This is a genomic window from Streptomyces sp. TSRI0281 (assembly GCF_001905125.1).
Lineage (GTDB): Bacteria > Actinomycetota > Actinomycetes > Streptomycetales > Streptomycetaceae > Streptomyces.
In genome coordinates, this window is record NZ_LWLE01000001.1 from 923,866 (window position 1) to 980,608 (window position 56,743).

Consider the following 56,743-nt stretch of genomic DNA (forward strand, 5'->3'; position numbering starts at 1 on the left):
CGGGTACGGATCGCGGTACGCACCGTTCCGCACATCGTGCGCCGCTCCACCGCGGGCTGGCCCGCGCAGTCGACCGGCATCCTCGTACGCCGCCTGCCGGTCCGGCTCGTCGACCGGGCAGGCCGCCTGATGTCCCGGATCGCCGTCCCCGACCTCACCGCCCAGGGGCTGCCGCGCCCGGACACCGGCCTGTACTCGCGGGTCAGGGAAGGGGCGATCCCGGTCCAGGACGTGGGGCTGATCAACGCGGTGAAGAAGGGCCGGGTGGCCCCGGTGGCGACGGTGGAGTCCTTCGACCAGGACACGGTGATCCTGACCGACGGCACCCGGATCACCCCGGACGCGGTGATCGCGGCAACCGGCTACCGGCAGGCCCTGGAGGACCTGGTCGGCCACCTGGACGTGCTCGACGCACGCGGACGCCCGGTGACCCACGGAGGCCGCGCCCCGAAGCAGGCGCCCGGCCTGTACTTCACCGGATTCACCAACCCGATCAGCGGCATGCTCCGCGAAATGGCCCTGGACGCGGAGAAGATCGCCAAAAAGGTGGCCCGAGCGCACTGAGCGGCGGCTTGCCCGTCCCGGACCGGCTACGCCCAGGTGCCCTTGGCCGCGATGCGGCGGGCCCAGGTTTCCAGGTCCGACGGTGCGCGGCCGAGTACCTCCCGTACGCCGTCGGTGACCTCCGCCGAGCGGCCTGCGCGGTGCAGGGCGAACATGGCGCCCAGCGCGTCGGCGGCGGCCTCGGGCCAGCCCTCGGCGAGCAGTTCCGCGCGGTAGGCGTCGGGGGTCAACTCCTCGTAGCGGATGGTCCGTCCGGCGGCGCGGGCGATCGTCTGCGTGGCCTCGGCGAAGGTGAGCGCCCGGGGGCCGGTCAGTTCATGGATACGCCCGGCGTGGCCGTCCTGGGTGAGGACGGCCACCGCCACCTCCGCCACGTCGTCCACGTCGACGAACGGTTCGGGCATCGCGCCGATCGGCAGTCCGAGCCGGCCGGCCCGCAGCGGGGCCAGCCAGAGGTCCTCGTCGAAGTTCTGGAAGAAGTTGCTGGGCCTGAGGATCGTCCACTCGGCCCCGGACTCGCGTACCGCCGTCTCGCCTGCCGCCATGCCCCGGCCGAAGCCGCCCACGGCCTCGTCGAAGCCGCCACCGGCCGCGTCGAAGCCGCCCCCGGCCCCGTCAATGCCGTGGCCGGACAGGGCGACGAAGCGGCGTACGCCCGCGGCCGTCGCCCGGGTGACGAACTCTTGCACCGGGGACGGGTCGTCGGGTGCGACGAGATAGACGGCCGACGCCCCGGACAGTGCGGGCTCCCAGGTGTCCGGGAGGGTCCAGTCGAACCTCACTTCACCGGAGCGGGAGGCCGCCCGGACCCCGGCCGTCCCGGCGTCGCGCAGGCGCTGGACGACCCGGCGGCCGGTCTTGCCGGTGGCACCCAGGACGAGGATGTCGGCGGGGGCGGAGGAGGAAGCCAAGGCGGCGCGGGTGCTCGTCTGCGTGGTCATGGGGCAAGTCCATCGCGGCGACGGTGCCGCGACCATGGCCGCCCGTCCGTGGCACATAGGCGATCGTCCGGACCGGTGCCGGGGCTGCGTACGGTGGGGAGCATGGACGTGTTCGATGAGCTGTTGCGGGGTGTACGGGGCAAAGGTGCGGTGTTCGGCCGTTCGGTGTTGTGGCCGCCATGGTCGCTGCGGTTCACGGACGGGGCGTATCTGACCCTGTGCGTGCCCCTGCGGGGTGCCGGGTGGATCGTGCCGGAGAGCGGTGCGCCGCAGCGGGTGGGGCTCGGCGAGACCGCGATCGTACGGGGCCCGGCGCCGTTCGTCTTCACCGACGACCCGGCCACGAGTGCGGGGCCGGGGGCCTCGGTGCGGGAGGTGCGCTGGCGTGAGGACCGGCCGGACGACGCGTCGGCCCCCGACGACGAACTCACCGGCCCCACCGTCCTGCTGGCCGCCGCCTACGACGTGCACGCGGAGGTTCCGCAGCGGCTGCTGCGGGTCCTGCCCCCGGTGCTCGTCGTGCCGGACGACCACGACTGCACGGCGATGCGCGACTATCTGGAGGCCCAGATCACCGGGGCACGGCCGGGCCGGCAGATCGTGCTCGACCGGCTGCTGGACTGGCTGCTGGTCTGCACGCTGCGGGACTGGTTCGACCGCCCCGAGGCGGATCCGCCCAAGTGGTACCGCGCGCTGGGCGACGAGGTCGCGGGCCCCGCGCTGCGCGCGATGCACGAGGACCCGGCCCATCCGTGGACGACGGCAGAACTGGCGACCCGGGCCGGGGTGTCGCGGACGACCCTGGCGAAGCGGTTCACGGAACTGGTCGGGGAGGGGCCGGTGGCGTATCTGACCGAGTGGCGCATGACCCTGGCCTCCGACCTTCTGACCCGCCCCGAGCTGACGGTGGCGGCCGTGGCCCGGCGGGTGGGGTACGCGGACGCCTTCGGCTTCAGCGCGGCGTTCAAGCGGCTCCGGGGCGAGAGCCCGAGCACATACCGCCGGGAGGCCGCTTCCCTCGTACCCCCGGAGCTGAAGGCCCCCGCCGGGTGAGTGGGTGCCTTCCAGCTCCAGGGTGCCGAGACGGTCGGTGCGGAGCGCGGGGATGCGGAATCGGTTGGCGCTGGGTGCGGGGTGATGGGTGCTGGACGCTGGGTGACGGGCGCTGGGTGATGGGCGCTCCGGGGATGTGGGAACGGTTGGTACGGGACGGAGCGCGGGGGCACAGGGCCGTTCGCCCCCTGCTCCCGCGCCTCCCCCGCCCTCACACCTGCCAGGCGCCCCCCGCAGCCGCGTCCCGCACGAAATCGGTGAAGTCGCGCGGTGCCCGGCCGAGCGCGCGCCGTACCCCGTCGACGACCGGGGCCTCCATGCTCGTCCGGATCGGCTTCAGCGCGTCGGTCCAGACCTCCGCCTCCTCGGCCGGGAATCCCTGGGCGACCAGCCCGGCCCGGAATTCGTCCTCCGCCACGGGGACATAGCGGGCCCGCAGCCCCGTCACTCCGGCGATCTCCGCGAGTACATCGGCGATCCCCAGCGCCCGGGTGCCGGACAGTTCGTACACCTGGCCCTGATGACCGTCCTCGGTGAGCGCGGCGACGGCCACCGCCGCGATGTCCTCGGCGTCGACGAACGCGGCGGTGCCGTCCCCGGTGGGCAGGGCGAGCTCGCCGCCCGTCACTCCGTCGTGGAAGATGCCCTCGCTGAAGTTCTGGGCGAACCAGCCCGGCCGCAGGATCGTCCACTCCACCCCGGAGGCCCGTACGGCGGTCTCCCCCTGCACATGGGGCCCGTCACCGTCGTACGCGGCACCGAAGTATCCGGGCACGTCCACGCCCCGGGCCGAGAGCAGCACCAGCCGCCGCACCCCGCTCGCCACGGCCCGCTCCACCAGGGCGGGCGTCGGCGAGGGCGAGATGTCGTACGGAACGATGTAGGCCGCGGTGACCCCGTCGAGGGCCCCTTCCCAGGTGCCCGGGTCCGCCCAGTCGAACGGGATCTCCGAGGAACGGGAGGCGACGCGCGTCTCCACGCCCTGCTCCTGGAGCCGGGCCACCACCCGGCGGCCGGTCTTGCCGGTGCCGCCGATTACCAGAACAGTTTCCTTTGTCATGCCTGAAGCCTGTCCCGGCGGCGCCCCCGCGGCCATGTTCCAGAATCCGGGATGAATGTCCGGACGTCCGGGCCCCTCGCCGGCCACGGCCACGGCCACCGGGCGATGCTCCCGACCGGCGGTGCCGCACGCATCCCGTCCCACCCATTCCGTCCCAGCCATTCCTGACGGGGCGTCAGTTCAGTAAACTGACAAGGCGTCAGCTATGGAACGGGGGCCCGGACGACTCCGCGGGGCCCGGACGGACACCATCGAGCAGAAGTGGGCGGAACGATGCTTGGATCGACTCACGGCACCCTCACCACCGACTTCCGCGCCAGAGTGGTGGCCTGCGGCGAGGAGCCGCACGCCGCCGTCGTCAGCATGACGACCGCCGCGGTGGAGGGCGGTCTCGACGTCAGCGGGCGCCCGCTGCACGCGGCCGTGCCCGACCTGGACCGGTTCTTCCGGCCACGGTCCGTGGCCGTCATCGGGGCCTCCGACACCGAGGGGCGGCCGAACACCGGGATCACCCGGCAGCTCATCGCCTGGTCCGAGCGGGTCGGGGCGCGGCTGCACCCGGTGCATCCCACGCGGGACTCCGTGTTCGGGCGGGCCTGCTCTCCTTCCGTGGCCGACCTGCCGGAACAGGTCGATCTGGCCGTACTGCTGATCGGCGACCCCCTTCCGGTCATCGAGGAACTCGCCGAGGCCAAGGTGAAGTTCGCCGTGGCCTTCGCCTCCGGGTTCGCCGAGACCGGCGAGGCGGGCGCGGCGGCGCAGGCCAGACTGGCGGCCGCGGTGGAACGGTCCGGGCTGCGGCTGCTCGGGCCGAACACCAACCTCAACGCCTTCGAGGAGTTCCGGGAGGATCTGGACGGGCCCGCGATCGCTCTCATCACGCAGTCCGGGCACCAGGGCCGGCCCGTCTACACCCTCCAGGAGCTGGGCATCCGGCTCTCGCACTGGGCGCCCACGGGCAACGAGGCCGATCTGGAGACCTCCGACTTCATCTCGTACTTCGCCGAGCGCCCCGAGGTCGGGGCCATCGCCTGTTACGTCGAGGGCCTCAAGGACGGCCGCGCGTTCCTCCTCGCCGCGGACCGGGCGGCCCGTGCCGGGGTCCCCGTCGTGGCGGTCAAGGTGGGGCGTACGGAGACGGGGGCCCGGATGGCCGCGTCGCACACCGGCAAGCTGACCGGCGCCGACCAGGTGGTGGACGCGGCGATGCGGCAGTTCGGGGTGATCCGGGTGGACGGCCTCGACGAACTCCAGGACACCGCCGCGTTACTGGCCCGCGCCAGGCCGCCGCAGGCCGACGGGGTCGCGGTGTATTCGATCTCCGGCGGCACGGGCGCGCACTTCTCCGACCTGGCCACCGGGGCGGGGCTCCAGCTGCCCACCCTGTCCGAGGAGAAACAGCGCGAACTGCACTCCTGGATACCCGGCTATCTCAACGTCGCCAACCCGATCGACAACGGCGGCCACCCCGTCGGCGACTGGCGCGGCCGGAAGATCATCGACGCGATCCTCGCGGACCCGTCCGTCGGGGTGCTGATCTGCCCGATCACCGGCCCCTTCCCTCCGATGAGCGACCGGCTCGCCCAGGACCTGGTGGACGCGGCGGAGACCACGGACAAGCTGGTGTGCGTGATCTGGGGGTCGCCCGTCGGCACCGAGGACGCCTACCGCACGACGCTGCTCGGTTCGTCCCGGGTCGCCACCTTCCGTACGTTCGGCAACTGCATCACCGCCGTACGGGCCTATCTGGACCACCACCGCTTCGCCTCCGGCTACCGTTCGCCGTTCGACGAGGCGCCGCGCACCCCGTCGCCCTCGTTCCGCAAGGCGCAGGCACTGATCCGCCCGGGACGCCGGCTGAGCGAGCACGCGGCGAAGCAACTGCTGCGCGCGTACGGCATTCGCGTGCCGCGCGAGCAGCTGGTGACCAGCGCGGCGGCGGCCGTCCGGGCGGCGGGGCTGGTCGGCTACCCCGTCGTCATGAAGGCGTCCGGCGCCCAGCTCGCCCACAAGACCGAGCTGGGGCTGGTGAAGGTGCAGCTCACCTCCGCCAGCCAGGTCCGCGACGCGTACCGCGAGCTCACCGACATCGCGCGCTTCGAGTCCATCGACCTGGACGGGGTCCTCGTCTGCCAGATGATCGAGCGGGGCGTCGAGATGATGGTCGGCGTCACCCAGGACGCCCTCTTCGGGCCGACCGTGACCGTCGGTCTCGGCGGCGTACTGGTCGAGGTCCTGCACGACACGGCGGTCCGCGTGCCGCCGTTCGGCGAGGACCAAGCGCGGGACATGCTCGGCGAGCTGCGCGGGCGTGCGCTCCTGGAGGGAGTACGCGGCGGGCCGCCGGTCGATGTGGACGCGCTCGTCGAGGTCGTCCTCCGGGTGCAGCGCATGGCCCTGGAGCTGGGCGACGACCTCACCGAGCTGGACATCAATCCGCTGGTGGTACTGGGGAGGGGGCAGGGCGCGGTAGCCCTGGACGCGCTGGCCATCTGCAGCTGATCCCCCACACCGGCCCCGGCGCCACCACCCGCCACCGCCGCTCCGGTCCCTGCCTCCGCTCCGGCCGCCTCTGCTCCTGCCCTTGTCCCACCACGTGCCGCCCGCACCCCGCCGTCGCCCGCCATGGAGCTGCCTCATGCCGTCCTCCCCCGAAGACACCGCCAGGCCCGACACCCCCGTCGGACCCGTAGAACCCGTAGAACCCATCGAATCCGTAGAACCCGTTGAGTCATTGGTACTCCACACCACTGACAACGGCGTCTCGTGGATCACCCTCAACCGGCCCGGCGCCATGAACGCCGTCACCTGGGACCAGCGTGAACGCGTCATCGCCCTGCTCGCCGAAGCCTCCGCCGACCCCGCCGTACGGGCCGTCGTCCTCACCGCGACCGGTAGCGGCTTCTGCGCGGGCGCGGACCTTCGCGGCGCCCCGGCGTCCGGTGGTGAACGCGTTCCCGGAGATGTCGCCCGGACGATCCGGCTCGGCGCCCAGCGTCTGATCGCCGCCGTCCTGGACTGCGAGAAACCCGTGATCGCCGCCGTCAACGGCACCGCGGCCGGCCTCGGCGCGCACCTCGCGTTCGCCTGCGATCTGGTCCTGGCCGCCGACTCGGCGAAGTTCATCGAGGTGTTCGTACGGCGCGGTCTCGTCCCGGACGGCGGGGGCGCGTATCTGCTGCCCCGGCTGATCGGACCGCAGCGCGCCAAGGAGCTGATGTTCTTCGGCGACGCGCTCCCCGCCGCGGACGCGGAGCGGCTGGGGCTGGTCAACCGCACGGTGCCGGACGCGGAGCTGGCGAAGACCGCCGGGGAATGGGCGCGGCGGCTGGCCGACGGGCCCACCCGGGCGATCGCGCTGGCCAAGCAGCTGGTGAACGTCTCGCTGGACAGCGACCGGGCGACCGCGTTCGCCGCCGAGGCGATGGCCCAGGAGGTCAACATGACGACGCGGGACGCGAACGAGGGGGTCGCGAGCTTCGTGGAGCGGCGCTCACCGAAGTACCAGGGGCGGTAAGGGTCCAGCCCTTCCGGTCTGATGATTCGTCAGCTCTAATGGAGGTGTGATGGGACACGCAGGTATGGCCGCAACCGCCGTCCGGTACCTCAGGTCCGTCGGTGCCGGAACCACCGCCCCGGCGCCGCTGGACCCGTTGCCGCGGCCCGATCTCCGAGCCGTCCGCGACGACGAGCGACTGTCCGTCGACCCGGGCGAATTCCGGCGCGTGCTGGGGCACTTCGCGACGGGCGTCACCGTCGTGACGGCCCAGGACGCGGACGGTCCGACCGGGTTCGCCTGCCAGTCGTTCGCCTCGCTCTCCCTCGATCCGCCGCTGGTCACCTTCATGGTCGCCCGCACATCGACGACCTGGCCGCGCATCGCGCGCGCCGGAGTCTTCTGCGTCAACATCCTGGGCGCGGACCAGGGCGCGCTGTGCCGGGGGTTCGCGGTGAGCGGGGCCGACAAGTTCGCGGGAGTGGCGTACGGGAACAGCCCCGCGACCGGGTCACCGCTCCTGCGCTCCGTACCGGCCTGGGTCGACTGCCGCATCCAGGCCGTCCACACGGGCGGGGACCATCTGATCGTGGTCGGCCGGGTGGAGGCACTGGGGGCGACGGCGGACGGCGCGGACGCGGATCCGCTGCTGTTCCACCGGGGGGCGTTCGGCCGGTTCAGCGGCTGAACCGGCCGAGGGGCCTCACACAGGCGCCGGTGTCTTCCGCCGGATCACCAGCGCCATCAGTGCCGCCGTCGCGCACAGCGCCCCCGACGCGTACCAGACCATGTCGTACGAACCGAACACGTCCCGTGCCACACCGCCGAGGAACGCCACCGCCGCCGCGCCGACCTGGTGCGAGGCCAGGACCCAGCCGAAGACGATCGCGCTGTCCTCGCCGTACTGCTCACGGCACAGCGCCATGGTCGGCGGGACCGTCGCGACCCAGTCCAGGCCGTAGAACACGATGAAGAAGACCATCGGCGGGTGGACCGTCGGCGCCATCAGCATCGGCAGGAAGAGCAGCGAGACGCCGCGCAGCGCGTAGTAGACGGCGAGCAGGCGGCGGGCGTCGTAGCGGTCGGTGAGCCAGCCGGAGAAGATCGTGCCGATCACGTCGAAGACCCCGATGACGGCGAGCAGCGAGGCGGCGGCCGTGATCGGCATGCCGTGGTCGTGGGCCGACGGGACGAAGTGGGTGCGGATCAGGCCGTTGGTCGAGGCCCCGCAGATCGCGAACGTCCCCGCGAGCAGCCAGAACGGGCCCGTCCGCGCCGCGTCGAACAGAATGCGCACCGCACGCCCCGCGGCGCCCTTCTCGGGTGCGGGCTTCGCCACGTACTCGCCGCCGTACGGGGCCAGGCCCACGTCGGCCGGGTGGTCGCGCATCAGGAGCCAGACGAACGGGACGACGACCAGGGCCGCCAGAGCCACGGTCACCGAGGCCGGGCGCCAGCCGTGGGCGTCGACGATCCAGGCGCAGAGCGGGAGGAACACCAGCTGGCCGGAGGCACCGGCCGCGGTGAGGACGCCGGTGACCAGGCCGCGCCGGGCGACGAACCAGCGGTTGGTCACGGTGGCGGAGAACGCCATCGCCATGGAGCCGGTGCCCAGGCCGACGAGCAGGCCCCAATAGATCATCAACTGCCACGCCGCCGTCATCCAGACACTGGCCAGTGCCCCCACGGCCACCATGCTCAGCGCGACGACGACGACCCGCCGGATGCCGAACCGGTCCATCAGCGCCGCGGCGAACGGTGCCGTCAGCCCGTACAGCGCCATGTCGATCGAGACGGCCAGCCCGATCTCCCCGCGCGACCAGCCGAACTCCGTGTGGAGCGGGTCGATGAGCAGGCCGGGAAGCGAGGTGAACGCCGCGCCGCCGATGATCGTCACGAAAGTGACGGCGGCGATGATCCAGGCCCGGTGGACGCGCGGCTCCGGGCGGCGGCGCCCGGGGTTCCCGGCCGGCCGGGAAGGAGTCCTGGAGCGGCGGTCGTACGTCCCGGAACGGGGGCCGGGCTTGCCGGCGCGGCGATCGTACGTCCGGGAACGGCGGTCGGACGTCGCGGCCTCGCGGTCCGGCCTCGCGGCGGCGCCGGGCCGTCGGTCGTCGTCCCTGGCGGCGCCTTCGGTTGTCTGGGTCACGTCATTCAGCATCCGGCCCGGATCTCGGGCGTACGAGTGGCCGGACGGACACGGTTCGCAGGGATCGGGCCACGGGTCGGGGCACCCGTACCTGTCCGGACCTATTCGACCGCCCCTCCCGGACCTCCCGGACCTATTCGGCCGCCCGCTCGAAGGCCCGGCCGGACCTGCCACGCCGCACCGCCCACGCGTGCGCACCGCAGGCCGCCCCCGCCCCCACCGCGTACCAGAACAGGTCCGGGGCGTTGAACGTCGAGCCGAGCACCAGCCGGGCCACCCCGCTGCGCGCCGACAGCTCCGCCGGTACGCCGGTCAGCTGGGCGAACTCCACCGCCCAGCTGAAGGCCAGCGCCACCCCCGCCACCGGCAGCGGACGCGCCCTCGGGGCGACGATCACCACCAGGACGTGGATCAGCACCGTGTACAGCGCGTCCCCGGCGTACTTGGCGATGTCCCCGCCCGCCGCCGACCGGATGCCGAGCCCGGCGGCCACGGTCAGCACCGCGCCGGCCGCCGCCAGCGCCCTCGTACGTGCGGCCGACGCCCGCCCGGCCACCCGCGCCGTCATCCGATCCGCTCCAGCCGCCGGATCGGCCGCGCCATCAGCAGCACGCCCACCACCAGCATGTTGATCACCGCACCGGCCAGCAGCACTTCCGGCGCGCCCACCGCCTCCGCCACCGGTCCGGCCAGCGCGCGGCCCGCCGCCACCATCAGGAGCGAGCCCGCCACGTCGTAGGCGTGCAGACGGTTCAGGGCCTCCGGCGGGACGTGGGTCTGAACCGTCGTCGACCACATCACCAGCCAGAACGCGAACGCCGCGCCCGCCACGAACTGTCCGGCCCCCAGCGCGAACACCGGCGTCCCCAGCCCCAGCACCACCAGGTTCACCACCACGGCGGACAGCGCGAGGGTCCCCGCCGCGAGCGGTCTGCGCGGGCGCAGCCGCAGGGCGAGCAGCCCACCGGCCACACTGCCCGCGCCGTTCACCGCCATCATCGCGCCGTACGTCCCCGAGCCGTGCTCCTCGGTGACCAGGACGGCGGTGAGCGGGAGCATCGGGCCGAGCACCATGAAGCCGTACACCGTCCAGATCGCGATCACGCCCCACAGCCAGGAGCGGGCCCGGAACTCCCGCCAGCCGTCGACGAGTTCCGCGACGAACGTGCCGCGCACCGCGTCGTCGGCCGGGGCGGGCGCGAGCCGCATCAGGAAGAGGCAGATCCCGGAGACGGCGAAGGTCGCCGCGTTCGCCAGGTACACGGCCCCGGCGCTGGCCAGCCCGACGAGTACGCCCGCGAAGGCCGGACCCGCCATGGTCATCAGCGCCTCGGAGACCCGGAGGACCGCGTTGGCCCGCTGGACGTCGGAGGAGACCCGGGGCACGGTCGAGGCGACGCCCGGCTGGAACAGCGCGGCGCCGACCCCGGCGACGGAACTCAGTACGTAGACCGACCACAGCGGCGGGTTGCCCGTCGCGAAGGCCACCGCGAGCACCGCCGCACCGGTCAGCCGGAGCGCATCGGCGATGATCATCATGCGGCGCGGGGTGAAGCGGTCCGCCAGCACCCCGCCGAACAGCACGAAGAACGCCAGCGGCCCCATCCAGGCGGCCAGCGCGAACCCGACGGACGACGTGGGGCGGCCCGCGCCGAGCAGACCCGCGGTGAGTGCCACGGGGATCATCCCGTCCCCGAAGAGCGCGACGGTACGGGCGACGAAGAAGTACCGGAAGTTACGGTTCCAGAGCTCGCCGGGACCCGAGCCGAGCCCAGCGCCGAGCCCGGAGCCAAGCCCGGAGGGACCCACGCCGGAACCCGCGCAGGGACCCGCGCCGGGACCCGCGCCGGCCGTCACTCCCCGTAGCGGGAACGGCGTGGGCGGGGGCGGAACCATGTCGTCCGGTGCCTCGGGAATGGGCGCGGTTTCTGTGGGCTTCTCCATCACAGCAGTGACATGTATCAGCTTTTGGTCTATACCAGCTAGTGAGTTGTAGGAGGTCCGTCATGCCGCACCGTGTCGTCGTCCTGGCCCTCGATGGGCTGCTCCCCTTCGAACTGGGCATCGCCCAGAGGATCTTCGGCCGGTCGCTCGGCGCGGAGCCCCGCAACAAGGGCAAAAAGCTGTACGAGGTCGTGACCTGCTCCGTCCGCCCGCCGGGCCCGGTCCACACCGACGCGGACTTCACGATCACCGTCGAGCACGGGCCGGAGGCGCTCGCCACCGCCGACACCGTCGTCGTCCCCGCCTCCTACGAGCTGGGCCCCGTCCACACCGAGGGCAGGCTCACCGAGGAGCTGGCCGCCGCGTTCGCGCTCGTCCGGCCGGGCACCCGGATGGTCTCCATCTGCACCGGCAGTTACGTCCTCGCCGCCGCCGGGTATCTGGACGGGCGGCCCGCGACCACGCACTGGTCCTCCGCCGAACACTTCCAGCGGCTCTTCCCGAACGTCCGCGTCGACCCGGACGTCCTGTTCATCGACGACGGCGACGTCCTCACCTCCGCCGGGGTCGCCGCGGGGATCGACCTCTGCCTGCACATCGTGCGCCGCGACCACGGTGCCGCCGTCGCCAACGAGATCGCCCGCCGCACCGTCGTACCCCCGCACCGGGACGGGGGGCAGGCCCAGTACATCCACCGGCCCGTCCCCGAACCGCAGTTCGCGACCACCACCGGCGCCCGCGCCTGGGCGCTGGGGCGTCTGGACCGGCCGATCCTGCTGCGCGACATGGCGCGGCAGGAGGCGATGAGCGTACGGACGTTCACCCGCCGCTTCCGCGAGGAGGTCGGCGTCAGCCCCGGCCAGTGGCTGGCCCAGCAGCGGGTGGAGCGGGCCCGGCAGTTGCTGGAGTCCACGGACCTGTCGATCGACCAGGTGGCGCGGGACGCGGGTTTCGGCACGGCCACCTCGCTGCGCCAGCACCTCCAGGCGGCGTTGGGCGTGCCACCGACCGTGTACCGCCGCACCTTCCGCACGACGGCGGACCAGGGCCACTGACCCACAACGGCGCGGGCGCCGCTCACTCCGGCGCAAGCTCACCCCGGCGCCGCCCAGCCCGGCGCCGCCCAGCCCGGCGCCGCTCACCCCGGCGCCCGCTGGACGCGCTCCCCCGGCGCCACGGACGCGCCACGGAAGCGACGCGGGCGCACCACGGACGCGACCGCGGGCGCGTCGCACCGCGTGGCCTCAGAACACCAGCACCCCCCGCGCCACCCGCCCGTGGTGCGCGTCGTCCGCCGCCTTGTCGAAGTCCTCCACCGGGTAGGTCCTGGTCACCAGCTCGTCCAGGAGCAGCCGCCCCTCGCGGTACAGGTCGGCGTAGAGCGCGATGTCGCGCTGCGGGCGCGACGATCCGTACCGGCAGCCCAGGATCGACTTGTCCAGATACATCGACGAGACCAGGAACGACGCCTCGGCCGTCGCCGCCGGAACCCCGAGCAGGATCGCCTGGCCGTGCCGGTCCAGCAGGTCGATCGCCTGCCGGATCAGTTCCGTGCGGCCCACGCACTCGAAGGCGTGGTCGGCGCCGGTCGGCAGGATCTCACGCACGCCCTCGGCCGAGGTCAGGAAGTGCGTGGCGCCGAACTGCCGGGCCACCGCCTCCTTCGCCGGGTTCGCGTCGACGGCCACGATGGTCAGGGCGCCCGCGATCCGCGCCCCCTGGATCACGTTGAGACCGATGCCTCCGGTGCCGATGACGACGACCGTCTCGCCGCGGTCGACCCGCGCCCGGTTGAGTACGGCGCCGACTCCCGTGAGGACCCCGCAGCCGATCAGCGCCGCCGAGGTCAGCGGGATCTCGGCGGGGATCTTCACCGCCTGTACGGCCTTGACCAGGGTGCGTTCGGCGAACGCGGAGTTGGAGGCGAACTGGAACAGCGGCTTCCCGCGCCGCGTGAAGGGCCGCCCCGGCCTGCCGATCGCCTTGCGGCACATCGTGGGCCGGCCCCGGTCGCACTGGGCGCAGGCCCCGCAGTTCGCCAGCGTCGACAGCGCCACATGGTCCCCCGGCGCCACATGCGTGACACCCGCGCCGACGGCCTCCACCACCCCGGCACCCTCGTGGCCGAGAACCACCGGCGCGGGGAAGGGGATCGTGCCGTCGATCACCGACAGATCGCTGTGGCACAGGCCCGCCGCGGCCACCGCGACCAGCACCTCACCGGGCGCCGGATCGCGTATCTCCAGGTCGTCGATGACCTCGGTCCGCTTGCCGTCGAAGACGACGCCTCTCATCTCGGCTCCCTCGGTAGGCCGAGCACCCGCTCGGCGATGATGTTCCGCTGGATCTCGTCCGAGCCGCCGTAGATGGTGTCGGACCTGGTGAAGAGGAACAGGCGCTGTGCCTCGTCGAGTTCGTACGGGCTCCGCTCGGACCATGCGGCCGGCCCGACGGCCCCCGCCGGACCCTTGATCCGTACGGCCAGCTCGCCGAGCCGCTGGTGCCAGCCGCCCCACAGGAGCTTGGCCACGCTGGGGGCGCCGGGGTCGCCCGTCGTACCGAGGGTGCGCAGCGCGTTCCAGCGCATGGTCCGCAGCTCCGCCCACTGCCGCACCAGCCGCTCCCGCACGACCGGGTCGGTGACGGCGCCGCTGTCGACGGCGGCGCGCACCACCCGCTCCAGTTCGGCGGCGAACCCGATCTGCTGGACGAGCGTGGACACCCCGCGCTCCAGGGCCAGCAGCCCCATGGCGACGGTCCAGCCGTTGCCCTCGCCGCCCACCACCTCCTCGGCGCGCGCCCCGTCGAAGAAGACCTCGTTGAACTCGCTGGTCCCCGACATCTGGCGGATCGGCCGCACCTCGACGCGGCCCGGCTGATCCATCTCGACCAGCAGGAACGACAGCCCGTGGTGGCGGGACGATCCGGGCTCGGTGCGGGCCAGCACGAAGCACCAGTCGGCGTCCCGCGCGAGTGACGTCCAGATCTTCTGCCCGGTCACGGCATAGCCGCCCGCCCCCTCCCGTACGGCGGCCGTGCGCACCGAGGCGAGGTCGGAACCGGCGCCCGGTTCGCTGTACCCCTGGCACCACAGCGTCTCGCCGCGTGCGACGCCGGGCAGGAAGCGCCGCCGCTGCTCCTCGGTGCCGTACGCGATCAGGGTCGGGGCGAGGAGGTTCTCGCCGATATGGCCGACGCGGGCGGGGGCGGCGGACGCGGCGTACTCCTCGGCCCAGAGCACCTGCTGGGCCGGGCTCGCGCTCCGGTTGCCGTAGCCGGGGGCCGGGGTCTCCCAGCCGAGGCCGATCCAGCCGTCGCGGCCGAGGGTGCGTTCCCAGGCGCGGGGGGTGGTGGCGGTGGGGAGGTTGGCCTCCAGCCAGCCGCGGGCCTGTGCGCGGAACGCCTCGTCCTCGGGCCCGAAACGGAAGTCCATGCGTGCCTCCTGCTTCTCTCCTGGGGCTCCGCCCCACGGGCGGATCGGGCGTCGGGCCGGGTGCGGCCCCTGGAGCGGTCAGGCGTCGGGCCGGGTACGGCCCCACGGGCGGGTCGGGCGTCGGACCGGGTGCGGCCCCTGGTGCGGTCAGGCGTTGGGCCGGGTGCCCGCCCTGGCCGCCGCCGCCATCTCCTCCAGCCGCGCCAGCATCGGCATCGGGTCCACCCCCACCGTCCCCGGCAGGAAGTCGGCGATCTTCTCGGGGGTCCAGGCCCCGTCCGCGTACCCCGCGCGCAGCTCCCTCGGCTGGGCCCAGACCGCGATCTTCGGGCCCGCGATCGTGTACACCTGACCGGTGATCCGTTCGGCGCGGGCCCGTTCGCTCAGCAGGTACACGACGAGCGCCGCCACGTCCTCCGGCTCCCCGATCTCCGCCAGTTCCATCGGCACGTTGGCGGACATCCGGGTTCGGGCCACCGGGGCGACGGCGTTCGCCGTGACGCCGTACTTGTGCAGGCCGAGCGCCGCGCTGCGGACGAGCGAGATGATCCCGCCCTTGGCGGCGCTGTAGTTGGCCTGGGCCACGCTGCCCTGGTGGTTGCCGCTGGTGAAGCCGATCAGCGTGCCGCCGCCCTCCTGCTTGCGCATCACCGCGGACGCGGCGCGGAACACCGTGAAGGTGCCCTTGAGATGGGTGGCGAGAACCGGGTCCCACTCCTCCTCGGACATGTTGAACAGCATCCGCTCGCGCAGGATCCCGGCGACGCACACGACTCCGTCGATCCGCCCGAACCGGTCGAGCGCCGTGTCCACGATCCGCTGCCCGCCCGCCATCGTGGAGATGTCGTCGGCGACCGCGACCGCCTCCCCGCCCGCCGCCTCGATCTCCTTGACGACGGACCGCGCGACGTCGCTGCTCGGCTCGCCGCCCTCGATGGAGACGCCGTAGTCGTTGACGACGACCCGCGCCCCCTCGGCGGCGGCGGCGCGTGCGACCGCCCGCCCGATGCCCCGGCCGGCCCCCGTGACGGCGACCACCTTGCCTGCCAAGAAGTTCCCCATGCCCGGCCCCTTCCCGCGGTTTCTGACGGACCGTTAGATTTTATGGGTAGTCGGATGCTCCGGCACAAGACCCAGGAGGCCCCCATGTCCCTGCCGGCCGAGTTCCACGAGATCGCCAAGCGCGTCAACAACTGGGGCCGCTGGGGCGCGGACGACGAAACCGGCACGCTCAACCTGATCACCGACACGGTCGTACGGGAGGCCGCCGCCACCGTCCGCACCGGCCGCCGGATACCGCTCGCGCTGCCGCTCCAGCAGGACGGCGTACAGAGCGGGCTGATCCCGGGACGGGTCAATCCCCTCCACACCATGGTCCAGATCAACCAGGAACTCTTCGGCCCCGGCACGGTCGCCACCAGCGACGACGCCGTCACGATGGGACTCCAGGCGGCCACCCACTGGGACGCGCTCACCCATGCCTCGCACAGCGGGAAGATCTACAACGGCCGCCCCGCCGCCACCGTCACCGCCCACGGCGGCGCGGAGTTCAGCTCGATCGCCGCCGTGCCGCACCTCGTCTCGCGCGGGGTCCTGCTGGACGTGGCCCGCGCCCGGGGCGTCGACCGGCTGCCGGGCGACCACGCCGTCACCCCGGAGGACCTGGACGCGGCGGAGGATTTCGCGGGCCTGCGGGTCCGGGCCGGAGACATCGTGCTCGTACGGACCGGGCAGGTGCAGATCTGTCTGGCGGGCGACAAGCACGGCTACGGCTATCCGTCACCCGGCCTCTCGGTGCGGACACCCGAGTGGTTCCACGCACGCGACGTGGCCGCGGTCGCCAACGACACCCTCACGTTCGAGATCTTCCCGCCGGAGATCGAGGACCTGTGGCTGCCGGTGCACGCGCTCCATCTGGTCGAGATGGGCATGCTCCAGGGCCAGAACTGGAACCTCGAAGGTCTCTCCACCGCCTGTGCGGAGGAGCGGCGCCACGCCTTCCTGCTCTCGGCGATGCCGGAGCCCTTCGTCGGGGCCACCGGCACCCCGGTCGCCCCGGTCGCCATCCTGTGACGGCCGGAGCCCCGGTAGCGGCCGGATCCCCCGTGACGGCCGGAGCCCGTGGCGCCCGATGCCTCGCGGTGGCGCCTTTCGGTACCGCCGGTGCCGCCCGTGCCGCCGACGCCCGTTTTACAGGAAGGGGGTGAAGACCCTGCGGGACGGTTCGCGCGCCCCGGCACCCTGGGCGCCCACGCTCTGTGCGCCGACACCCTTCGCTCCGACACCCTTCGCTCCGACACCCTGCGTGCCGACGCCCTGCGCCCCGATGCCCCCGGAGGTGACCCCGGCCCCGGAATCCGCGACGGCCCCCGGCCCGGACAGATCCTGGAGCACCGGGACCAGCACCGGGCCGCCCCGGTCGACCTCGCACCAGATCCGCTTCCCCGCGCCCTCGGGCTGCCAGCCCCAGCGGTCCGCGAGGCCGTCCACCAGCTCCAGACCGCGGCCGTTGGTGTCGTCACCCTCGGCATGACGCTGGAGGGGCGGGCGGGCGCTGGCGTCGGCGACCTCGACGCGTACGGTCCCGGCGGCGCAGGTGCCCCCGGTCGAGCCGAAGAGCACCCTCAGCACGGCCGGACAGCCGGTGTGGACGACCGCGTTGGTGACCAGCTCCGAGATGAGCAGGATGAGCGTCTCGGCAAGCGGCTCGTCGTCCCCCATCCCGGACCCGACCAGGCGCGAACGCGCCCATCTGCGGGCCCGCCCCACCTCCGCGGGATCCGGCCCGACCTCCAGCTGAACCTGAAGCACCTGCACCGCTCACACCATCCGAACCGGCGGACACATCGCCTCGCGCCTCCTCAGGGTCACGGAACGTGATTCCCTCGGGATACAGCATGGTTGACGTACAGTCACCGCAACAAGCGCTTCGGGCATATTCCAGCGCGAAGGAGTACGCGTGGTGCATACTGTGCGACGCACGTTGCGGGGAGTCGAACAGGAGCGCGCCGACGCCTCGGGAATCGCTTCCCGGACAGGCCCCGCCGATCTCCTTGAGGTATGCGCGGGGCATCTCTCCCGGTCCGGAGCAGCCGCACAGGCCGCACCCGGATCGCCCGGTTCCAGAACCACTCGCATCCCACGGAGAGTACCCGAGCCCGGCGCCGACTCCGGCCGGTGACGAATCACGCAACGGACACAACCCGGTCTCGGCACGGTCCGGCTGCGCTGAGTCACACCCCACCCACAAGCTCGGCTGCCCTCTACACATGTATCGCCGGGTCCCGGTCCCGCTGCCCGCCGCCGCCCAGATCGGCCGCCAGAATCTCCTCCGAGGCCGCCGCCGTGAGCCACCGTGCCGAACGCACCCAGGCCCGTTTCAGGTGGAGGTGAACATCTGCTTCCCAGGTGAAGCCCATACCGCCGTGTATCTGGAGACAGTCCCGCGCATTGCCGACGGCGGCCTCGTCGGCGAGCAGTTTGGCGCCCGCGATCTCCGCGGGGTCGCCCGTCACAGCCGCCGCGTACACGGCGCAACGCGCCGGTTCGAGCCGGGCCACCATCTCGGCGCAAAGATGTTTGACCGCCTGGAACGACCCGATCGGGGTACCGAACTGCTCACGCCCACGGGCGTGTTGGACGGCCATTTCCAGGGTGCGGGCGGCACTTCCGAGCTGTTCGGCGGCGGTCAGCACCGCTCCCTCGCCACGCAGCCGCGCCGCGTCGCCGGGCAGCGGCTCCCCCTGTCCGGCCAGGTCCGTCAACCGGTGGAGCGGGGTGAACGGATCGAGCGAACGTACGGGGCGGGCCCCGCGCACCACGGCGCGCAACGGCTCCCCGGTCAGCACCCGCACGCCCTCCCCCAGGACGAGCACCGCGTCGGCGTCCGCCAGGTCCGCCACCGGACCGTCGCCGTCCGCCGCGGTCACCGCGGTCCGCCCCTCCGCGGCCCCCTCCACCGCACCGGCGGCGAGGTGGGTGGCCACCAGCGGTCCGGGCAGCAGCACCCGCCCCGCTTCCTCGAAGAGCAGCACGGCCTCGGGCAGCCCGAGGCCCACCCCGCCGCTGTCCTCCGGCAGCCGCAGCGCGAAGAACCCGGCCGCGCCGAGCTCCCCCCACAGGCCCCGGCCGGGGCCCTCGCCCCGGTCCAGGGCGGCCCGCATCCGGTCCCTGCCGAAGCGCCCTGCGAGCAGGTCGCGCACCCCTGCCCGCAGCGCCCGCTGATCCTCCGAGAGCTGGAAGTCCACAGTCCGCTCAGCGCCCCTTCGGCAGGCCGAGCATCCGCTCGGCGACGATGTTCCGCTGGATCTGCGAGGTGCCCGCGGCGATCGTGTACGAGAGGGAGGACAGCCGGTCCAGGACCCACTCCCGGTCCAGATCGAGGCTGTCCGCGCCGAGCACCTCGGCCGCCGCCGCGTACAGCTCCTGGCGGGCCTGCGAGTAGCGCAGCTTGAAGACCGACCCGCCGGTGCCGGGGACGCCGCCGCTGCGCTGGGCCTCGCTGACGTTCCACTGGGTGAGCCGCCACAGCGCCCGGAATTCCGCGTTCAGCCTGCCGAGCCGGCGGCGCAGCACCGGGTCGTCCCAGCGGCCGTTCGCCCGTGCGGCCGCCGCCAGTTCACCGAGGGTGCGACGGCAGGCGACGACCTCGCCGACGAAGGCCGTACCGCGTTCGAAGGAGAGGGTGACCATGGTGACCCGCCAGCCGTCGTTCTCCGCGCCGACGCGGTGGGAGACCGGCACCCGGACCTCGTCGAGGAACATCTCGGCGAACTCCGTGGATCCGGCGAGGGTGCGCAGCGGGCGGACGGTGACCCCGGGTGCGTCCATCGGCAGGGCGAGCCAGCTGATGCCGCGGTGTTTCGGCGCCTCCGGGTCCGTACGCACGAGCAGTTCGCACCAGTCGGCGACCTCGGCGTGCGAGGTCCAGATCTTCTGTCCGCTCACCACGTAGTGGTCGCCGTCCCGTACGGCCCGGGTGCGCAGCGCGGCCAGGTCGGAGCCCGCGTCCGGTTCGCTGAACCCCTGGCACCAGATCTCGTCGCCGCGCAGGACGGGCGGCAGCCAGCGGGCCCGCTGACCGGCCGTGCCCTCGGCGGCGATGGTGGGCCCGGCGTGCAGCAGCCCGACGAAGTTGGCGCCGACGTACGGGGCACCGGCCCGCTCGGTCTCCTCCAGGTAGATCAGGTGCTGGGTGGGGGTGGCGCCCCGGCCGCCCGCGTCGAGCGGCCAGTGCAGACCGGCGTACCCGGCGTCGTGGAGCATCCGCTGCCAGGCGGTGTCGTACGCGCGGCGGGCGGGCCAGTCGTCGGGCGGGGGCTTCGCGGGCAGCCCGGGGAGCACCGAGGCGAGCCACTTCCGCAGCCGCGCCCGGAACTCCTCCTCTTCCTCCGTGTACGTGAGATCCACGGCGCGGCCGCCTACGCGACCCGGTCCCGGTCGAGATCCAGACCGAGCATCCGGATCGCGTTTCCGCGCATCAGTTTGTAGACGGTCTCCTCGTCCAGTCCCTTGACGTGGTCGAGGGCGACCTCCTTGGTGTGGGGGAAGGTCGAGTCGACGTGCGGGTAGTCGGTCTCGAAGGTGGCGTTGTCGCGGCCGACGACGTCGAGGGACGCGATCCCGTGCTTGTCGCGGAAGAAGCAGCAGAAGATCTGCCGGTAGTAGTACGTGGACGGCGGCTCGGGGATCAGGTCGCGCACCCCGCCCCAGGCGCGGTGCTCCTGCCACACGTCGTCGGCGCGCTCCAGCGCGTACGGGATCCAGCCCATCTGGCCCTCGCTGTAGGCCAGCTTGAGGCGCGGGTGCTTCACCAGGACCCCGCTGAACAGGAAGTCCATCATCGAGGCCATGGCGTTGTTGAAGGAGAGCGACGCCTGGACGGCGGGCGGGGCGTCGGGGGAGGCCGCGGGCATCTGCGAGCTGGACCCGATGTGCATGTTCACGACCGTTCCGGTCTCCTGGCAGACCGCGAAGAACGGGTCCCAGTACCCGGTGTGGATCGACGGCAGACCGAGGTGGGTGGGGATCTCGGAGAAGGTCACCGCCCGCACCCCCCTGGCGGCGTTGCGCCTGATCTCCGCGACGGCCAGGTCGATGTCCCAGAGCGGGATGATGCAGAGGGGGATCAGCCGGCCGCCGCTGTCGCCGCACCACTCCTCGACCATCCAGTCGTTGTAGGCGCGCACACAGGCGAGGGCGACCTCCTTGTCGTGGGCCTCGGCGAAGGTCTGGCCGCAGAAGCGCGGGAAGGTGGGGAAGCAGAGGGACGCCTCGACGTGGTTGAGGTCCATGTCCTTGAGGCGTTCGGCCGGGTCCCAGCAGCCGGGCCGCATCTCCGAGCGGGTGATGCCCTCCAGGGTCATGTCGTCGCGGTCGAAGCCGACGGCGGCGATGTTGCGCTTGTACGGGAACTTCAGGTCCTCGTAGATCCACCAGTCGGTGGGCGGTCCGTCGGGGTCCATCGTGATGACGTACTTGCCTCCCGTGTACGCCAGCTCGCCGATGCCCGCCGTGAGCGGCTGCGGGCCGCGCTCGCGGTACTTGGCGGGCAGCCAGGTGGAGAAGAGGTGCGGTGGCTCGATCACATGGTCGTCGACGCTGACGATCCGAGGCAGTTCCGTCATGGTGTCCCCTTCGGCGCGCTCGGCCAATATCTGATGACCCGTCAGATTTACTTCGGCACCCAGGCTAGCCCCGCACCCCTGGACCGACAAGGCGCAGCGCTCTACGCTCTCCGCACTATCTGACTATCCGTCAGTTCAGAGGGGATCACCGTGGGAGCCGTGAACGACGGGAACACCGGAAACGCACCGGCGGGGGACGCGTCCGTGACGGACATCGCGCACGGCCTGGGCGCCTCCCGCACCTTCTGGGAGCTGATCGAACGCCGGGCCGCCCTGACCCCGGACCGTCCCGTACTCCTCCAGGGCGACCGCGGCCTCACCTTCGGCGAGCTGCGGAACCGCGCCGAACGGGTCGCCGCCGGATTGTACGAACTGGGGGTGCGCTCCGGCAGTGTGGTCGCCTGGCAGCTGCCGACCCGGCTGGAGACCGCCCTGCTGTCCTTCGCGCTGACCCGGCTCGGGGCGGTGCAGACGCCGGTCATCCCGTTCTACCGGGACCGCGAGGTGGGGTTCGCGCTGCGCGAGTCACAGGCCGGCTTCCTCGCCGTACCGGGCGTGTGGCGCGGCTTCGACCACACGGCGATGGCGCACCGCCTCGCCGGGGAACTGAAGCGCCCGCCGCTGGTCTTCGAGGCGTACGAGACGCTCCCGGACGCCGATCCGGCGCTGCTGCCGCCCCCTCCCGGGCCCGCCGACGGGACCGCGGTGCGCTGGATCTACTGGACCTCGGGCACCACGTCCGACCCGAAGGGCGTGCTGCACACCGACCGCAGCCTGATCGCGGCCGGCTCCTGTCTGGCCCACGCCCTGCGCCTGTCGGCGGACGACGTGGGCTCGATGGCGTTCCCGTTCGCCCATGTCGCCGGGCCCGACTACACCGTGATGCTGCTGCTGTACGGCTTCCCCGCGGTGATGTTCGAGCACTTCGCGCTGCCGGACGCGCTGGCGGAGTACCGGCACCACGGGGTGACGGTGGCGGGCGGATCGACCGCGTTCTACTCGATGTTCCTGGCCGAACAGCGCAAGGACCCGGACCGGAAGCTGATCCCCACCCTGCGGCTGCTCGCGGGCGGCGGGGCACCGAAACCCCCGGAGATCCACCGTGCGGTCGTCCACGAGATGGGCGTCGTGCTGACCCACGGCTACGGGATGACCGAGGTCCCGATGATCACCATGGGCGCCCCGGACGACACGGCGGAGCACCTCGCTCTGACGGAGGGCCGCCCCCCGGCGGGCATGGAGATCCGGATCACCGACGAGCGGGGAACGCCGCTCCCGTACGGCGCGGAGGGCGAGGTACGGCTGCGCGGCGAAGCGGTCTGCCAGGGCTATCTGAACCCGGACGCCTCGGCCCCGGTCTTCGACGACGAGAACTTCCTGATCACCGGAGACGTCGGCCGGCTCCAGGAGAGCGGCCACCTCACCCTGACCGGCCGCCTCAAGGACATCATCATCCGCAAGGGCGAGAACATCTCCGCCAAGGAGATCGAGGACCTGCTCCACCGCCACCCCGGCGTGGCCGACGCGGCGGTGATAGGTCTGCCGGACCCGGAGCGCGGGGAGCGGGTCTGCGCGGTGGTCGAACAGCCCACCGGGGCACCGGTCCTGACCCTGGCGGAGATCGCCGGACACCTGCGCACCGAGGGCCTCTCGGTGCACAAGGTGCCGGAACAGTTGGAAGTGGTGGACGCCCTGCCGCGCAACGAGACGCTGCGCAAGGTGCTCAAGTACAAGCTGCGGGAGCGGTTCGCCTGATCCGTGCGGGACCGCACGGGCCGCCCGCGGGCGAACGCCCGCTACAGGGCTTCCAGTTCGGCCTGGAGGACCGGGTCGTCCAGGCCCGGCAGGGTGTAGCCCACCGGCTCCTGCCACGCGACCGCGCCGTCGTCGATCGCCACATGCCACTCGGCGTCGGGCACGGCCCGGCGCAGCTCGGTCATGGAGCCCAGCAGATGGCGGAGCTGCGGGAAGGTGCGGGCGGGTTCGAAGGAGAGCTTGGTGGATCCGGCCAGGACCTCCTCGGGCTCGTCCCCGCACGTGTCGTACAGGTGGAGTCCTTCCTCGTCGTCGTAGGGATACGTGGCTTCGCGCACGGTCACGACCCGCTGGACGGCAGCGGTCTCGGCCGGGCTCAGGGGCGTGTCGCGGCGGGCCGAGTAGTAGAGGGAGACGCTCATGGGTGGAGCGTAGAACGGGGCACTGACAACGCCCCGGGTCCGGGCGCACGGAGGCGGGGCACGGACGGCGGCTCGGCACGTCCGCACCCCGCCCCCGGCCGGGAAACCGGAAAGCCGGGAAACCAGGAAGGAGAGGGGAAGGGGAAGGGTTTACGCGTCCGGCTCGATCACCGTGAAGTAGCTGGCGAACGCGGCCACCGCGTCGCTCTCGGCGACCCGGCCGTCCCGGTCGGCGTCCAGGCTCTGGGCGGCGACGCTCGCGATCTCGCCACTGGCGCCGAGGACTCTCAGCGCCCGCTCCACGGCCGCCACCGAGGCTGCCCCGCCGTTCTCGCCGTCCGCGACGGCGATGGCCGCCCGCAGGAAGGGGCGGGCGATCTCCGCGAAGCGCTCGGGGTTGTCGCGCAGCCGTTTCACGGCTCCGCCCACGAACTCCTCACGGGTGACCCGCTGGTCCCCGTCCACATCGGCGATCCCCGCCATGCCCTGCCAGAACGCCTCGGCCCCGGTGTAGAGCGCCTGGCCCTTGTCGCAGCGGGCCGTCGTACCGAACTCGGCGAGCAGACGGGCCGCGGCTGCGTTGAAATCGGCGCGATCGATGTATCCGTTGCCGTCCTGGTCGAAGGCGGCGAACCGGTGCGCGATCTTGCGCTCGTACTCTGCGCTGTCCATGCGGGGAGCGTACGACGCCCGGAGCCCTCACGTGTCACTAACGCACGCCACCCATGTGACAACCTGGTATTAACCAGGGCTTCAGGCGGAGAGCGGCTGGGCTTCCTCGTCGACGGCCGCCGCCGCGTCGGAGAAAACCGCGAAGAGCCGGCGCACCCCGAGCGCGGCGAGCACCCGGTTGACGTGGGAGCCGTCCTCGGCCCCCCGGGCCGGGAGAATCAGCCGCAGCCGGCCGCCGCAGGACTTCATCAGACGGCGCGAGGCGATCAGCACGCCGACACCGCTGGAATCGCAGAAGAAGACGTCCGACAGGTCGAGCACCACGTCGTGGCGGCCCTCGGCGACCGCGTCGTGCACGGACTGACGGACGACGGGTGAGGTCACCAAATCCAGTTCACCCCGGATCCTCAGCACGGTCCACGCGCCCTGTTCGGTCTCGTCCACCTTCAGTGTCACGCGACTGGACCTCTCGTTCCGGGGGGCTCCCGACGATGCGGAAGTTTCCGTTCCTCCTCGCGGCTGCCCCACCGCTCATCCATGAAACACCGACCCACTCAAAAAGGAACAGAGGGTTTCCTGCGGAAATGATCACTTCGGGTCTGTTTCTCCTGCCGAGAGCACGGGCGGGTGACACATTCCCTACCATCCCTGGCCCTTCACCGTGCGGAGTTGAGGGAAACGTGCGTGATTGAGCGGTGCCGCCGACTACATTCGGAGTGACGAGCGGCACAGGACAGGGCAGATCGGGACAGAGCAGGGCACGGAGCAGGGCACAGGGCTGGGGCTGGGGGTTTCATGGCGAAGGACGCACCTCCCCGCTGGGACCGCAGGATGCAGCAACGGCTGGCACGCGGCGAGGCGGCGGCGCTCGGCGAGCTCTACGACCGGTTCGCCGCGCTGGTCCACAGCCAGGCGAACCGGATGCTCGACGACGAGGACGCCGCCGACCTGGTGACCCGCGAGGTCTTCGGCCAGGTCTGGGAGAACCCCGACGCGTACGACCCCCAGCAGGGCTCGATGCGGTCCTGGGTGGCCCGGCTCACCCACCGCCAGTCCGTGAAGCGGCTGCGCACGACGGCAGCCTCCTCCTACGAGGAGGAGCACGGGCACGGCGCCGTCCTCGACCCGGAGAAGCTGGAGCGGCGCGTGCGCAGGGCCACCGCCGCGGCCCGCGCCGACTACATCGTCGCCTCCATGCCCGCACCCCTGCGCGCCGCGCTGGAACTCGCGTACATCCAGCGCCGGGACTACCGGCAGACCGCGGCCGACCTCGGAGTGACCGAGGACGAGGCCAGGCGACGGCTCCGGCTGGGACTCCAACTGCTGTCCACCGCGAACGCCCGGCCACTGGAAGGGTCCTCGCCACCCGGTTACGGTCGGACACGGTGACCGGCGAGGACGACGACGGCCGCGAGAGCCGGGGGCGCGACGACGAGGTACGGGGCGCGCCGCGCATACCGGCACCCCGTGGCGCCGCGGACGACCTCGACGACCTGGACCTCGCCGCCGTCATGCGCAGGGCCTCCCTCCAGGACGTACGGCGCGAGCCCCCGGCGGAGGAACCCGCGCCCGAGGCGCCCACGCCGCAGGCGCCCCCAGCCGTCGAACGCGCGCCCGAGGCGCCCCCGGCCGCGGCATCGGCGCCGGTCTCCCCCGCGCCGGACGAGCACCCACCCGAGGCGCCCTCGGCCGAAGCGCCCGCCGCCCCTACGGAACCGGAGCCCGAGGTGATGTCGGCCGCGCCGGTCCTCTCCCACCAGGTCCTCAAATCCCTCCTCGGTGCCTGGGCCCTCTCGGCCTGCTCGGCCGGGGAGACCGCGGCCGTAGAGGATCACCTCACCGAGTGCGCCATCTGCGCGGACGAGGCCCTGCGGCTGCGCGACGCGGTGGGGCTGCTGCACACCGACCGCTCCCTGGACCTCGACCCGACGCTGCGTTCCCGGGTGATCGACGGCTGCCTGGGGCGTCGTCCGGCCGAGATCCCCGTACCCGGCTGGGCCGCACCGTACGACGCCGAGACCGCGCGGCTCGATGCCCTGCTCCGGGACATCGGCGACGCGGAATGGCACGCCCCGGTGCGGCTGAAGTGGTTCGAGAGCGAGCGCGCGGTCCACCGCAGAACGACGGTCGCCGGGGTGATCGGCCATCTCACGGCAGTCGACGGGCTGGTCTCCGCGGCCCTCGGCCTCGACGACCCGGTCGGGACCGGCGATGTGCCGCTCTCCCCCACCGAGCGCACCGAAACGTACTGGTCGGCCGCGCGCCTGCCACCCACCCGGACCGTCCGTGAACCCTGGCGCGACCAGACCCACGAGCTGATCCGCACGGTGTCCTTCGCCGGCCGCGACATCGCGGACCACTCCGTCTCCTACGGGGACTTCGCCCTCCCGCTCCGGGACTCGCTGCTGGACCGGGCGTTCGAGTGCTGGATGCACGGCGGGGACATCGCCGACGCCGTGGACTACCCGTACGGGGCACCGTCCGCCCCGCATCTCCACCGGATAATCGACCTGGCGGCCCGGCTGCTCCCGGCCGCCCTCGCCGGTCGCCGTCGTACGGGTCTGGCCGCACCGGCCAAGGAACTGGTCATGGCCGGTTCACCGGGCCGCTCGCTCCATCTGGAGGTCGAGGGGCACGGCGGCGGCAACTGGTACATCGCGCTGGACTCCCCGGCCGCCGTCGGCTCCCCCGATCACGCGGTGGCACAGGTCGCGCTCGACGGGGTGGAGTTCTGCCGGCTGGTCGCGGGCCACATCTCGCCGGTGGACGCGGCGGCGGGCCAGGAGGGCGACCGCGAGGCGATCCGCGACGTGCTGTTCGCGGCGGCCTCGCTCAGCCGCCTGTAGACAGCCCTTGGCGCCCGACCGGCAGGTGCGACCGGCCGGCAGGTGCGACCGGCCCGACCGGTCGAGCTGTTCGAGCCGGTCGCGGTCCCGCTACGCGAAGATCACCGTACGGCGGCCGTTGAGCAGAATCCGCCGCTCCGCGTGCCACTTCACCGCGCGCGCGAGCGCCTGGCACTCCACGTCGCGGCCGATCGCCACGAGCTGGTCCGGCGTCACGTCGTGGCCGACCCGCTCGACCTCCTGCTCGATGATCGGGCCCTCGTCGAGGTCAGCGGTCACATAGTGCGCGGTCGCGCCGATCAGCTTCACACCGCGCGCATGGGCCTGGTGGTACGGCTTCGCGCCCTTGAAGCTCGGCAGGAACGAGTGGTGGATGTTGATGATCCGGCCGCTCAGCCGCTTGCAGAGGTCGTCCGAGAGGACCTGCATGTACCGGGCCAGGACGACCAGTTCGACGTCCTCCTCGCGCACCAGCTCCAGCAGCCGCGCCTCGGCGTCCGCCTTGTTCTCCTTGGTCACCGGAAGGTGCCGGAAGGGGATGCCGTACGAGGCGACGAGCTCGGCGAACTCCGTGTGATTGGAGACGACGGCCGCGATCTCGACCGGCAGCGCGCCGATCCGGGAGCGGAACAGCAGGTCGTTCAGGCAGTGCCCGAACCTGCTGACCATCAGCACGATCCGCATCCGGTCCGAGGACCGGTGGATCTGCCAGTCCATCCGGAAGGAGTCCCCGATGGCCGCGAAGCTGGCCCGCAGCTTGTCCACCGTCACCGGGGAGTCCGCCGAGAAGTGGACGCGCATGAAGAACAGACCCGTGTCGTGGTCGCCGAACTGCTGACTGTCCTCGATGTTGCACCCGGTCATGAAGAGATAGCTCGACACGGCGTGCACGATGCCCTGTTTGTCGGGGCACGAAAGGGTGAGGACGTACTGCTCGGATACGGCGTCCGAGGCGGCGGGAGAGGCGGGCTGCGGCGCGGTCATCCCCGTAGGGTGCCACACCCGCCCGGTCTCAGGCGGCCCTGGTCATGATGCGGATGACGTCCAGGGAACGGGGCGGGATGTCCGGATCCTCGGCGTCGTTCGTGGCGAGCATCACATGCGCCTCGCGGGCCGCCCGGACGGCCTCCGGCCATCCGTGATGTTCCAGATAGGCGGATACGGGGGCGTCCGCGCCGACCTGGTGCATGATGCGCAGCACCCGCAGCGCGGCGACATCGACGGCGGCGGCCTCACCGGAGTCCCGGAAGATCGTCCCGACGTATTTCTCGGCGGACCAGTTGTCGAGCCAGGTGTCCTCGACCAGGCGGTACACGGCGTCGGTGACGTCCCCGTACCCTTCCCGGCCGGCCAGCCAGCACTCGTGGTGGAAGGTGGGGTCGGAGAGCATGTGCAGCGCCGAGCGCACGTTGGTGCGCCAGCGCCACCACGGCATGTCATTGAGCGGCATGCCGCCCATGGTGGAGGAGCGACGGCCGCGACGGGAAGTGTTCTCCGAACCTTGCTGCACGGTTGTCGATCGTACGTTCCCTTTTCCCGTGTGCGTACGGGCCCCCGCAATTCACCTCGATGTCACCGAGCGTTGAACGGAGCACTCTGCGGCGTTACCCGAGGGGCGGAAATGTACAGACCTATGACCGGACGGCGACGCCCCACCTCCCCCCGCCCCTACAGGTTCCTCACATGTACGGCGGCGGCCGGGGCAGTCCTGATATCCGGCTGCGGTGTGCTCCCTGGGGCCTCGGGGGGCTCCAGGGGGCCCGTCACCGTGATGACGTGGGCGCCCGACCGTTCGGAGGACGCCGACGCGGTGAACATGTCGGGGATGCCGGCGATGGCGAAGACGTACGCCCGCTGGGTCAACGAGCGGGGCGGCATGGGCGGGCACGAGCTGCGCGTGATCGTCTGCAACGAGGGCGACACCTCCGTCGGCGCGGAGAAGTGCGCCCGGGACGCGGTCCGGCGGAAGGTGACCGCGGTCGTCGGGTCCTACAGCCGGCACGGACGGTCCTTCATGGCCCCGCTGGAGGCCGCCGGAATTCCGTACATCGGTGGGTACGGGGCCTCCGACGAGGAGTTCACCAGCTATGTCTCCTACCCGGTCAACGGCGGCCAGTCGGCGCTCCTGGCGGGCAACGGCAAGCAGCTGGCGGCCGGTTGCGACCAGGTGTCGCTGGTGCGGCCCGACTCGATCGCCGGCGACGGTATGCCCTCGCTCCTCAACACCAGCCTCCTGGCGGCCGACCGGCCCGAGGCCGTCGACATCCTGGCCCCGGAAACCGCCACGTCGTACGCCGACCAGGCGACGAAGGCGCTGGAGCAGGCGGGCGACGGCTGTGTGACGGCGGTGCTCGGCGAACGCACGGAGACCTTCTTCGACTCCTTCCGCCGGCTCGAACCGGAAGGCGGCGGAGTGCGGATCTCCTCCGTGCTCGGCAGCGTCGGCCAGCCGCTCATCGACCGCACGGGCGGCCGGAACAGCCCGTTCGAAGGGGCCTACGTCACCGGCTGGTACCCGGATTCGGGCGACGCGCGCTGGGACGGGATGCGCGAGGTGATCCGGAAGCACGCGTTCGGCGACAACCGCGTCGACCCGGAGGACACGGGCGTGCAGACCACCTGGATCGCGTACACGGCGCTGAAGGCCGTCGTCGAGTCGCTCGGCGACTCCACGGTCACCTCCGGCCGGGTCACCGCCGCCCTCAACCACGGTGTGCGGGTCGACACCGGCGGACTGACCCCGGTCCTGCGCTGGCGCTACAAGGACATGGTCGGCTCATCCGCGTATCCGCGCATCGTCAACGGGAAGGTGACGTTCCAGGTGGTCCGTGAAGGCCGTCTCGTCGCCGACAGGAAGGGCTTCGTGGATGTCACGGAGACCCTGTCCGACGCCCCGAACACCGTGGGCTGAGCCGCCGGTCGGCTCTCCGGCGGACCTTCAGCGGCTCTTCGTGCCTCCTGCGGGCCTTCGGCTCCCCGACAGCCGGTCGGCTCTCCGGCTGCCGGAGAGCCGAAGGCCCGCAGGAGAGCCGCCGCAGCTCAGAGCTGGGTCGGGGCGTGCTTGGTCAGGCCGTACTTCTCGGCGATGGCGTTCCACAGCGGCGACGCCTTGGCCTTGGCCTTGCTCGCGTCACCGCTGCGCATGGTGGCCTGCACCGTCTCGTTGGTCGACCTGGCCTTGCCGCCCTTGCACACCTTCTTGTTGTTCTTGGCCTGCCCGGCCCACGCGGCGTAATGGTCGTCGGCCGACGCGGACGCCTCCCACGCCTTGGTCAGCGAGGCGGTCAGCGCGGCATGGTCGGGCAGCTTGTCCACCGTGAGCCCCTGGAGCCTGGTCACCAGATCACGTCGCTGCTGGGCCGCGCCCTTCAGATCGGTGGCCGCCTGGTCCAGCGCCTGGCAGGACTTGATCTTCTCCACGGCGCCGATCACCGCGGAACGGCTGTTGTTGCTGTCGGCCAGCAGCTTGTCGAGCGCCTGGGCCTGCGGCTCGGCGGGGTCGGCCGCCTGGGTGCCGGTCTTCTCGGCCGAGGGACTCTGCGCGGACACCGGCTGCTTGTCGTCCTTCTTGTCGTCGTCGCCACCGCTCATCAGCGCGCCCGCGCCGAGCCCGATGACGGCGCAGCCGGCGACGACCGCGGCGATCAGCGCGACGTGCGGGCGCCGCTTGCGCGGCGCGGGGCCGCCGTCCTGATGCTGCTGCGGCGGCTCCTGCGGCCCGCCCGCCCCCGGGAAGGCCTGAGGTCCCGGCCGGTACGCCTGCGGGGCCTGCGGCGGCAACTGCCCGCTCGGCGGCCCCTGCTGCTGCGCCTGGTACTGCTGCTGCGGATCCGGCTGCTGCCCCTGCTGCTGCGCGGGGTCGAAGTGCGGCATCTGCTGCGTGGCACCCGCGGGCGCCTCGTTGCGGAACAGGTTGTCGAACTCCGCGGGCGGCTGCCGGTCCCCCGGCGCCCCCGGCCTGATCCCGTACGGGGCACCCCCGGGCACCGGCGGTATGTACTGCGTCGCGTCCGCGTCCGCCGCCTGCGGGGCGGGGCCGGACTGCGGCACCTGCCCCATGTACGCCGTGGACTCGGCGGACCGCTCGGGCGGCAGCCCACCGGCACCGGGCCCACCCGGAACCGGTCCGGGCCCACCGGGAACGGGCGCGATGAACTGCGTGGCGTCCGCGTCCCCGCCGGGCGCGCCGGCAACGGCGCCCGGTCCCGCCTCGGGCGGCAGCGGCTGCGCGTACGGCTGGGGCCGCCCCTGCTGCGGAGGCTGCTGATACGCGCCCGGCTGCTGCTGCGGCGCCTGCTGGTACGCACCGGGCTGCTGGGGCTGCTGGTACGCACCCGGCTGCTGCGGTTGCTGATACGACCCGGGCTGCTGCGGCTGCTGATACGGGTCGGGCTGCTGGGGCTGCTGGTACGCACCCGGCTGCTGAGGCTGCTGGTACGGCCCCGGCTGCGCGGGCGGCAACTGCTGCGCCTGCGGATATCCCTGCCCGCCCGGCCCCTGCTGCCCCGGTGCCTGGGCGTCCGGGTGCGGTGGCTGAGCAGTCTGCGGCCCCCAGGGCTGCCCCCATGGCTGCCCGCCCGCCGGCACGGCCTGCTCGGCCGGGCCGCCCGCGTCGCCCCCAGGGATCCACGGGGCACCACCGTCTGCGGGCAGCACGACCCCTTCGTGCGCGGGCCGTACAGCAGGGAGCTGCCGCTCGTCACCCTGTCCGCTCTGCGTCACCGGGACTCCTACGTGTAAACCTACGGAATCGTCGGCTCACGCTATCGGGTGGTCGCCCGCCTCCGCCAAGCGCGTGATGCCACTCACCACCCCTTCACACGCCGGGTAACACCGAGCGCTCTTAAGACGCTGTTAAGGGGCGACTTCCCGATTCCGCGGTTCGGACCGCGGTGCCGCCGCGGATCGGCCGCGGTTCGGACTGCGGTGCCGCCGCGGTTCGGGCCGCGGTTCGGGCCGCCCCCGTGACCTCTTCTCAGGCCGCCTGAAGCTCCAGTCGCGCGCCGAACTCCCGTACCGCCGCCTCGTCCCCGTACGGCAGGAGCCGCTGCTGGAGGTCATCGAGATATTCCGCACCCCGGCTGGAGCGCACCGTTCCCAGCAGCTCCATCGCCCGCATCCCCGTGTGGCAGGCCCGCTCCACCTCGCGCTGCTGCACCTGAGCCGTGGCCAGGAGCACCAGCCCGATGCCGCGACGCCGCGTCCGGGACTCCGGCAGGGCGGCCAGGGCCTCCTTCGCCCGGCGCGCGGCGGGTTCCGCCTGCCCCAGGTCGCGGTGGCAGTGCGCCAGCTCGTCCGCGAGATACCCCGCGTCGAAGTGGGCGATCCAGTCCGGGTCGTCACCGGTGTCCGGGTCGGCGTGCTCCATGGCCGCCAACGCCCGGCCCGCCACCGCCTGGCAGGTGCGGGCGTCGCCCAGCAGCGCGTGTCCGCGGGCCTCCGCCGCGTGGAACATCGCTTCCGCCCTCGGCGTCACCCGTCCGCGCGCCCCCTCCTGCGCGGCCCGTGCCAACTGGGCGATCTCCCTGGGGTTGCCGAGCTGCGCGGCGAGGTGGCTCATCGACGCGGCCAGCACATAGCCGCCGTACGCCCGGTCCCCCGCGGCCTGGGCCAGGCGCAGCGCCTGGATGTAGTACCGCTGGGCGAGGCCCGGCTGGCCGGTGTCGATCGCCATGTAGCCGCCGAGCTCGGTGAGCCGTGCGACCGCGCCGAACAGCTCCCGGCCGACCGCCTCGCGATACGCCCCCGAAAGCAGCCCGGAGACCACGCTGTTGAGGTAGTGGACCAGCACCGGACGCACATGTCCGCTGCCGAAACGGTGGTCGAGGTCGACGAGCGCGGCCGTCATCGCCCGTACCGCCTCCACGTCCGACATGCCGACGCGCGCCCCGGCCGTCCGGGCGACCTGCGGGTCGGCGCCCGTGATCAGCCAGTCCCTGCTGGGTTCCACGAGGGCGGAGGCGGCCACCGTCGAACCGGTCAGCAGATCGCGGCGGCCCACATCGCTGCGCCACAGCTCGCAGACCTGCTCGATCGCGCCCATCACCGTCGGCGCGAACTGGAGGCCGACGCCGGAGGCCAGATTCTTGCCGTTGGCCATGCCGATCTCGTCGATCGTGACCGTACGGCCGAGCTTGCGTCCGAGCGCCTCGGCGATGATTCCCGGTGCCCTGCCGCGTGGTTGCTGACCGCGCAGCCACCGGGCCACGGACGTCTTGTCGTAACGGAGATCGAGTCCGCGTTCGGCGCCGACCATGTTGACGCGTCGTGCGAGACCCGCGTTGGAGCAAGCCGCTTCCTGAATGAGTGTCTGAAGCCGTTCGTTCGGCTGGCGGGCTACGAGTGGCCTGGCTGCCATGTTTCCCCCTTGATGGACAGAGATGGATTCGCGTGATGCGCGGAGACAGAGATGGATGGATACGCGGTGATCGATGAACGGATCACTGCCCGGCGGATACACAAGAAATGCGCATATTCCAACGGCATTCGGTACGAGCACGGCGAGTTGCTCAGTTCTGCATGGGGCTACCCACACACTGACGCACCGCCGCACGCGCGCCCCCGCCCATGCATCCATGCGCCCCGTACGGGGGACCGATGCGCCGTGACGCGTACGCCACGCCCGTAACCCCAGGTGGCGGCGGGAGTTGTGCTCTGCGTGGAAGAGACCATCGGAGTCACGAAGCAGGCGCACGTCCCCCAACAGCGAGGCGAGCAACTGCTCGACGCCGCCGTGCGGTACACGGAAGAGCGCCACTGGGACGTGTTCCCCGGCACCTGGCTGGAGGCGGTGGGCGGCCGGGAGCGCTGCTCCTGCGAGGACGACGGCTGTGCCGCCCCCGGAGCGCACGCTCCCCGGCCCGACTGGGCGGGCCAGGCGACCGGCAGCGCCGCCGCCGCCCGCCGGATGTGGTCCAAGCACCCCAGGGCCTCGGTCCTGCTGCCGACCGGACGGACCTTCGACGCGATCGACGTTCCCGAGTCCGCGGGCTTCCTGGCGCTGGCCCGGATGGAGCGGATGGGTCTGACGCTCGGCCCGGTCACCTGCACCCCCGACCGCCGGATGCTGTTCTTCGTCCTGCCCGGCGCCGCGGTCAAGGTCGCCGAGCTGGTACGGACCCTGGGCTGGAACGCCGGGGCGATCGACCTGGTGGGCCACGGCGACGGCCACTACGTGGCGGGGCCGCCGACCCGGGTCGGGGGACGCGGCGCCGTGCAGTGGGCGCGCCGCCCCACCCACGCCAACCGGTGGCTGCCGGATGCCGAGGAGCTGATCAGCCCGCTCGCCTACGCCTGCGCGCGCGAGGCGGCGGACGCTCGGGCACGCCTTTCGTAGGGTGGTCCCCACAGATGGGGATATCGAAAGGCTGTGCCATGCCGGACCGGGCAGATGCACGAGACGTAGCGGATACGCAGAACGCACAGGGTGCGGGGAGCACCCGGGGCGCGCAGGAGGACCGGGCGGGCGGGGCAGTGATCGCGCCGCCCGCCGTTCGTGTGGACGGCCTGTGGAAGCGGTTCGGGGATCAGATCGCGGTGGCCGGGATCGATCTGGAGCTGCCCGCAGGCAAGTTCATCGGCCTGGTGGGGCCCAACGGGGCGGGGAAGACCACCACGCTGTCGATGGTGACGGGGCTGCTCCGGCCCGACATGGGAAAGGTCGAGGTCGCCGGGCACGACGTGTGGACGGACCCGGTCCAGGTGAAGTCCCGGATCGGGGTGCTGCCGGAGGGGCTGCGGCTCTTCGAACGGCTGTCGGGGCGTGAACTCCTCGCGTACACCGGCCGGTTGCGCGGGCTGCCGGGGGACGAGGTCGACAAGCGGGCCACCCAGCTGCTGGACGTACTCGATCTCGCGGGCTCGCAGCACAAGCTGGTCGTGGACTACTCGACCGGTATGAGGAAGAAGATCGGTCTGGCCGCGGCCCTGCTGCACAACCCCGAGGTGCTCTTCCTCGACGAGCCCTTCGAGGGCGTCGACCCGGTGTCGGCGCAGACCATTCGCGGGGTTCTGGAGCGGTACACCCGGTCCGGGGCGACCGTCGTCTTCTCCAGCCATGTGATGGAGCTGGTCGAGTCGCTGTGCGACTGGGTGGCCGTCATGGCCGCGGGCCGGATCAAGGCGCAGGGCACGCTCGCGGAAGTGCGCGGCGATGCCCCCTCGTTGCAGAGCGCCTTCCTGGAGCTGGTCGGCGCGGGCGGCCGGGACACCGGGGACTCCCTGGACTGGCTGGGCGGCACCCGATGAGCGTGCTCGACGTCCCCGAGGGGACCACGGCCCCGGCCGCCCGGAGCGAGGGCATCGTCTCCGTCTTCGTACGGCTCAAGCTGACGCTCCTGCGCAACGGGCTGCGGCAGTCCTCCGGGCGGCGGGCCGTGTTCATCACGTCCCTGGTGTTCACGCTGCTGATCGCCGCCGGTCAGGTGCTCGGGCTGATCCTGATGCGCGGGCACGCCGACGCGGGCACCCTCGTCGTGCTGCTCACGGCGGTGGTGGCGGCCGGCTGGGCCGTGCTGCCGCTGTTCTTCCCCAGCGGCGACGAGACCCTCGATCCGAGCCGGCTGGTGATGCTGCCACTGCGTCCCCGCCCGCTGGTCCGGGCGCTGCTGGTGGCCTCCCTGGTGGGCATCGGCCCGCTGTTCACGCTCTGCCTCGCCCTGGGTTCGGTGCTGGCCCTGGCGCACGGGGCCGCGGGCGTGGTGTTCGGGGTGATCGCGGTCCCGCTGACGCTGCTGATCTGTGTGGCGCTGGCCCGCTCCGTCGCCACCGCCAACATCCGGCTGCTGACCTCGCGCAAGGGCCGCGATCTGGCGGTACTGAGCGGTCTGGTGATCGCGGTCGGCATCCAGTTCGTCAACTTCGGCGCGCAGCGGCTCGGCCGGGCGGGCGGGCTCGGCGCGCTGGAGCCGGTGGCGGACGTGGTGCGCTGGCTGCCGGGGGCCTCGGCCATAGGGGCGGTGGACGCCGCCTCGGACGGTTCGTACGGGCGGGCCCTCGTGCAGCTGCTGATCTCGGTCGCGGCGCTGGTGGCGCTGCTGTGGCTGTGGCAGCGGAGCCTGGTGAAGCTGATGACCTCGCCGGACGGTTCGACGCTGGCCGCGTCCGCGCCCGCCCGCAAGGAGTCCGCCCCGGGCCGCTCGGGGCTCGCCGCGCTGCTGCCGGAGGGCCGTACGGCCACGGTGATGCAGCGCAGCCTGCGGTACGTGGCACGGGACCCGAAGACCAAGGCGGCCTGGGTGACGGCGCTGGCGATCGGGCTGATCGTGCCGGTGCTCAACGCGGTGCAGGGCGCCGGCTCGGTCTACTTCGCGTGCTTCGCCGCCGGGATGCTCGGGATGCAGATGTACAACCAGTTCGGCCAGGACACCTCCGCCTTCTGGATGGTGGCGCTGACGATCTCCTCGACCCGGGACGCGTACCTCGAACTGCGGGCGCGGGCACTGGCGTTGCTGATCGTCACCTTGCCGTACACGATTCTGGTGACCTTGGTGACGGCCGCGGTCATCGGCGACTGGAGGGCGATGCCGGGGGCGATGGGGCTGTCGTTCGCGCTGCTGGGCGCGATGCTGGCGACCGGCGCGGTGGCCTCCGCCGCGTTCCCGTACTCGATCCCGCAGGACGGCGCGTTCAAGAACGTGGTGCCGGGGCAGGGCGGGCTCGCCTGGATCTCGATCCTGGGCGGGATGGTCGCCTCGGCGCTGCTGGCGGCGCCCGTGATCGCGCTGACGATCTGGCTGCATGTGTCGGACCAGCAGGACACGTTGTGGCTGCTGGTGCCGGTGGGGGCCGTATACGGGGCGTTCATCGGCTGGACGGGGCTGCGGGTGGCGGCTCCGCGCACGGCGAACCGGCTGCCGGAGATCCTGACCGCGGTCAGCAAGGGCTGACCGACAGGCAGCGGCGGGCGGATGGCTCGGAGCTGGCGGCGGCGGGGCGGGTGGCCCGGTGCGGGGGCGGGGGGCCCGGGGCCGGGGCGGGTGGCCGCGGGCTTTACGGGGTGACCGGCTCCCGGTCCTCGTGGGAGTCCTCCGCCAATTGCTCCAGGAACGGCTCCACCGCCGCCCGCCAGCCCTCCGGCTGGTCGTAGTGGACGAGGTGGCCGGCGTCCGCCACCTCCGCGTACTGGCCGCGCGGCAGGACCCGCACCATCTCCTGGGCCTCGGCCCGGCCCAGCTCCCCGTCCAGCCCGCGCAGGACCAGGGCCGGACACCGGACCTGTGTCAGCTCCTCCCAGTGCGCGTCGAAGACCCAGGTCGCCCGGGACGTGAGCATCTGGCGGCGCGAGAACACGGGGCGCCAGCCGTCGGCCCGCTCCGCCATCACCTCGGCGTAGAACTCGCCGCGGGAGGGGCTCGGCCGCTCCACCCAGGGGTCGTCCTCGCCGAACCACTTCCGTACGTCGGCGAGGGTCGCGAAGGGGACGGGCCAGGAGTCGAACCAGTCCTTCCACTCCCGCTGGGAGGCGGCGCCGAGTGCGGAGGCCCGCATGTCGGAGATGACGAGCGCCCGGACGAGATCGGGGCGCTTCGCGGCGAGCTGCCAGCCGGTGAGGGCGCCCATCGCGTGACCGATGACGGTGACGGGGCCGAGGTCCAGCTGTTCGATGGCGGCCTCGGCGTCGGCGACGTAGGCGTCGCGGGTGTACGGGCCGTCGGTGGGCTTCTCGCTGCGGCCGTGGCCCCGCTGGTCGAGGCCGACCGCCCGGTGCCGCTCGGCGAGCCAGCGGGCGGTGGCGGCCCAGTGCGAGGCCCGGCCCATCAGCCCGTGGAGCAATAAGATCCCGGGCACGCGCTCCGCCTCCGCGCGCGCTTTGGGTGGATCCGCGAACTCCCACGCCGCGAGGCGTGCACCGCCGGATCCGGTCACATCGATGCGCTGCACCATAGGTTCTGGCACCCCCTTCTGGGTTCTCGATCACCGTGTGGTCGCATCACGCCAGACTATCGAACGTTTATTCGAAAACCGGGTTCCGCCACATAACACCCCACCTTCGAGTGACCGCGCCCAAGGATTGACGGCCGCCGCCGGGGGGAGATCTTCAGCGGGAGGCGGGCCGCTCGGGGATGACGGTTCGTGGGGATTGACCTTGAGAGCTCGGGGCTCCAGGTCAGCGAAGGGGAGGACCGGCCCCGGCGCCCTCGGGCGCCGGGGCCGCCCCCTGTTCCCCAGGTGCCGGGAGCGCCCCGCCGGCCTCGTACGACAACGATGGCAACGAGCGGGCGGAAGCGCACCGGAGCATGTGTACGGGCACGGGCACGGACATCGGTGCGGGAACAGCCATGCGTACGGGGGCAGCCATGGGCACGGGAACGGACAGGGGCCTGGGCAGGGGGACAGCAGCCGGTCGCCGAACGGCGAACGGCATGGGATTCCGGGCTCGTGGCAGCCGCCCTTCGGCGCACATGCCAGTACGACGGGCGCATTCCCTGCTCCCTCCCCGACCGCGCGGCCGAACCCGGCCGGCACCCTCAGGTCATATGCCTGGCCTCAGCCTGGCACGCGAGGCGCGCGGGCGCTGCAATTCCGGACGGAAATCAGAAAGCGGGCGTTACGGTTCGGTTTCCGTAGCGCCGCGCTTCCCGTTCCGTACGCGCCGTCCGCGCGCCGTTTTCCTACGCCGGGCGTGCGCCCCGCGTCGGGCCTGCGCGTCGGCCCTCCCGGCCGGACCTGCGCGTCACTGCTTCGTGCCGGTGCTCAGTGCTGGTGCTTCGTGCCGGTGCGTCACTGCTTCGTGCCGGTGCTTAGTGCTGATGCTTCGCGCCGTGTCAGCGCTTCGCGACGAACACGTGCGAGGCGACCTCGGTGTCCAGCTCGGCCGCCTCCCCGCTGGAGCCGACCAGCACACCGCCGGGCGACTCCGTCACGCTGACCACGGAGCCGGGCTGCACGCCCGCGCGCCGCAGTGTGTACATCAGCTGGGCGTCGGTCTGGATCGGCTCGCCGATCCGCCGCACCACCACCGTCTTGCCCTCCGCGCCCGGGTCGAGCTCGGCCAGGCTGACCATGCCCTCGTCCAGGAACGGATCGGCCTCGGCCTTCTCGCCCAGCTCCTCCAGGCCCGGGATGGGATTCCCGTACGGAGACTCCGTGGGGTGCCGCAGCAGCTCCAGCACCCGGCGCTCCACGGCCTCGCTCATGACGTGCTCCCAGCGGCACGCCTCGGCGTGGACCTGCTCCCACTCCAGGCCGATCACGTCGACGAGCAGGCACTCGGCCAGCCGGTGCTTGCGCATCACGCGCGTCGCGAGCCTGCGGCCCTCGTCCGTCAGCTCCAGATGGCGGTCGCCCGCGACCTGGACGAGTCCGTCGCGCTCCATGCGCGCCACCGTCTGGCTGACCGTCGGACCGCTCTGGTCCAGCCGTTCAGCAATCCGGGCGCGCATGGGGACCACGCCTTCCTCTTCGAGTTCGAGGATGGTGCGGAGATACATCTCCGTGGTGTCGATCAGTCCGGACATACGTGCCCCTCGATGCTGTGACAAGAAAAACGTCGTGCGATGGCCCTGCACCAATTCTGACGCATACCGCCGACAACCGTGCCGCACGGACCGAAGACCATGCGGCGGAGCGGCCCAGGCGCTATTGACAGGCCACTGGTCCAGACCGCAACGTGATCGGCGGCACGGACATCCCACCCCGCCGAAAGGGCTCTCCCCGATGAGCGAAAGCAAGCTGGCCGGTCAGTTCTTCGACGCAGCGATCGGCCTGCTGACGCGCGTGCGGGACGAGGAATCCGGCAACATCGCGGCCGCTGGTGCCGCCATCGCCGACACCGTCGAGGCGGGCGGCCGGCTCTTCGCCTTCGGCGCCGGGCACTCCTCCCTCGCCGCGCAGGACGTCGTCTACCGGGCGGGCGGGCTCGCCCTGATGAACCTGCTCACGGTGCCGGGCACCATGGGCGTCGACGTCATGCCCGCCACGCTCGGCTCCGCGCTGGAGCGGGTGGACGGGCTCGCGTCGGCGGTACTGGACACCAGCCCCGCCACGTCCGGCGACGTACTCGTGATCATCTCGCTGTCCGGGCGCAACGCGCTGCCCATCGAGATGGCGCTGAACGCCCGTGCGCTCGGGCTGAAGGTCATCGGCGTCACCTCGGTCGCGTACACGGAGGGCACCCGGTCCCGGCATGTCTCGGGCGGCTTCCTGCGGGACCACTGCGACATCGTGCTCGACAGCAAGATCGCGATCGGCGACGCCGAACTGACGACGGACGGCATCGAGGCGCCGTTCGCGCCCGCGTCGACGGTGGTCACCAGTGCGGTGATGCAGGCCATGATGGCCGCCGCCGCCGAGGAGCTGGTGGCCAGGGGGATCGAGCCGCCGCTGCTGCGGTCGGGCAACGTCGACGGCGGACACGAGTGGAACGGCCGGGTCATGACGGAGTACGCGGACCGGGTCTTCTACCGCCACTGAACCAAGGGGTCCGGATCTTCCGCCACCCCTGCCGCCCGAGCAGCCCCGCCGCCTCCGCCCCGCCCCCGCCACCTCCGCCGCCCTGTGAGGGCCGGGGCGGCCGGGCCTCACGGGGCCCGGCCCTCACCCCCCGGACGGGCCCCCGGTGCCGCTGCCCGCGCCCGGTCCGCCGGCGCGCAGCAGCCGGTGCAGATCCACCGCGGACGCGACCCGGACCGCCACACTCTCCGCGTACATCGCGTCCGGGCGTTCGAACGCGACCCGGTTCGCCGCCCGCAGGAACGTCACCACGCCCAGCGTCCTGCCCCGGCTCCGGAGCACCGTGCACAGGGCGTGCGCCGCGTCCCGGGGCCACTGCCGCTCCAGCGCCCACGCCCCGTCCACCGCACCCGCCGCACCCGCGCTCACCCGTACCGAGCCGGTGCGCTCCACCGCCTGGAGGGCCGGGTGGCCGGGGCCGTAGCGCGCCGGGACGGCACCGCCCGACACCGGAAGGCACGGGCCCGGCGCGTCGGACGGCGTCGCCGCGGCCCGCACCAGCCGCTCCCCCGCCACCAGGTCGACCAGCGCATGGTCGGCGAACCCGGCCAGCGCGAAGTCCAGCGACGACGTCGCCGCCTCCATCGGGTCCTCGCACTCGGACGCCGCCCGCGCGGCCCGGTGCAGCTGGTTGGCCCGGAAGCGCACCCGGTCCGCGTCCTGCTCGGCCAGCTTCGCCCGCGTCACGTCCTGGAACAGCCAGCCCACCCCCAGGGGCACGGGCTCCTCGGCCAGCGGTGAGGCCAGCCGCAGGAATCCGCTGCGCCAGCAGCGCCGCCGGTCGCCCTCCGCCGTCCGCAGGGTCACCCAGATCTCGGTGGGGGCGGTCGGCGCCCCCTCGGCGAGCACATGCTGCAACGCGCCCTCCAGGTCCTCGACGCCCTGCACGACGAGTTCGCCCAGGGGGCGCCCCAGCAGCGTCGTACGGCCGCCGCCCAGCGCCCGTGCCGCGTGGGAGTTGACGACCGTGGGCCGCAGATCGACGTCGACCAGCACCACACCCCACGACGCGTCCTCGAACAGTGCCTCACTGAGCGCGATCGACCGCTCCAGGTCGATCTGCGCGTGCACCTCGCTGAACGCGCAGTAGACCCCGGCCGGCTTTCCGTCCGCGCCCCGCACCCCGGCCGACTGGGTCCGTACGAGAACCCGGCCGCCGTCCTTGCGCAGCAGCGCGAACTCGTGGACCTGGCGCCCCGGAGAGGCCATGGCGGACATCAGCCGCCCCTGCACCTCGTCCGCGTCGGCCCTGCGCACGGCCCAGCCCGCAAAGCCCATCCGCCCGACGGCCTCCTCGGCGGACCAGCCGAGAATCCGCTCGGCCTCGCGGTTCCAGTGGGTGATCGTGCCGCCCGCGTCGAACGCGCACAGGGCTGCGTCCATCCCGTCGAGCAGTGCCGCGAGCAGTTCGGACCCGGGGATCGCCCCGGCCTCCGGGGACCCCGCGGCTGCTCTGCCGGGGCCCTCGTCCGGCCCGAGAGCGTCGGTGGTCCCACTGCTCCTGGAAGCACTCATTCCGTACCCCCCGCAGGACGTGTCGGCCCTTGCCGTACGTATTTCCGCACGCATCGCTGCACGTCACACCATTCAACTGGAACGTGACCCGGCGCACATCCACTTCACCGAAATCCGGCGGCACCCCAGGTTCCGCCCGCCGTGCGGCGGGAGTTCACCCAGGGGCGGGCGTTCACCCTGCGACAGGAGTTCACCGTGGGCACGGCGGAGTGTGCGCGGCCCGTCACTCCGTGTCCACCGCGCGCGCCCAGCCTTGGGGCGCATTCGTCATGTCCGTGACACCAAGGAGCCGTTCTCGTGACGACCTTCCGTCCCGCACGTCCGGCGGCAGCGGCGGCGCTGGCCGTCTGCACCGCGCTGGCGACGCTGACCGCCGCCCTGCCCGCCCAGGCGCACAGCGGCGCCACCGGCTCCCTCCCCGCGGTCACCCCGCGGGCCGAGACCCCCGCGCTGTACGACGACGAGGCGGGCGGCAACGCCAACGCCGACGACCCCGCGATCTGGCGCAACGCCGCCGACCCCGGCCGCAGCCTGGTGATCGCCACCGCGAAGGAGGGCGGGCTGCGCGTCTACGGTCTGGACGCCCGCCCGGTGCAGTCCGTCCCGGCCCCCGCCGCCCCCGGCCCCGAGGACGCCCCCGGCCGCTTCAACAACGTCGACCTGGTGCACGGGCTGCGACTGGGGTCCGGCCGTACGGACCTGGCCGTCACGACCGACCGGGGCCACGACCGGCTGCGTGTCTACCGCATCGACCCGAACCGTCCGGGCGGCCCGCTCACCGATGTCACCGACCCGGCCGCGCCGCGCGTGTTCTCCGCCGGTCAGGACGAGGTCAACGACCAGGCGACCGCCTACGGCCTGGCCACCTGGACCGACCGGGCCACCGGCCGCTCGTACGCCCTGGCCAGCCGCCGCAGCCGGACCGCCGTCGCACTGCTGGAGCTGACCGCCACCCCCGCCGGTACGGTCACCTACCGCAAGGTCCGCACGCTCGACCTGCCCGCCGCCTTCCGGCTGCCCGACGGCACCTCCTGGAGCCCCTGCGGGGAGCCCGGCGAGCTGCCCCAGGTCGAGGGCATGGTGGTCGACCCGGCCAACGGCATGCTCTACGCCGGGCAGGAGGACGTCGGCATCTGGCGCCTGCGCGCCGACCTCACCGGCACCCCGGTGCTCGTCGACAAGGTGCGCGAGTACGGCGTTCCCGGTACGTACGACGAGGAGACCGAGGAGTGCGCCCCCGGCACCGACCCGGGCTTCGGCGGCACCCGTGTCGCGGCGGACGTCGAGGGGCTGACCCTGCTCACCGAGCCGGACGGCGACGGCTACCTCCTGGCCTCCAGCCAGGGCGACAACACCTTCGCGGCGTACGACCGCGAGCTCGCCGACCACAACGAGTACGAGGGCGGCTTCCGAGTCACGGCCGCCTCGGCCACCCTGGACGGCTCCGAGGAGTGCGACGGCGCCGCTGTCCTGAACGCGCCCCTGGGCAGCAGGTATCCGAACGGTCTGCTCGTCGTCCAGGACGGCCACGCCACCCCCGGGGACGGCGACCGCGAAGCCACCGGCTTCAAGTTCGTCGACCTGGGCGAGGTCATCGACGCCATCGAGGACTGACGGCGGCACGCATTAAATCGGTTGAGGGCCCCGACGGGGTTTCCTAAGCTGATGGCACACAAGAGAGGAGGTGTTCCGGAAGTGATTTATCTTCGGACTCGTGAGGTGACTGCGGGCTGACGCCCGTCGTCGCGCTCTTGCAGTGCAGGCCGGTCGCCGGCCAATCCCAAGCAGTCACCGACCCGCAGGCTCGCCGGTAAGTCCGGCCGGCCCCTCCGCAAGGAGGGACCAGAGCCTGCGGGTTTCTGCGTGTCCGGGGCCGTGGGGCTCCACGCGCCGTACGGCCCCGGCCACCGGCCCACGGGACCTACGGCACCTACGGGCAGAGCCGCTCCACCCGCCACCCCGTGCCGCCGACGTCCGCCCCCTGCCCCGCCGCGTCCTCGCGGACGTACCGCAGCCGGTCGTGCAGCCGGTTCTCGTGGCCCTGCCAGAACTCGATGGTCTCCGGGACGACGCGGAAGCCGCCCCAGTGCGGCGGGGCCGGGACCTTCTCGCCCTCGGGGTAGCGCGCGGCCAGCTCCTCGTACCGGGTGACCAGCTCCTCGCGCGAACCGATGACCGTGGACTGGGCGCTCGCCCAGGCGCCCAGCTGGGAGCCGTGCGGGCGGGTGCGGAAGTAGGCGACGGTCTCCTCGCGCGAGACCCGGGCCGCGGTGCCGGTGACGATGACCTGGCGGGCCAGCGGGTGCCAGGGGAAGAGCAGCGAGACATACGGGTTCGCGGTCAGCTCGCGGCCCTTGCGGGACCCGTAGTTCGTGAAGAAGACGAAGCCCCGGCTGTCGTACCGCTTCAGCAGGACCGTGCGGGAGGACGGGCGGCCCTCCGGGGTGGCCGTGGAGACCACCATGGCGTTCGGCTCGTGCAGCAAGCCACCCGCCGCGACCTGGCGGAACCAGCGGGCGAACTGGTCCATCGGATCGGGGCTGAGGTCCTGCTCGGCGAACCGCTCCGAGCGGTACTGCTCGCGCATGGCCGCCGGATCGGTGGTGCAATCGAAACCGGGGGCGCGAACGGAGGTGGGAGCGGAGGAAGCAGCGGAAGGGGCCTTGTCGTCTGGTGTGGGCACGGGGTCATCCTGCCGCAGCGGCCGAGTGTGCCCGGCGGGGAGGGGTGGTAACCGCCGGCCGCCGAAATGAGGTCCTGTGCCGGATGTCACGCTTCCCCGCATCGTGGGAACCCGCCAATATCTTGTGGCAGGCCCCTGTGGCCTTCGTACAGCCACCGCCCGCCGCCGAACTGAGGGAGCCGCCTGATGTCCGACTTCGTACCGGGACTAGAGGGAGTCGTCGCCTTCGAGACGGAGATCGCCGAACCGGACAAGGAAGGTGGCTCGCTCCGATACCGCGGGGTCGACATCGAGGACCTCGTCGGCCATGTGTCCTTCGGCAACGTCTGGGGTCTGCTGGTGGACGGGGCGTTCAACCCCGGTCTGCCGCCCGCCGAGCCGTTCCCGATCCCCGTCCACTCCGGTGACATCCGGGTCGACGTGCAGTCCGCGCTGGCGATGCTCGCCCCCGTGTGGGGCCTGAAACCGCTCCTGGACATCGACGAGGCGACCGCCCGCGACGATCTGGCGCGGGCCGCCGTGATGGCCCTGTCCTACGTCGCCCAGTCGGCACGCGGCCAGGGACGGCCGATGGTGCCGCAGAGCGAGATCGACAAGGCGGGCTCCGTGGTGGAACGGTTCATGATCCGCTGGCGCGGCGAGCCGGACCCCCAGCACGTCAAGGCCGTCGACGCGTACTGGACCTCGGCCGCCGAGCACGGCATGAACGCCTCCACGTTCACCGCCCGGGTCATCGCCTCCACCGGCGCCGATGTGGCCGCCGCGCTGTCCGGTGCGGTCGGCGCCATGTCGGGCCCGCTGCACGGCGGCGCGCCCTCCCGCGTCCTCGGCATGATCGAGGAGATCGAGCGCACCGGTGACGCGTCCGCGTACGTGAAGCAGGCCCTGGACCGCGGCGAGCGTCTGATGGGCTTCGGACACCGCGTGTACCGGGCCGAGGACCCCCGCGCCCGCGTCCTGCGCCGCACGGCCAGGGAACTGGCCGCACCGCGCTTCGAGGTGGCGGAGGCCCTGGAGAAGGCCGCGCTGGAGGAGCTGCACGCGCGGCGCCCCGACCGGGTACTGGCGACGAACGTGGAGTTCTGGGCGGCCATCGTGCTGGACTTCGCGGAGGTCCCTGCGCACATGTTCACGTCGATGTTCACCTGCGCCCGTACCGCGGGCTGGTCGGCGCACATCCTGGAGCAGAAGCGGACGGGCCGCCTGGTGCGCCCCTCGGCGACGTACATCGGCCCCGGCACCCGCAACCCGGCGGAGATCGCCGGTTTCGACCAGCTGGCGAACCTGGGGAACTGAACCCTTCGTCAAGCCCCCTTACCGAGGCCGAGGAGAACGGCTTTCCTCCGGCCTCGGCCTTCGTTCAGGTGGAATTACCGTCCCAGGTACCTGATATTCCTTGTGAGAGGTTGCCAGCTACCGGTACGCACGATTCACTTGCACACAGTCCCACTAAAACGCCGGGGGGAGGGCACACGTGCTGCTGAACTTCAGGGTGTCGAATCATCGCTCGATCCGGGAAGAGCAGGAACTTCAGCTTCACCCCGCCTACGACGCGGACCGGCCCACCGGCACGGACTGGCAGGCCGTCCCCGTGGCGGGTCTCTTCGGCGCCAACGCGGCCGGCAAGTCGAATCTGCTCGGCGCGTTGGAATACATGGCCCGCATGGTGGTGAACTCCCATCGCGACGCGGAGCCCGGCGGCGGCGTCACCCGCAGTTCCTTCCGTCTGGACGCCTCCGCACCCGACCAGCCTTCCTGGTACGTGGTGGACCTGTTGCTCGGCGGTGTCCGCCACACCTACGGATTCAGCGTCGACGACGAGCGGGTCCTGGACGAATGGCTCTACAGCTATCCGCACGGGAAGAAGCGCAAGATCTTCGAGCGGCCCGACGGCGAGGTACAGCCCGGCGACTCGCAGGCCAAGCGCGAACTGGAACTGGTCGAGAACATCACCGAACCCAATGTGCTGTTCCTGACCATGGCGGCACGTTCCCGGCAGATGGACTTCCGCCCGGTCTATGACTGGTTCCTGACAGACTTGAGGTTCGGCCGGCAGGGACCGGGACGCTTCGTCGGCCCCGAGGTGGGCCGGATGCTGGAGACACCGGAACGTCATCCCGAGCTGATGGCCCTCCTGCGCGCGGCCGACCTGGGCATCGAGGAGTGCGGCACGGAGCGCGTGCTCCTGGACGAGGACGCACTGCGACAGCGGTACGGCGGACGCGTTCCGCCGCATCTGCTCGCCCGGCTGGAAGAAGAGGGCCCGCAGGAACACGTACGTCCGTGGCTCGGACATCGCGGGCGTACCGGTGTGGTGCGGATGGACCTGCACGAGCAGTCCGCCGGCACCCGGGCACTTCTGGCCCAGGCTCCACGGTTCATGTCGGTCCTGCGGCGGGGCGGCACCTTCGTTGTCGACGAGATCGACTCCAGTCTCCACCCGCTGCTCACCGCGCAGCTCATCGGCCTCTTCCAGGCCCCGGCCACCAACCCGCGCGGAGCGCAACTGGTCTTCACCACCCACGATGCCAGCCTGCTCGGCCGCATGGGCGGCGAGGACATCCTCAAGCGGGACCAGGTGTGGTTCCTGGAGAAGAATCAGTACGGGGAGACGGAGTTGTTCGCCCTGTCGGAGTTCAAGCCACGCATCGGGGAGAACCACGAGCGCCGCTATCTGGGCGGCAGCTACGGCGGCGTGCCCTTCATCGACGACAGTTTCGCCAGGGCTCTGGCGGGCCGGGGGGAGCAGGATGCCGAGGACACCGAAGCCGAGCGGACGGAATCGTCCCTCCTTTGAGTCCCGGCTCGACAGGAGAACCGGGCGTCGCGAGGCGCGGCAGCGATTACTGGTCGTTTGCGGCACCGAGGTGACGGAACGGGACTATGTGCAGGGGCTCAAGACCTCCGCGAGGAATCCGGCGGTTTCGGTCAAGATCATCGAGCGCCCCAAGGCACCCTCCCAAGTCGTCTCGTACACCGTGAAATTACTCAAGTCGGCCGCCGACGAGTACGACCGGGCATGGTGCGTCTTCGATGTCGACGAGTTCACGGACATCGACCAGGCCGTGTCCGAAGCGGGCCGCCAAGGCGTAGCCGTCGCCCTGTCCAATCCGTGCTTCGAGCTGTGGCTGTTACTGCATTTCGCCGACCACCGCAGTCACGCCCCGTCGTACGCCCATCTCGTGCCGTACCTGAACAAACACACACCAGGCGGGTACAGCAAGACGGGCCTCGACTTCCGGCTCTACGAAAGCACCTGGCGCGAGGCCGCCCGCCGCGCGAGAGGACTGGCCCCGGAGGGCAAGGAGCCGGAGGCCAACCCTTCCACCGGCATGTGGCGGCTGGCCCTCGACATCGGCGGCCCGGCGTAGCGCACGCGTGATCAACGTACGCCCGCGCGGGACAGCCCCCTCAGCCCAGCGCCTCGTCCAGGACCGACGCCCACTGGGTCACCACGCGGTCGCGGCGGGTCGTGTCGTCGGTGAGGAGGTTGGCGAGGCCCAGGCCGCGGGCCATGTCGAGGAGGCCCTGGACCGTTTCGCGGACGCCGGGGCGGGTCTCGTCGGCGTCCAGGAGTTCGACGGCGATGCGGTGGGTCTCACGGCCCACACGGGCTTCGAGTTCGGTGACGCGGGGGCGCAGTTGCTCCTCGTTGGAGGCGGCGACCCAGAGGTGCAGCGCGGCCCGGAAGAGCGGGCCGGTGTACAGGTCGACCAGGGCCGCGACGACCTCGCCGCGGCCCTGGACGGGCAGGGCGCGCAGGGCGGCGGAGCGTTCCTCGGCGACGTATTCGACGGCTCCGGTGAACAGGTCCTCGCGGGTCGGGAAGTGGTGCTGGGCCGCACCGCGCGAGACTCCGGCCCGTTCGGCGACGACGGAGACGGTGGAGCCCGCCCAGCCGTGTTCGGCGAGGCAGGCGACCGCCGCTTCCAGGAGCCGCTGCCGGGTGGCCCGACTGCGGTCCTGTTTGGGGGCGTTGGGGGTCTTGGGGGGTGTCACCACACCCATGCGGGGTCCCGTCGTTCGAGGAAGGCCGTCATCCCCTCCCGTGCCTCGGCGGAGGCGAAGAGCGCCGCCGAGCGGGCGATGAGGTCTTCGGCGTGCTGGTCGAAGCTCTTCAGAACCGTAGCCGTGAGCAGCTCCTTCGATGCCATCAGCCCCTGTGGTGAGGCCCTGCGCAGTCCGTCCAGTACCGGTACGAGCGCCTTGTCCACGTCCTCGGCCGCCAGGGTGACGAGCCCGGTCCGGGCGGCTTCGGGTGCGTCGAAGCGTTCTCCGGTGAGGTAGTAGCGGCTCGCGGCGGCCGGGTCCAGGCGGGGCCGCAGGGTGAGGGAGATGACGGCGGGGGCGAGGCCGAGCCGGGACTCGGTGAGCGCGAAGCTCGCGGCGGGACCGGCCACCGAGATGTCGCAGGCGGCCAGCAGGCCGAGGCCGCCGGCCCGGACGTGTCCGGTGACCCTGGCGACGACGGGTTTGGGCAGCGCGAGGACCCGCCGCATCAGGGCGACGAACGCCGCGGGGTCGGGCGGGGAGGTGAGGTCGGCGCCCGCGCAGAAGGTGTTGCCGGTGTGGGTGAGGACGACCGCGCGTACGGAGTCGTCGGCCGCGCAGGCGTCGAGCGCCGTGGAGAGCTCGGAGACGAGCCGCGCGGAGAGCGCGTTGCGGTTCGCCGGTGAGTCCAGGGCGAGGGTGGTGACGCCCCGGTCGTGGGTGGGCTCGGAGAGGGCCCTGAGGGTCATGCGGACGTTCCCTTCTCGCGGTCGCGCAGTTCGCGCCTGAGGATCTTCCCCGAGGTCGCGCGCGGTACGGCGGCGATGAACTCGGCCCGCCTGACCTTCTTGTACGGGGCGACGCGCTCGGCGACGTACGCCATGACGTCCTCGGCGGTCAGGGCCTCCGAGGCGGCGGACGCCCCGCGCACCAGGTACGCCTTGGGGATCTCGTTGCCCTCCTCGTCGTACACCCCGATGACGGCCGCGTCCGCGAGGTGTTCGTGGCCCAGCAGCAGGGCCTCCAGTTCGGCGGGGGCGACCTGGTAGCCCTTGTACTTGATGAGTTCCTTGACCCGGTCGACCACGAACAGCCAGCCGTCGGCGTCGACGCGGCCGATGTCGCCGGTGTGCACCCAGCCGTCCGCGTCGATCATCTCGGCGGTGGCTTCGGGGCGGCCGAGGTAGCCCTTCATCACCTGCGGGCCCCGGATGAGGATCTCGCCGTCCGTGCCGGTGTCCGCGTCCTTGCCGGGGTCCTCCAGCGACACGATCCGCATCTCGGTGCTGGGCAGCAGTTTCCCGACCGCGCCGGGCGGCGGGTGCTCGGCGGAGAGCGGCACGACATGGGTGCCGGGCGACAGTTCCGTCATCCCGTACGCCTGACGGACGGGCAGTCCCAGGCGGTCGGCGCAGGCGGAGGCGAGCGTGGCGTCCAGCGGGGCGGCGGCGCTGATGAGGTATTCGAGCGACGACAGGTCGTGCTGGTCCACAGCGGGGTGTTTGGCCAGTGCCAGGACGATCGGCGGGGCCACGAACAGTCCGGTGATCCGGTGCTTCTCGATCACGGAGAGGAACTGCGCGAGGTCGAAGCGGGGCAGCACGACGACGGTGGAGCCGCCGCGCAGCGGGGCGTTCATCAGGGCGGTGAGGCCATATATGTGGAAGAAGGGGAGCACGGCCAGGATGCGGTCTCCGGGGCCGGTGGGAACGAAGGGCTTCAGCTGCTCCAGGTTGGTCGCGATGGAGCGGTGCGTGAGCATGACGCCCTTGGGGGTGCCGGTGGTGCCCGAGGAGTACGGGAGGGCGGCCACGTCCTCGGCGGGGTCGAACGTGATCTGCGGTTCGGGGGCGGTGGAGGCGGCCATGTCCTGTACGGAGCGGTGGCCCTCGGCCCGGTCGCAGACGAAGATCTCCTGGATGCCGCCGACGAGTTCGGCGGCGCGGCGGGCGGATTCGAGGAGCGGGGACACGGTGACGATCCAGCGGGCCCCGGAGTCGCCGAGCTGCTTGGCGAACTCCTCGGCCGTGGCCAGCGGGTGGACCGTGGTGACCGAGGCTCCGGCGCGCGTGGCCCCGTAGAAGACGGCGGGGTAGGCGATCGTGTTGGGGCTGTGCAGGGCCAGCACGTCGCCCTTGACGAGTCCGGCCTCGGCGAGGGCGGCGGCGATCCGCCGGTGGAAGCCGTCGAGCTGGGCGTACGTGAGGGTGGCGCCGTTCGTCCCGTCGATGAGGGCGACGGTGTCACCGAACTCCGCGGCCCTCCCGAGGACCGCTTCGTGGATGGGTGTGTCGAGGGCCTGGACATCTGCGTACTCGCTGCGGAACACCATGGCAGTCCCCTGTTGTCGCGGTGTGGCCGGACCGGCGCCCCGGCCGGTGGCGAGGGCGAGGGGCGCCGTGCGGATGTGGTGGGTCGGGTGGGTCGGGAGTCAGAATCGCCCCTGCCGGCAGGGGTTGGGGAGACCTTGGACCGAACACCTTCGCCGGTGGGGGCCCGTCAGTACGACTTGGGCAGTCCCAGGGACTGGTGGGAGACGTAGTTCAGGATCATCTCGCGGCTGACCGGGGCGATCCGGGCCACCCGGGATGCGGTGATCAGCGAGGCGAGCCCGTACTCACGGGTGAGGCCGTTGCCGCCGAGGGTGTGGACGGCCTGGTCGACGGCCTTCACGCACGCCTCACCGGCCGCGTACTTGGCCATGTTGGCGGCCTCGCCCGCGCCGACGTCGTCGCCCGCGTCGCAGAGCCCGGCGGCCTTCTGCATCATCAGCCGGGCCAGTTCCAGCTCGATGTGGGCGATGGCGAGCGGGTGCGCGATGGCCTGGTGGGAGCCGATGGGGGCCTTCCACACCTGGCGGGTCCTGGCGTACTCGACGGCCCTGCCGAGCGCGTAGCGCCCCATGCCGATGGCGAACGCGGCGGTCATGACGCGTTCGGGGTTCAGCCCGGCGAACAGCTGGAGCAGTCCGGCGTCCTCGTCCCCGACCAGCGCGTCGGCGGGCAGCCGTACGTCGTCCAGGACCAGCTCGAACTGCTTCTCCGGCGCCTGGAGTTCCATGTCGATCTGCGAGCGCCCGAAGCCGGGAGCCTCGCGCGGCACGATGAAGAGGCAGGGCTTGAGCGTGCCGGACCTGGCGTCCTCGGTGCGGCCGACGATCAGGGTGGCGTCGGCGATGTCGACGCCGGAGACGAAGACCTTGCGGCCGGTGAGCAGCCAGTCGGCGTCGGGACCCGTGCCGTCGCGGCGGGCGGTGGTGGTGATCCGGTGCGAGTTGGAACCGGCGTCCGGCTCGGTGATGCCGAAGGCCATGGTGAGCGTGCCGTCGGCGAGACCGGGGAGCCACTGCCGCTTCTGTGCCTCGGTGCCGAAGCGGGCGATGACGGTGCCGCAGATCGCGGGCGAGACGACCATCATCAGGAGCGGGGAGCCCATGGCGCCCAACTCTTCAAGGACTATGGAGAGTTCGGCCATCCCGCCGCCACCGCCGCCGTACTCCTCGGGCAGGTTCACCCCGAGGTAGCCGAGCTTGGCTGCCTCGGCCCACAGCTCGCGGGGGTGGGCGCCCTCGCGTATCACGGAGGTCATGTAGTCGCGCCCGTAGCGCTTGCCGAGGGCGGCGACGGCTGCGCGCAGCGCCCGGTGCTCTTCGGTTTCGAGGACGGTGCTCATACGTTCTCCTCCGGTGCGGCGGGTTCGGTGACGACGGCGAGCAGGGCTCCGACCTCGACCTGGAGGCCGGGGGCGGCGTGCAGTGCGGTGAGGGTGCCGGTGGCGGGGGCGAGGATGCGGTGCTCCATCTTCATCGCCTCCAGCCAGATCAGCGGCTGCCCGGCCTCGACGGCGGCGCCCCGGGCCAGTCCGTCCGCGAGGCGCACGACGGTGCCGGGCATCGGGGCGAGCAGCGAGCCGGGTTCGCTCTGCGCGCTCGGGTCGGTGAAGCGGGGCAGGGCGGTGAAGGTGTACGAGCCGGTGGCTCCGTCCACGTACACCCGGTCGCGGTGGACGGCGATGTCGAAGTGGCGGGTGACGCCGTCGGTTTCGAGGGTGACGCGGTCGGGGCGGGCGGCGAGGACCCGGATGCCGGGGGCGTCGTGCGGGACCGGGCCGCTCCGTGTGGTGCGGTAGGCGATCTCGTGTTCGGTGCCGTCGGGTTCGCCCCGGTAGCGCTTGGTCTGCGGCTGCGAGGTGACGTTGCGCCAGGCGCCGAAGCGGGCGGGGCCGGGGGCCTTCTCCCGCGCGGGGCGGTGGCGTACGGCGTCCGCGAGGGCGGCGGCGAGGGCGGCGGTACGGGCCCGGTCGCCGCCGGCCGGGGCGGTGAGGTCCGCCAGGTGCCGGTCGTAGAAGCCGGTGTCCACGCGGGCCGCGACGAAGTCCGGGTGGCGCAGGGACCGTACGAGCAGATCGCGGTTGGTGACCGGGCCGTGGATGCTGGCGCGCTCCAGGGCGCGGGCGAGCAGGCGCACGGCTTCGGTACGGGTGGGCGCGTGGGCGATGACCTTGGCGAGCATCGGGTCGTAGTGCACGCCGATGGTGTCGCCGCCGGTGTACCCGGTGTCCAGGCGCAGTCCGGGCTCGTCCGGCACCGCGAGCGTGAGCAGTGCTCCGGTCTGTGGCTGCCAGTCACGCGCGGGGTCCTCGGCATAGAGCCGGGCCTCGACGGCGTGCCCCTCCGGCTGCGGCGGCCCGGCGGCGGGCAGCGGCTCCCCCTCCGCGATCCGCAGTTGCAGCGCGACGAGATCGAGCCCGAACACCGCTTCCGTCACCGGGTGCTCGACCTGGAGCCGGGTGTTCATCTCCAGGAAGTACGGGTGACCCCCGGCCGAGAGCAGGAACTCGACGGTGCCCGCCCCCGTGTATCCGACCGCCCGCGCGGCGGCGACGGCCGACTCGTGCAGCCGGGCCCGCACCGCGTCGTCCAGACCGGGCGCGGGGGCCTCCTCGATGACCTTCTGGTGGCGGCGCTGGAGCGAGCAGTCCCGGGTCCCGAGCGCCCAGACGGTGCCGTGCCCGTCCGCCATGACCTGGACCTCGACATGCCGGCCGCGCTCCACGTACGGCTCGGCGAACACCTCCCCGTCCCCGAAGGCCGCCGTCGCCTCGGCGGACGCGGCCGTCAACTCGGCCTCCAGTGCGCCCAGTTCCCGTACGACCCGCATACCGCGCCCGCCCCCGCCCGACGCGGCCTTCAGCAGCAGCGGCAGATCGGCGGCGGTCACGCTCCCGGTGTCCAGGGGTGCCAGCAGCGGGACCCCGGCGGCCCCCATCAGCTCCTTGGCGCGGGTCTTGGACGCCATCAGCTCGATGGCCTCGACCGGCGGCCCGACCCAGCGCAGCCCGGCGTCCTGGACGGCGGCGGCGAAGGCGGCGTTCTCGGAGAGGAAGCCGTACCCGGGATGCACCGCGTCGGCGCCCGCCGCCAGCGCGGCGGCCACCACCAGGTCGCCGCGCAGATACGTGTCCGACGGGGCCGCCCCCGGCAGCCGCACGGCGAGGTCGGCCTCGCGGACGTGCAGGGCGTCCGCGTCGGCGTCCGAGTACACGGCGACGCCGGTGATGCCCAGGGCGCGGCAGGTGCGGAAGATCCGGCAGGCGATCTCGCCCCGGTTGGCGACGAGCAGAGTGGTGATCATCTGGGGCCTCACATCCGGAATATGCCGAAGCCGCCACGGACGCCCTCGACCGGTGCGGTATGGATCGCGGACAGGCACATCCCGAGGACGGTCCTGGTGTCGCGCGGGTCGATGACCCCGTCGTCGTACAGCCGCCCGGAGAGGAACATCGGCAGCGACTCCGACTCGATCTGCTGCTCCACCATGGCGCGCAGCCCGGCGTCGGCCTCGTCGTCGTACGGCAGCCCCTTCGCGGCGGCGGAGGCGCGGGCGACGATCGACAGGACGCCCGCCAGCTGCTGGGGCCCCATGACGGCGGACTTGCTGCCGGGCCAGGCGAAGAGGAAGCGCGGGTCGTAGGCCCGGCCGCACATGCCGTAGTGCCCGGCCCCGTAGGAGGCGCCCATCAGCACGGACAGATGCGGGACCTTCGAGTTCGCCACCGCGTTGATCATCATCGCCCCGTGCTTGATGATGCCGCCCTGCTCGTACTCCTTGCCGACCATGTAGCCGGTGGTGTTGTGCAGGAAGAGGAGCGGGATGTCGCGCTGGTTGGCGAGCTGGATGAACTGGGCGGCCTTCTGCGACTCCTCGCTGAACAGCACGCCCTGCGCGTTGGCGAGGATGCCGACGGGATAGCCGTGCAGCGTGGCCCACCCGGTGACCAGGCTGGTCCCGTACAGCGGCTTGAACGCGTCGAAGTCCGAGCCGTCCACGATCCGGGCGATGACCTCGCGCGGGTCGAACGGCACCTTCAGGTCCCCCGGCACGATCCCGATCAGCTCGTCCTCGTCGTACGCGGGCGGCTCGGCGGGACCCGGATCGGGGTGCGCCTTGCGCCAGTTGAGCCGGGCGACGATGCGGCGGGCCTGCCGCAGCGCGTCGTGCTCGTCCACGGCGTAGTGATCGGCGAGCCCGGACGTACGGGCGTGCATCTCGGCGCCGCCGAGCGATTCGTCGTCGCTCTCCTCGCCGGTGGCCATCTTCACCAGCGGCGGTCCGCCGAGGAAGACCTTGGACTGCTCCTTGATCATGACGGTGTGGTCGGACATGCCGGGGACGTACGCGCCTCCGGCGGTCGAGTTCCCGAAGACGACGGCGACGGTGGGGATTCCGGCGGCGGAGAGCCGGGTGATGTCGCGGAACAGCGCCCCGCCGGGGATGAAGATCTCCTTCTGGGACGGCAGGTCCGCGCCCCCCGACTCCACCAGACTGATGCAGGGCAGCCGGTTGGCGAAGGCGATCTCGTTGGCGCGCAGGGCCTTCTTCAGCGTCCAGGGGTTCGACGCGCCGCCGCGTACGGTCGGGTCGTTCGCGGTGATCAGGCACTCGACGCCCGACACCACCCCGATCCCGGTGACCAGCGAGGCGCCCACCGCGAAGTCACTGCCCCAGGCGGCGAGCGGCGACAGCTCCAGGAACGGGGTGTCCGGGTCGAGGAGCAGCTCGATCCGTTCCCGGGCCAGCAGCTTGCCGCGTTTGCGGTGCCGTGCGAGGTACTTCTCGCCGCCGCCCGCGAGGGCCTTGGCGTGCTCGGTCTCCAGCTCGGCGAGCTTGGCGAGCATGGCCTCGCGGTTGGCGGCGTATTCGGGGCCGGCGGTGTCGAGCACGGTGGGCAGGACGGTCATGCGGTCACCTCCGGGGCGGGGGCGTGCTCGGGCACGGGCTCGTTTGCGGCTGCGGCTGCGGCTTCGGGGGCGGGCTCGGGCTCGGGCTCGGCTGCGGACTCGTGGGCACGAAGAAGGGCTTCGGGGATCGGCAGGCACCGGGACCGCAGCCACTCCCCCACCGCCTTGGCCTGCGGATCGAAGCGGGCCTGCGCGGCCACGCCCTCGCCCAGCAGCCCCCGGACGGTGAAGTTCAGGGCGCGCAGGTGCGGCAGGACATGGCGTACGACGGTGAGTCGGGCGGTCTCCGGGAGCAGCTCCCGGAACCGTTCGACGGTCAGCTCATGGGCGAGCCAGCGCCACGCGTCGTCGGTGCGCACCCAGACGCCGACATTGGCGTCGCCGCCCTTGTCCCCGCTGCGGGCGCCCGCGACCCGGCCAAGTGGGGCGCTGCGGGTGGGGCCCGGCTCCAGGGGCTCGGGAAGCTCCGGGGCGTCCGCGAGATCGTCCAGTACCCGGGTGACGGGGGCGGGCGGCACGGCTTCCCGCGCCCCGTCCGGCAGGACGGCGATGTGCGGGACGTCCCCGGCCGGTACGTACAGGGCCTCGAACACCCCGTAGGGCGCGCCCTTTCCGGGCGGGGCGGTGACATGGAAGCCGGGGTAGCTGCCGAGCGCCAGCTCCACGGCGGCGCCGGAGACGGCCCGCCCGACGGTGGCGGCGTCCTGGTCGCGCACGACGAGCCGGAGCAGTGCGCTGGCGGTCTCCTGGGTGGGCGCGTCCGGCCGGTCGGTACGGGCCAGCTCCCAGCGCACCTCGGCCGGCCGGCGTCCGCCCCGGTCCAGGGCGTCCTCGAACTGCTCCCGCACGAGCCGCGCCTTGGCCTCGATGTCGAGGCCGGTGAGCACGAAGACGACCTCGTT

49 protein-coding genes (2 of these 49 running past the window's edge) are annotated in these 56,743 nt (G+C 72.3%); 19 read left to right on the forward strand and 30 right to left on the reverse strand.

The features are described 5' to 3' along the window. Positions 1-564, forward strand: partial view of a flavin-containing monooxygenase gene (locus tag A6A29_RS04280; RefSeq protein ID WP_073718519.1) — the 3' portion only. Its footprint begins 597 nt before the window's first position; the window shows 564 of its 1,161 coding nt (coding positions 598-1,161); its start codon lies beyond the left edge, outside the window; its stop codon occupies positions 562-564. A 26-nt stretch (positions 565-590) separates the two neighbouring features. Here the strand turns inward: A6A29_RS04280 and A6A29_RS04285 are convergent, their stop codons facing one another. Then, positions 591-1,505, reverse strand: a complete 915-nt coding sequence (locus A6A29_RS04285) for an NAD(P)H-binding protein (protein WP_073718520.1) — start codon at positions 1,503-1,505, stop codon at positions 591-593. A 102-nt stretch (positions 1,506-1,607) separates the two neighbouring features. On the opposite strand from A6A29_RS04285, the gene A6A29_RS04290 reads away from it, so the two are divergent. After that, positions 1,608-2,558, forward strand: coding sequence for an AraC family transcriptional regulator (locus tag A6A29_RS04290; protein ID WP_073718521.1), 951 nt, complete (start codon positions 1,608-1,610; stop codon positions 2,556-2,558). Positions 2,559-2,769: 211 nt separating this feature from the next. Here the strand turns inward: A6A29_RS04290 and A6A29_RS04295 are convergent, their stop codons facing one another. After that, positions 2,770-3,618, reverse strand: coding sequence for an NAD(P)H-binding protein (locus tag A6A29_RS04295; RefSeq protein ID WP_107468148.1), 849 nt, complete (start codon positions 3,616-3,618; stop codon positions 2,770-2,772). Positions 3,619-3,891: 273 nt separating this feature from the next. On the opposite strand from A6A29_RS04295, the gene A6A29_RS04300 reads away from it, so the two are divergent. The 3 genes from A6A29_RS04300 (at position 3,892) to A6A29_RS04310 (ending at position 7,802) form a co-directional block, all read left to right on the forward strand. Further along, positions 3,892-6,120 (forward strand): acetate--CoA ligase family protein, encoded by a 2,229-nt coding sequence (locus tag A6A29_RS04300; RefSeq protein ID WP_073718994.1) that lies wholly within the window; start codon positions 3,892-3,894, stop codon positions 6,118-6,120. A 136-nt stretch (positions 6,121-6,256) separates the two neighbouring features. Further along, a complete protein-coding gene (locus A6A29_RS04305; protein ID WP_073718522.1) occupies positions 6,257-7,135 on the forward strand; it encodes an enoyl-CoA hydratase/isomerase family protein in 879 nt (292 codons plus the stop codon). A gap of 64 nt (positions 7,136-7,199) precedes the next feature. Beyond that, positions 7,200-7,802: a flavin reductase family protein gene (locus tag A6A29_RS04310; protein WP_073718523.1), complete on the forward strand. Its 603-nt coding sequence runs from the start codon at positions 7,200-7,202 to the stop codon at positions 7,800-7,802. Between the two features lie 15 nt (positions 7,803-7,817). Here the strand turns inward: A6A29_RS04310 and A6A29_RS04315 are convergent, their stop codons facing one another. From A6A29_RS04315 to A6A29_RS04325, 3 genes are all read right to left on the reverse strand, one after another. Next, on the reverse strand, positions 7,818-9,263 hold the full coding sequence (locus tag A6A29_RS04315; RefSeq protein WP_385731901.1) for an MFS transporter: 1,446 nt from the start codon (positions 9,261-9,263) through the stop codon (positions 7,818-7,820). A gap of 133 nt (positions 9,264-9,396) precedes the next feature. Beyond that, positions 9,397-9,831 (reverse strand): ribosomal maturation YjgA family protein, encoded by a 435-nt coding sequence (locus A6A29_RS04320; protein WP_073718524.1) that lies wholly within the window; start codon positions 9,829-9,831, stop codon positions 9,397-9,399. Then, positions 9,828-11,207: an MFS transporter gene (locus tag A6A29_RS04325; protein WP_241838310.1), complete on the reverse strand. Its 1,380-nt coding sequence runs from the start codon at positions 11,205-11,207 to the stop codon at positions 9,828-9,830. The genes A6A29_RS04320 and A6A29_RS04325 overlap by 4 nt, the downstream gene beginning before the upstream one ends. A 62-nt stretch (positions 11,208-11,269) precedes the next feature. Here A6A29_RS04325 and A6A29_RS04330 point away from each other — a divergent pair, with 62 nt between their 5' ends. Then, on the forward strand, positions 11,270-12,262 hold the full coding sequence (locus A6A29_RS04330; protein WP_073718525.1) for a GlxA family transcriptional regulator: 993 nt from the start codon (positions 11,270-11,272) through the stop codon (positions 12,260-12,262). A 189-nt stretch (positions 12,263-12,451) separates the two neighbouring features. On the opposite strand, the gene A6A29_RS04335 is transcribed toward A6A29_RS04330, so the two are convergent. The 3 genes from A6A29_RS04335 to A6A29_RS04345 form a co-directional block, all read right to left on the reverse strand. Then, entirely contained in the window at positions 12,452-13,501 is a 1,050-nt protein-coding gene (locus A6A29_RS04335; RefSeq protein ID WP_073718526.1) for a Zn-dependent alcohol dehydrogenase, read from the reverse strand. Further along, positions 13,498-14,640 (reverse strand): acyl-CoA dehydrogenase family protein, encoded by a 1,143-nt coding sequence (locus tag A6A29_RS04340; protein ID WP_073718527.1) that lies wholly within the window; start codon positions 14,638-14,640, stop codon positions 13,498-13,500. The genes A6A29_RS04335 and A6A29_RS04340 overlap by 4 nt, the downstream gene beginning before the upstream one ends. Before the next feature lie 147 nt (positions 14,641-14,787). After that, entirely contained in the window at positions 14,788-15,702 is a 915-nt protein-coding gene (locus tag A6A29_RS04345; RefSeq protein WP_073718528.1) for an SDR family oxidoreductase, read from the reverse strand. An 84-nt stretch (positions 15,703-15,786) separates the two neighbouring features. On the opposite strand from A6A29_RS04345, the gene A6A29_RS04350 reads away from it, so the two are divergent. Continuing rightward, positions 15,787-16,713 (forward strand): cyclase family protein, encoded by a 927-nt coding sequence (locus tag A6A29_RS04350; RefSeq protein ID WP_073718996.1) that lies wholly within the window; start codon positions 15,787-15,789, stop codon positions 16,711-16,713. Between the two features lie 117 nt (positions 16,714-16,830). Here A6A29_RS04350 and A6A29_RS04355 read toward each other — a convergent pair whose 3' ends face one another. The 4 genes from A6A29_RS04355 to A6A29_RS04370 all read right to left on the reverse strand — a co-directional run bounded on the left by A6A29_RS04355 (position 16,831) and on the right by A6A29_RS04370 (position 21,266). Further along, the gene (locus A6A29_RS04355) at positions 16,831-17,457 is read right to left on the reverse strand and encodes an ATP-binding protein (protein ID WP_079182561.1); all 627 of its coding nucleotides are present in this window, start codon (positions 17,455-17,457) and stop codon (positions 16,831-16,833) included. A gap of 446 nt (positions 17,458-17,903) precedes the next feature. Then, complete coding sequence (locus tag A6A29_RS04360; RefSeq protein WP_073718529.1) at positions 17,904-18,887, reverse strand: acyl-CoA dehydrogenase family protein; 984 nt, start codon at positions 18,885-18,887, stop codon at positions 17,904-17,906. A gap of 7 nt (positions 18,888-18,894) precedes the next feature. After that, entirely contained in the window at positions 18,895-20,049 is a 1,155-nt protein-coding gene (locus A6A29_RS04365; protein ID WP_073718530.1) for an acyl-CoA dehydrogenase, read from the reverse strand. An 11-nt stretch (positions 20,050-20,060) separates the two neighbouring features. Continuing rightward, positions 20,061-21,266, reverse strand: coding sequence for an amidohydrolase family protein (locus tag A6A29_RS04370; protein WP_073718531.1), 1,206 nt, complete (start codon positions 21,264-21,266; stop codon positions 20,061-20,063). A gap of 204 nt (positions 21,267-21,470) precedes the next feature. On the opposite strand from A6A29_RS04370, the gene A6A29_RS04375 reads away from it, so the two are divergent. Then, complete coding sequence (locus A6A29_RS04375) at positions 21,471-23,021, forward strand: class I adenylate-forming enzyme family protein (RefSeq protein ID WP_073718997.1); 1,551 nt, start codon at positions 21,471-21,473, stop codon at positions 23,019-23,021. A gap of 41 nt (positions 23,022-23,062) precedes the next feature. Here the strand turns inward: A6A29_RS04375 and A6A29_RS04380 are convergent, their stop codons facing one another. The 3 genes from A6A29_RS04380 to A6A29_RS04390 form a co-directional block, all read right to left on the reverse strand. Beyond that, positions 23,063-23,443, reverse strand: coding sequence for a hypothetical protein (locus A6A29_RS04380; protein WP_073718532.1), 381 nt, complete (start codon positions 23,441-23,443; stop codon positions 23,063-23,065). Positions 23,444-23,593: 150 nt separating this feature from the next. After that, positions 23,594-24,115, reverse strand: coding sequence for an EF-hand domain-containing protein (locus A6A29_RS04385; protein ID WP_073718533.1), 522 nt, complete (start codon positions 24,113-24,115; stop codon positions 23,594-23,596). Positions 24,116-24,196: 81 nt separating this feature from the next. Beyond that, positions 24,197-24,571 (reverse strand): STAS domain-containing protein, encoded by a 375-nt coding sequence (locus tag A6A29_RS04390; RefSeq protein WP_073718534.1) that lies wholly within the window; start codon positions 24,569-24,571, stop codon positions 24,197-24,199. 339 nt (positions 24,572-24,910) lie between these two features. Here A6A29_RS04390 and A6A29_RS04395 point away from each other — a divergent pair, with 339 nt between their 5' ends. After that, the gene (locus A6A29_RS04395; RefSeq protein ID WP_073718535.1) at positions 24,911-25,504 is read left to right on the forward strand and encodes an RNA polymerase sigma factor; all 594 of its coding nucleotides are present in this window, start codon (positions 24,911-24,913) and stop codon (positions 25,502-25,504) included. Beyond that, a complete protein-coding gene (locus A6A29_RS04400; RefSeq protein WP_073718536.1) occupies positions 25,501-26,961 on the forward strand; it encodes a maleylpyruvate isomerase N-terminal domain-containing protein in 1,461 nt (486 codons plus the stop codon). Before A6A29_RS04395 ends, A6A29_RS04400 begins: the two co-directional genes overlap by 4 nt. A 90-nt stretch (positions 26,962-27,051) precedes the next feature. Here the strand turns inward: A6A29_RS04400 and purU are convergent, their stop codons facing one another. Both purU and A6A29_RS04410 read right to left on the reverse strand, forming a co-directional pair. Further along, complete coding sequence (purU, locus tag A6A29_RS04405; protein ID WP_073718537.1) at positions 27,052-27,945, reverse strand: formyltetrahydrofolate deformylase; 894 nt, start codon at positions 27,943-27,945, stop codon at positions 27,052-27,054. 28 nt (positions 27,946-27,973) lie between these two features. Then, positions 27,974-28,420: an SCO4402 family protein gene (locus tag A6A29_RS04410; RefSeq protein ID WP_073718538.1), complete on the reverse strand. Its 447-nt coding sequence runs from the start codon at positions 28,418-28,420 to the stop codon at positions 27,974-27,976. A gap of 174 nt (positions 28,421-28,594) precedes the next feature. Here A6A29_RS04410 and A6A29_RS04415 point away from each other — a divergent pair, with 174 nt between their 5' ends. Beyond that, positions 28,595-29,872, forward strand: a complete 1,278-nt coding sequence (locus tag A6A29_RS04415) for an ABC transporter substrate-binding protein (protein WP_073718539.1) — start codon at positions 28,595-28,597, stop codon at positions 29,870-29,872. 128 nt (positions 29,873-30,000) lie between these two features. On the opposite strand, the gene A6A29_RS04420 is transcribed toward A6A29_RS04415, so the two are convergent. Further along, a complete protein-coding gene (locus A6A29_RS04420; protein WP_198952982.1) occupies positions 30,001-31,683 on the reverse strand; it encodes a hypothetical protein in 1,683 nt (560 codons plus the stop codon). 253 nt (positions 31,684-31,936) lie between these two features. After that, positions 31,937-33,319, reverse strand: coding sequence for a transcriptional regulator (locus A6A29_RS04425; protein WP_073718541.1), 1,383 nt, complete (start codon positions 33,317-33,319; stop codon positions 31,937-31,939). A 291-nt stretch (positions 33,320-33,610) separates the two neighbouring features. Here A6A29_RS04425 and A6A29_RS04430 point away from each other — a divergent pair, with 291 nt between their 5' ends. Genes A6A29_RS04430 through A6A29_RS04440 form a run of 3 tightly spaced genes read left to right on the forward strand, consistent with a single transcriptional unit; the run spans position 33,611 to position 36,848 of the window. After that, positions 33,611-34,297 (forward strand): bifunctional DNA primase/polymerase, encoded by a 687-nt coding sequence (locus tag A6A29_RS04430; protein WP_073718542.1) that lies wholly within the window; start codon positions 33,611-33,613, stop codon positions 34,295-34,297. Between the two features lie 38 nt (positions 34,298-34,335). Beyond that, positions 34,336-35,208: an ABC transporter ATP-binding protein gene (locus A6A29_RS04435; RefSeq protein WP_079182562.1), complete on the forward strand. Its 873-nt coding sequence runs from the start codon at positions 34,336-34,338 to the stop codon at positions 35,206-35,208. After that, positions 35,205-36,848 (forward strand): transporter, encoded by a 1,644-nt coding sequence (locus A6A29_RS04440; RefSeq protein ID WP_073718544.1) that lies wholly within the window; start codon positions 35,205-35,207, stop codon positions 36,846-36,848. The genes A6A29_RS04435 and A6A29_RS04440 overlap by 4 nt, the downstream gene beginning before the upstream one ends. A gap of 103 nt (positions 36,849-36,951) precedes the next feature. Here the strand turns inward: A6A29_RS04440 and A6A29_RS04445 are convergent, their stop codons facing one another. Both A6A29_RS04445 and A6A29_RS04450 read right to left on the reverse strand, forming a co-directional pair. Further along, positions 36,952-37,845 (reverse strand): alpha/beta fold hydrolase, encoded by an 894-nt coding sequence (locus A6A29_RS04445; RefSeq protein WP_073718545.1) that lies wholly within the window; start codon positions 37,843-37,845, stop codon positions 36,952-36,954. Between the two features lie 881 nt (positions 37,846-38,726). Then, a complete protein-coding gene (locus tag A6A29_RS04450; protein ID WP_073718546.1) occupies positions 38,727-39,419 on the reverse strand; it encodes a metal-dependent transcriptional regulator in 693 nt (230 codons plus the stop codon). 199 nt (positions 39,420-39,618) lie between these two features. Here A6A29_RS04450 and A6A29_RS04455 point away from each other — a divergent pair, with 199 nt between their 5' ends. Next, a complete protein-coding gene (locus A6A29_RS04455) occupies positions 39,619-40,374 on the forward strand; it encodes an SIS domain-containing protein (RefSeq protein WP_073718547.1) in 756 nt (251 codons plus the stop codon). A 123-nt stretch (positions 40,375-40,497) separates the two neighbouring features. On the opposite strand, the gene A6A29_RS04460 is transcribed toward A6A29_RS04455, so the two are convergent. After that, positions 40,498-41,928 carry a PAS domain-containing protein gene (locus tag A6A29_RS04460; RefSeq protein ID WP_073718548.1) on the reverse strand — a complete coding sequence of 477 codons (1,431 nt, stop codon included), beginning with the start codon at positions 41,926-41,928 and terminating at the stop codon, positions 40,498-40,500. Positions 41,929-42,225: 297 nt separating this feature from the next. On the opposite strand from A6A29_RS04460, the gene A6A29_RS04465 reads away from it, so the two are divergent. After that, entirely contained in the window at positions 42,226-43,542 is a 1,317-nt protein-coding gene (locus A6A29_RS04465) for a phytase (RefSeq protein WP_073718549.1), read from the forward strand. Positions 43,543-43,858: 316 nt separating this feature from the next. Here the strand turns inward: A6A29_RS04465 and pdxH are convergent, their stop codons facing one another. Further along, positions 43,859-44,515: a pyridoxamine 5'-phosphate oxidase gene (gene pdxH, locus A6A29_RS04470; protein WP_073718550.1), complete on the reverse strand. Its 657-nt coding sequence runs from the start codon at positions 44,513-44,515 to the stop codon at positions 43,859-43,861. A gap of 282 nt (positions 44,516-44,797) precedes the next feature. Between pdxH and A6A29_RS04475 the strand changes: the two genes are divergently transcribed. The 3 genes from A6A29_RS04475 (at position 44,798) to A6A29_RS04485 (ending at position 47,982) form a co-directional block, all read left to right on the forward strand. Next, complete coding sequence (locus A6A29_RS04475) at positions 44,798-45,907, forward strand: citrate synthase 2 (RefSeq protein WP_073718551.1); 1,110 nt, start codon at positions 44,798-44,800, stop codon at positions 45,905-45,907. A 178-nt stretch (positions 45,908-46,085) separates the two neighbouring features. After that, positions 46,086-47,408, forward strand: a complete 1,323-nt coding sequence (locus A6A29_RS04480) for an AAA family ATPase (protein WP_073718552.1) — start codon at positions 46,086-46,088, stop codon at positions 47,406-47,408. Beyond that, a complete protein-coding gene (locus A6A29_RS04485) occupies positions 47,362-47,982 on the forward strand; it encodes an RloB family protein (RefSeq protein ID WP_073718553.1) in 621 nt (206 codons plus the stop codon). Before A6A29_RS04480 ends, A6A29_RS04485 begins: the two co-directional genes overlap by 47 nt. A gap of 40 nt (positions 47,983-48,022) precedes the next feature. Here the strand turns inward: A6A29_RS04485 and A6A29_RS04490 are convergent, their stop codons facing one another. The 7 genes from A6A29_RS04490 to A6A29_RS04520 form a co-directional block, all read right to left on the reverse strand. After that, a complete protein-coding gene (locus A6A29_RS04490; protein WP_073718554.1) occupies positions 48,023-48,619 on the reverse strand; it encodes a TetR/AcrR family transcriptional regulator in 597 nt (198 codons plus the stop codon). After that, positions 48,607-49,350, reverse strand: a complete 744-nt coding sequence (locus A6A29_RS04495) for an enoyl-CoA hydratase family protein (RefSeq protein ID WP_073718555.1) — start codon at positions 49,348-49,350, stop codon at positions 48,607-48,609. The genes A6A29_RS04490 and A6A29_RS04495 overlap by 13 nt, the downstream gene beginning before the upstream one ends. Beyond that, positions 49,347-50,933, reverse strand: a complete 1,587-nt coding sequence (locus A6A29_RS04500; protein WP_073718556.1) for a 4-coumarate--CoA ligase family protein — start codon at positions 50,931-50,933, stop codon at positions 49,347-49,349. The genes A6A29_RS04495 and A6A29_RS04500 overlap by 4 nt, the downstream gene beginning before the upstream one ends. Before the next feature lie 167 nt (positions 50,934-51,100). Further along, a complete protein-coding gene (locus A6A29_RS04505; RefSeq protein ID WP_073718557.1) occupies positions 51,101-52,273 on the reverse strand; it encodes an acyl-CoA dehydrogenase family protein in 1,173 nt (390 codons plus the stop codon). Then, positions 52,270-54,234 carry an ATP-binding protein gene (locus tag A6A29_RS04510; RefSeq protein WP_073718558.1) on the reverse strand — a complete coding sequence of 655 codons (1,965 nt, stop codon included), beginning with the start codon at positions 54,232-54,234 and terminating at the stop codon, positions 52,270-52,272. Before A6A29_RS04510 ends, A6A29_RS04505 begins: the two co-directional genes overlap by 4 nt. 8 nt (positions 54,235-54,242) lie before the next feature. After that, positions 54,243-55,841, reverse strand: a complete 1,599-nt coding sequence (locus tag A6A29_RS04515) for an acyl-CoA carboxylase subunit beta (protein ID WP_073718559.1) — start codon at positions 55,839-55,841, stop codon at positions 54,243-54,245. Further along, positions 55,838-56,743 carry the end of an acyclic terpene utilization AtuA family protein gene (locus tag A6A29_RS04520; RefSeq protein WP_079182564.1) on the reverse strand. Its footprint extends 918 nt past the window's final position, so the window shows 906 of its 1,824 coding nt (coding positions 919-1,824); its start codon lies beyond the right edge, outside the window; the stop codon is at positions 55,838-55,840. Before A6A29_RS04520 ends, A6A29_RS04515 begins: the two co-directional genes overlap by 4 nt.

Excerpts from the sequence above, each read along its gene's own strand:
- A6A29_RS04285 (WP_073718520.1), bottom strand. The coding sequence starts at position 1,505 with ATGACCACGCAGACGAGCACCCGCGCCGCCTTGGCTTCCTCCTCCGCC.
- A6A29_RS04290 (WP_073718521.1), top strand. The coding sequence starts at position 1,608 with ATGGACGTGTTCGATGAGCTGTTGCGGGGTGTACGGGGCAAAGGTGCG.
- A6A29_RS04295 (WP_107468148.1), bottom strand. The coding sequence starts at position 3,618 with ATGACAAAGGAAACTGTTCTGGTAATCGGCGGCACCGGCAAGACCGGC.
- A6A29_RS04300 (WP_073718994.1), top strand. The coding sequence starts at position 3,892 with ATGCTTGGATCGACTCACGGCACCCTCACCACCGACTTCCGCGCCAGA.
- A6A29_RS04305 (WP_073718522.1), top strand. The coding sequence starts at position 6,257 with ATGCCGTCCTCCCCCGAAGACACCGCCAGGCCCGACACCCCCGTCGGA.
- A6A29_RS04310 (WP_073718523.1), top strand. The coding sequence starts at position 7,200 with ATGGCCGCAACCGCCGTCCGGTACCTCAGGTCCGTCGGTGCCGGAACC.
- A6A29_RS04320 (WP_073718524.1), bottom strand. The coding sequence starts at position 9,831 with ATGACGGCGCGGGTGGCCGGGCGGGCGTCGGCCGCACGTACGAGGGCG.
- A6A29_RS04325 (WP_241838310.1), bottom strand. The coding sequence starts at position 11,207 with ATGGAGAAGCCCACAGAAACCGCGCCCATTCCCGAGGCACCGGACGAC.
- A6A29_RS04330 (WP_073718525.1), top strand. The coding sequence starts at position 11,270 with ATGCCGCACCGTGTCGTCGTCCTGGCCCTCGATGGGCTGCTCCCCTTC.
- A6A29_RS04335 (WP_073718526.1), bottom strand. The coding sequence starts at position 13,501 with ATGAGAGGCGTCGTCTTCGACGGCAAGCGGACCGAGGTCATCGACGAC.
- A6A29_RS04340 (WP_073718527.1), bottom strand. The coding sequence starts at position 14,640 with ATGGACTTCCGTTTCGGGCCCGAGGACGAGGCGTTCCGCGCACAGGCC.
- A6A29_RS04345 (WP_073718528.1), bottom strand. The coding sequence starts at position 15,702 with ATGGGGAACTTCTTGGCAGGCAAGGTGGTCGCCGTCACGGGGGCCGGC.
- A6A29_RS04350 (WP_073718996.1), top strand. The coding sequence starts at position 15,787 with ATGTCCCTGCCGGCCGAGTTCCACGAGATCGCCAAGCGCGTCAACAAC.
- A6A29_RS04370 (WP_073718531.1), bottom strand. The coding sequence starts at position 21,266 with ATGACGGAACTGCCTCGGATCGTCAGCGTCGACGACCATGTGATCGAG.
- A6A29_RS04380 (WP_073718532.1), bottom strand. The coding sequence starts at position 23,443 with ATGAGCGTCTCCCTCTACTACTCGGCCCGCCGCGACACGCCCCTGAGC.
- A6A29_RS04385 (WP_073718533.1), bottom strand. The coding sequence starts at position 24,115 with ATGGACAGCGCAGAGTACGAGCGCAAGATCGCGCACCGGTTCGCCGCC.
- A6A29_RS04395 (WP_073718535.1), top strand. The coding sequence starts at position 24,911 with ATGGCGAAGGACGCACCTCCCCGCTGGGACCGCAGGATGCAGCAACGG.
- purU (WP_073718537.1), bottom strand. The coding sequence starts at position 27,945 with ATGACCGCGCCGCAGCCCGCCTCTCCCGCCGCCTCGGACGCCGTATCC.
- A6A29_RS04410 (WP_073718538.1), bottom strand. The coding sequence starts at position 28,420 with ATGGGCGGCATGCCGCTCAATGACATGCCGTGGTGGCGCTGGCGCACC.
- A6A29_RS04415 (WP_073718539.1), top strand. The coding sequence starts at position 28,595 with ATGACCGGACGGCGACGCCCCACCTCCCCCCGCCCCTACAGGTTCCTC.
- A6A29_RS04425 (WP_073718541.1), bottom strand. The coding sequence starts at position 33,319 with ATGGCAGCCAGGCCACTCGTAGCCCGCCAGCCGAACGAACGGCTTCAG.
- A6A29_RS04435 (WP_079182562.1), top strand. The coding sequence starts at position 34,336 with ATGCCGGACCGGGCAGATGCACGAGACGTAGCGGATACGCAGAACGCA.
- A6A29_RS04440 (WP_073718544.1), top strand. The coding sequence starts at position 35,205 with ATGAGCGTGCTCGACGTCCCCGAGGGGACCACGGCCCCGGCCGCCCGG.
- A6A29_RS04445 (WP_073718545.1), bottom strand. The coding sequence starts at position 37,845 with ATGGTGCAGCGCATCGATGTGACCGGATCCGGCGGTGCACGCCTCGCG.
- A6A29_RS04450 (WP_073718546.1), bottom strand. The coding sequence starts at position 39,419 with ATGTCCGGACTGATCGACACCACGGAGATGTATCTCCGCACCATCCTC.
- A6A29_RS04455 (WP_073718547.1), top strand. The coding sequence starts at position 39,619 with ATGAGCGAAAGCAAGCTGGCCGGTCAGTTCTTCGACGCAGCGATCGGC.
- A6A29_RS04460 (WP_073718548.1), bottom strand. The coding sequence starts at position 41,928 with ATGAGTGCTTCCAGGAGCAGTGGGACCACCGACGCTCTCGGGCCGGAC.
- pdxH (WP_073718550.1), bottom strand. The coding sequence starts at position 44,515 with ATGCGCGAGCAGTACCGCTCGGAGCGGTTCGCCGAGCAGGACCTCAGC.
- A6A29_RS04475 (WP_073718551.1), top strand. The coding sequence starts at position 44,798 with ATGTCCGACTTCGTACCGGGACTAGAGGGAGTCGTCGCCTTCGAGACG.
- A6A29_RS04485 (WP_073718553.1), top strand. The coding sequence starts at position 47,362 with ATGCCGAGGACACCGAAGCCGAGCGGACGGAATCGTCCCTCCTTTGAG.
- A6A29_RS04490 (WP_073718554.1), bottom strand. The coding sequence starts at position 48,619 with ATGGGTGTGGTGACACCCCCCAAGACCCCCAACGCCCCCAAACAGGAC.
- A6A29_RS04495 (WP_073718555.1), bottom strand. The coding sequence starts at position 49,350 with ATGACCCTCAGGGCCCTCTCCGAGCCCACCCACGACCGGGGCGTCACC.
- A6A29_RS04500 (WP_073718556.1), bottom strand. The coding sequence starts at position 50,933 with ATGGTGTTCCGCAGCGAGTACGCAGATGTCCAGGCCCTCGACACACCC.
- A6A29_RS04505 (WP_073718557.1), bottom strand. The coding sequence starts at position 52,273 with ATGAGCACCGTCCTCGAAACCGAAGAGCACCGGGCGCTGCGCGCAGCC.
- A6A29_RS04510 (WP_073718558.1), bottom strand. The coding sequence starts at position 54,234 with ATGATCACCACTCTGCTCGTCGCCAACCGGGGCGAGATCGCCTGCCGG.
- A6A29_RS04515 (WP_073718559.1), bottom strand. The coding sequence starts at position 55,841 with ATGACCGTCCTGCCCACCGTGCTCGACACCGCCGGCCCCGAATACGCC.